The sequence below is a fragment of the Streptomyces sp. 130 genome, assembly GCF_007096885.1.
Taxonomy (GTDB): domain Bacteria; phylum Actinomycetota; class Actinomycetes; order Streptomycetales; family Streptomycetaceae; genus Streptomyces.
The window spans coordinates 1-56576 of the sequence record NZ_VJNO01000032.1; the positions used below are offsets into that span (position 1 = coordinate 1).

At 71.1% G+C, this 56576-nt stretch carries 54 protein-coding genes, 1 tRNA gene and 1 pseudogene (1 of these 56 running past the window's edge); 24 read left to right on the forward strand and 32 right to left on the reverse strand.

What is annotated here, in order from left to right; genetic code table 11:
* Positions 1-111 precede the first annotated feature (111 nt).
* The 6 genes from fbaA to FKN01_RS23840 form a co-directional block, all read right to left on the reverse strand.
* Positions 112-1134, reverse strand: a complete 1023-nt coding sequence (fbaA, locus tag FKN01_RS23815; RefSeq protein WP_143623905.1) for a class II fructose-bisphosphate aldolase — start codon at positions 1132-1134, stop codon at positions 112-114.
* 200 nt (positions 1135-1334) lie between these two features.
* Positions 1335-1874 carry an orotate phosphoribosyltransferase gene (pyrE, locus tag FKN01_RS23820; protein ID WP_143623907.1) on the reverse strand — a complete coding sequence of 180 codons (540 nt, stop codon included), beginning with the start codon at positions 1872-1874 and terminating at the stop codon, positions 1335-1337.
* Between the two features lie 78 nt (positions 1875-1952).
* Complete coding sequence (locus tag FKN01_RS23825) at positions 1953-2750, reverse strand: aldose 1-epimerase (protein WP_143623909.1); 798 nt, start codon at positions 2748-2750, stop codon at positions 1953-1955.
* Positions 2751-2771: 21 nt separating this feature from the next.
* Positions 2772-3968 (reverse strand): SRPBCC domain-containing protein, encoded by a 1197-nt coding sequence (locus tag FKN01_RS23830; RefSeq protein WP_143624016.1) that lies wholly within the window; start codon positions 3966-3968, stop codon positions 2772-2774.
* Between the two features lie 116 nt (positions 3969-4084).
* Complete coding sequence (locus FKN01_RS23835) at positions 4085-5683, reverse strand: polyamine aminopropyltransferase (RefSeq protein ID WP_143623911.1); 1599 nt, start codon at positions 5681-5683, stop codon at positions 4085-4087.
* An 84-nt stretch (positions 5684-5767) separates the two neighbouring features.
* Entirely contained in the window at positions 5768-6289 is a 522-nt protein-coding gene (locus FKN01_RS23840) for a DUF2617 family protein (RefSeq protein ID WP_143623913.1), read from the reverse strand.
* A gap of 781 nt (positions 6290-7070) precedes the next feature.
* Here FKN01_RS23840 and FKN01_RS23850 point away from each other — a divergent pair.
* A complete protein-coding gene (locus tag FKN01_RS23850; RefSeq protein ID WP_143623917.1) occupies positions 7071-8252 on the forward strand; it encodes a pyridoxal phosphate-dependent aminotransferase in 1182 nt (393 codons plus the stop codon).
* Between the two features lie 165 nt (positions 8253-8417).
* Here the strand turns inward: FKN01_RS23850 and FKN01_RS23855 are convergent, their stop codons facing one another.
* Both FKN01_RS23855 and clpB read right to left on the reverse strand, forming a co-directional pair.
* On the reverse strand, positions 8418-8981 hold the full coding sequence (locus FKN01_RS23855) for a YbjN domain-containing protein (RefSeq protein ID WP_143623919.1): 564 nt from the start codon (positions 8979-8981) through the stop codon (positions 8418-8420).
* 168 nt (positions 8982-9149) lie between these two features.
* Entirely contained in the window at positions 9150-11744 is a 2595-nt protein-coding gene (gene clpB, locus FKN01_RS23860) for an ATP-dependent chaperone ClpB (protein ID WP_143623921.1), read from the reverse strand.
* Positions 11745-11958: 214 nt separating this feature from the next.
* On the opposite strand from clpB, the gene FKN01_RS23865 reads away from it, so the two are divergent.
* Positions 11959-12363 (forward strand): pyridoxamine 5'-phosphate oxidase family protein, encoded by a 405-nt coding sequence (locus FKN01_RS23865; protein ID WP_143623923.1) that lies wholly within the window; start codon positions 11959-11961, stop codon positions 12361-12363.
* Positions 12364-12468: 105 nt separating this feature from the next.
* Here FKN01_RS23865 and FKN01_RS23870 read toward each other — a convergent pair whose 3' ends face one another.
* Together FKN01_RS23870 and FKN01_RS23875 are read right to left on the reverse strand one after the other, a co-directional pair.
* Entirely contained in the window at positions 12469-12789 is a 321-nt protein-coding gene (locus FKN01_RS23870; protein ID WP_018102083.1) for a hypothetical protein, read from the reverse strand.
* On the reverse strand, positions 12786-13067 hold the full coding sequence (locus FKN01_RS23875) for a hypothetical protein (RefSeq protein ID WP_143623925.1): 282 nt from the start codon (positions 13065-13067) through the stop codon (positions 12786-12788). Before FKN01_RS23875 ends, FKN01_RS23870 begins: the two co-directional genes overlap by 4 nt.
* A gap of 131 nt (positions 13068-13198) precedes the next feature.
* Here FKN01_RS23875 and FKN01_RS23880 point away from each other — a divergent pair, with 131 nt between their 5' ends.
* The 3 genes from FKN01_RS23880 (at position 13199) to FKN01_RS23890 (ending at position 16314) form a co-directional block, all read left to right on the forward strand.
* The gene (locus tag FKN01_RS23880; protein WP_185992962.1) at positions 13199-14182 is read left to right on the forward strand and encodes a helix-turn-helix transcriptional regulator; all 984 of its coding nucleotides are present in this window, start codon (positions 13199-13201) and stop codon (positions 14180-14182) included.
* Positions 14183-14368: 186 nt separating this feature from the next.
* Complete coding sequence (locus tag FKN01_RS23885) at positions 14369-15349, forward strand: LuxR C-terminal-related transcriptional regulator (RefSeq protein WP_143623927.1); 981 nt, start codon at positions 14369-14371, stop codon at positions 15347-15349.
* Entirely contained in the window at positions 15346-16314 is a 969-nt protein-coding gene (locus FKN01_RS23890) for a LuxR C-terminal-related transcriptional regulator (RefSeq protein ID WP_143623929.1), read from the forward strand. Before FKN01_RS23885 ends, FKN01_RS23890 begins: the two co-directional genes overlap by 4 nt.
* Positions 16315-16387: 73 nt before the next feature.
* On the opposite strand, the gene FKN01_RS23895 is transcribed toward FKN01_RS23890, so the two are convergent.
* From FKN01_RS23895 to dnaK, 4 genes are all read right to left on the reverse strand, one after another.
* Positions 16388-16834 carry a heat shock protein transcriptional repressor HspR gene (locus FKN01_RS23895; RefSeq protein ID WP_018522258.1) on the reverse strand — a complete coding sequence of 149 codons (447 nt, stop codon included), beginning with the start codon at positions 16832-16834 and terminating at the stop codon, positions 16388-16390.
* A gap of 1 nt (position 16835) precedes the next feature.
* A complete protein-coding gene (gene dnaJ / locus FKN01_RS23900; protein WP_143623931.1) occupies positions 16836-18020 on the reverse strand; it encodes a molecular chaperone DnaJ in 1185 nt (394 codons plus the stop codon).
* A gap of 132 nt (positions 18021-18152) precedes the next feature.
* Entirely contained in the window at positions 18153-18803 is a 651-nt protein-coding gene (gene grpE, locus FKN01_RS23905; RefSeq protein WP_143623933.1) for a nucleotide exchange factor GrpE, read from the reverse strand.
* Positions 18800-20659, reverse strand: coding sequence for a molecular chaperone DnaK (gene dnaK, locus FKN01_RS23910; protein ID WP_143623934.1), 1860 nt, complete (start codon positions 20657-20659; stop codon positions 18800-18802). Before dnaK ends, grpE begins: the two co-directional genes overlap by 4 nt.
* 249 nt (positions 20660-20908) lie before the next feature.
* On the opposite strand from dnaK, the gene FKN01_RS23915 reads away from it, so the two are divergent.
* The 4 genes from FKN01_RS23915 to FKN01_RS23930 all read left to right on the forward strand — a co-directional run bounded on the left by FKN01_RS23915 (position 20909) and on the right by FKN01_RS23930 (position 26808).
* Complete coding sequence (locus FKN01_RS23915; RefSeq protein WP_143623936.1) at positions 20909-21589, forward strand: sugar transferase; 681 nt, start codon at positions 20909-20911, stop codon at positions 21587-21589.
* 138 nt (positions 21590-21727) lie between these two features.
* On the forward strand, positions 21728-23995 hold the full coding sequence (locus FKN01_RS23920) for a (Fe-S)-binding protein (protein WP_143623938.1): 2268 nt from the start codon (positions 21728-21730) through the stop codon (positions 23993-23995).
* A gap of 195 nt (positions 23996-24190) precedes the next feature.
* The gene (locus FKN01_RS23925) at positions 24191-25183 is read left to right on the forward strand and encodes a Yip1 family protein (protein ID WP_143623940.1); all 993 of its coding nucleotides are present in this window, start codon (positions 24191-24193) and stop codon (positions 25181-25183) included.
* Positions 25184-25374: 191 nt separating this feature from the next.
* A complete protein-coding gene (locus tag FKN01_RS23930; protein ID WP_143623941.1) occupies positions 25375-26808 on the forward strand; it encodes a recombinase family protein in 1434 nt (477 codons plus the stop codon).
* Between the two features lie 140 nt (positions 26809-26948).
* On the opposite strand, the gene repSA is transcribed toward FKN01_RS23930, so the two are convergent.
* From repSA to dcd, 6 genes are all read right to left on the reverse strand, one after another.
* The gene (repSA, locus tag FKN01_RS23935) at positions 26949-28373 is read right to left on the reverse strand and encodes a replication initiator protein RepSA (RefSeq protein ID WP_398933051.1); all 1425 of its coding nucleotides are present in this window, start codon (positions 28371-28373) and stop codon (positions 26949-26951) included.
* Positions 28374-28375: 2 nt separating this feature from the next.
* Positions 28376-28537 carry a hypothetical protein gene (locus FKN01_RS32615; protein WP_185992964.1) on the reverse strand — a complete coding sequence of 54 codons (162 nt, stop codon included), beginning with the start codon at positions 28535-28537 and terminating at the stop codon, positions 28376-28378.
* 299 nt (positions 28538-28836) lie between these two features.
* Positions 28837-29607 (reverse strand): GntR family transcriptional regulator, encoded by a 771-nt coding sequence (locus tag FKN01_RS23940; RefSeq protein ID WP_143624022.1) that lies wholly within the window; start codon positions 29605-29607, stop codon positions 28837-28839.
* A gap of 56 nt (positions 29608-29663) precedes the next feature.
* Positions 29664-30083 carry a TIGR03668 family PPOX class F420-dependent oxidoreductase gene (locus FKN01_RS23945; protein WP_143623943.1) on the reverse strand — a complete coding sequence of 140 codons (420 nt, stop codon included), beginning with the start codon at positions 30081-30083 and terminating at the stop codon, positions 29664-29666.
* A 1578-nt stretch (positions 30084-31661) separates the two neighbouring features.
* On the reverse strand, positions 31662-32174 hold the full coding sequence (locus tag FKN01_RS23955) for a phosphoribosyltransferase (protein ID WP_143623947.1): 513 nt from the start codon (positions 32172-32174) through the stop codon (positions 31662-31664).
* A 7-nt stretch (positions 32175-32181) separates the two neighbouring features.
* A complete protein-coding gene (gene dcd / locus FKN01_RS23960; protein ID WP_018102070.1) occupies positions 32182-32757 on the reverse strand; it encodes a dCTP deaminase in 576 nt (191 codons plus the stop codon).
* A 452-nt stretch (positions 32758-33209) separates the two neighbouring features.
* Here dcd and FKN01_RS23965 point away from each other — a divergent pair.
* The 3 genes from FKN01_RS23965 to FKN01_RS23975 all read left to right on the forward strand — a co-directional run bounded on the left by FKN01_RS23965 (position 33210) and on the right by FKN01_RS23975 (position 34120).
* Positions 33210-33280 (forward strand) — tRNA-Gly (locus tag FKN01_RS23965).
* Between the two features lie 193 nt (positions 33281-33473).
* Positions 33474-33722 carry a type II toxin-antitoxin system CcdA family antitoxin gene (locus FKN01_RS23970; RefSeq protein WP_143623949.1) on the forward strand — a complete coding sequence of 83 codons (249 nt, stop codon included), beginning with the start codon at positions 33474-33476 and terminating at the stop codon, positions 33720-33722.
* On the forward strand, positions 33719-34120 hold the full coding sequence (locus tag FKN01_RS23975) for a DNA-binding protein (protein ID WP_143623951.1): 402 nt from the start codon (positions 33719-33721) through the stop codon (positions 34118-34120). Before FKN01_RS23970 ends, FKN01_RS23975 begins: the two co-directional genes overlap by 4 nt.
* Positions 34121-34632: 512 nt before the next feature.
* Here the strand turns inward: FKN01_RS23975 and FKN01_RS33365 are convergent.
* From FKN01_RS33365 to FKN01_RS23990, 3 genes and pseudogenes are all read right to left on the reverse strand, one after another.
* Entirely contained in the window at positions 34633-34809 is a 177-nt protein-coding gene (locus tag FKN01_RS33365) for a YdeI/OmpD-associated family protein (protein ID WP_260696999.1), read from the reverse strand.
* 110 nt (positions 34810-34919) lie between these two features.
* Positions 34920-35117: pseudogene (locus tag FKN01_RS33620) on the reverse strand (DUF1905 domain-containing protein); the annotation flags it as partial.
* A gap of 67 nt (positions 35118-35184) precedes the next feature.
* On the reverse strand, positions 35185-35823 hold the full coding sequence (locus FKN01_RS23990; RefSeq protein ID WP_143623953.1) for a glyoxalase: 639 nt from the start codon (positions 35821-35823) through the stop codon (positions 35185-35187).
* 549 nt (positions 35824-36372) lie between these two features.
* On the opposite strand from FKN01_RS23990, the gene FKN01_RS23995 reads away from it, so the two are divergent.
* From FKN01_RS23995 to FKN01_RS24005, 3 genes are all read left to right on the forward strand, one after another.
* On the forward strand, positions 36373-37119 hold the full coding sequence (locus FKN01_RS23995; protein WP_143623955.1) for a GPP34 family phosphoprotein: 747 nt from the start codon (positions 36373-36375) through the stop codon (positions 37117-37119).
* Positions 37106-37507, forward strand: coding sequence for a hypothetical protein (locus tag FKN01_RS24000; protein WP_398933054.1), 402 nt, complete (start codon positions 37106-37108; stop codon positions 37505-37507). The genes FKN01_RS23995 and FKN01_RS24000 overlap by 14 nt, the downstream gene beginning before the upstream one ends.
* Positions 37508-37582: 75 nt before the next feature.
* On the forward strand, positions 37583-38362 hold the full coding sequence (locus FKN01_RS24005; RefSeq protein ID WP_143623956.1) for a sporulation protein: 780 nt from the start codon (positions 37583-37585) through the stop codon (positions 38360-38362).
* A 21-nt stretch (positions 38363-38383) separates the two neighbouring features.
* Here the strand turns inward: FKN01_RS24005 and FKN01_RS24010 are convergent, their stop codons facing one another.
* Positions 38384-39166 carry a hypothetical protein gene (locus FKN01_RS24010; RefSeq protein WP_143623958.1) on the reverse strand — a complete coding sequence of 261 codons (783 nt, stop codon included), beginning with the start codon at positions 39164-39166 and terminating at the stop codon, positions 38384-38386.
* Positions 39167-39313: 147 nt separating this feature from the next.
* On the opposite strand from FKN01_RS24010, the gene FKN01_RS24015 reads away from it, so the two are divergent.
* On the forward strand, positions 39314-40225 hold the full coding sequence (locus FKN01_RS24015) for a glycosyltransferase family 2 protein (protein ID WP_143623960.1): 912 nt from the start codon (positions 39314-39316) through the stop codon (positions 40223-40225).
* A gap of 57 nt (positions 40226-40282) precedes the next feature.
* On the opposite strand, the gene FKN01_RS24020 is transcribed toward FKN01_RS24015, so the two are convergent.
* Positions 40283-41296: a glycoside hydrolase family 11 protein gene (locus FKN01_RS24020; protein ID WP_143623962.1), complete on the reverse strand. Its 1014-nt coding sequence runs from the start codon at positions 41294-41296 to the stop codon at positions 40283-40285.
* A 334-nt stretch (positions 41297-41630) separates the two neighbouring features.
* Here FKN01_RS24020 and FKN01_RS24025 point away from each other — a divergent pair, with 334 nt between their 5' ends.
* On the forward strand, positions 41631-43205 hold the full coding sequence (locus FKN01_RS24025; RefSeq protein ID WP_143624026.1) for a hypothetical protein: 1575 nt from the start codon (positions 41631-41633) through the stop codon (positions 43203-43205).
* A 679-nt stretch (positions 43206-43884) separates the two neighbouring features.
* Here the strand turns inward: FKN01_RS24025 and FKN01_RS24030 are convergent.
* From FKN01_RS24030 to FKN01_RS24050, 5 genes are all read right to left on the reverse strand, one after another.
* The gene (locus FKN01_RS24030; protein ID WP_143623964.1) at positions 43885-44529 is read right to left on the reverse strand and encodes a response regulator transcription factor; all 645 of its coding nucleotides are present in this window, start codon (positions 44527-44529) and stop codon (positions 43885-43887) included.
* Entirely contained in the window at positions 44526-45716 is a 1191-nt protein-coding gene (locus FKN01_RS24035) for a sensor histidine kinase (RefSeq protein WP_143623966.1), read from the reverse strand. Before FKN01_RS24035 ends, FKN01_RS24030 begins: the two co-directional genes overlap by 4 nt.
* A 5-nt stretch (positions 45717-45721) precedes the next feature.
* Entirely contained in the window at positions 45722-47911 is a 2190-nt protein-coding gene (locus tag FKN01_RS24040) for an MMPL family transporter (protein ID WP_143623968.1), read from the reverse strand.
* Between the two features lie 94 nt (positions 47912-48005).
* Positions 48006-48587, reverse strand: a complete 582-nt coding sequence (locus tag FKN01_RS24045) for a GNAT family N-acetyltransferase (protein ID WP_143623970.1) — start codon at positions 48585-48587, stop codon at positions 48006-48008.
* Positions 48588-48634: 47 nt separating this feature from the next.
* Complete coding sequence (locus tag FKN01_RS24050) at positions 48635-49411, reverse strand: N-acetylmuramoyl-L-alanine amidase (protein ID WP_143623972.1); 777 nt, start codon at positions 49409-49411, stop codon at positions 48635-48637.
* Between the two features lie 264 nt (positions 49412-49675).
* Between FKN01_RS24050 and FKN01_RS24055 the strand changes: the two genes are divergently transcribed.
* Genes FKN01_RS24055 through crcB form a run of 3 tightly spaced genes read left to right on the forward strand, consistent with a single transcriptional unit; the run spans position 49676 to position 50741 of the window.
* Positions 49676-50095: a CrcB family protein gene (locus tag FKN01_RS24055; RefSeq protein ID WP_143623974.1), complete on the forward strand. Its 420-nt coding sequence runs from the start codon at positions 49676-49678 to the stop codon at positions 50093-50095.
* Positions 50092-50370 (forward strand): DUF190 domain-containing protein, encoded by a 279-nt coding sequence (locus tag FKN01_RS24060; protein ID WP_143623976.1) that lies wholly within the window; start codon positions 50092-50094, stop codon positions 50368-50370. The genes FKN01_RS24055 and FKN01_RS24060 overlap by 4 nt, the downstream gene beginning before the upstream one ends.
* A complete protein-coding gene (gene crcB, locus FKN01_RS24065) occupies positions 50367-50741 on the forward strand; it encodes a fluoride efflux transporter CrcB (protein WP_143623978.1) in 375 nt (124 codons plus the stop codon). Before FKN01_RS24060 ends, crcB begins: the two co-directional genes overlap by 4 nt.
* Here crcB and FKN01_RS24070 read toward each other — a convergent pair.
* Complete coding sequence (locus tag FKN01_RS24070) at positions 50713-52155, reverse strand: DEAD/DEAH box helicase (protein WP_143623980.1); 1443 nt, start codon at positions 52153-52155, stop codon at positions 50713-50715. The two genes, crcB and FKN01_RS24070, sit on opposite strands and share 29 nt — an antisense overlap.
* 478 nt (positions 52156-52633) lie before the next feature.
* Between FKN01_RS24070 and FKN01_RS24075 the strand changes: the two genes are divergently transcribed.
* The 4 genes from FKN01_RS24075 to FKN01_RS24090 are packed head-to-tail and all read left to right on the forward strand — an operon-like array spanning position 52634 to position 55552.
* Positions 52634-53080, forward strand: a complete 447-nt coding sequence (locus tag FKN01_RS24075) for a hypothetical protein (protein WP_143623982.1) — start codon at positions 52634-52636, stop codon at positions 53078-53080.
* Positions 53081-53083: 3 nt separating this feature from the next.
* Complete coding sequence (locus FKN01_RS24080; protein WP_143623984.1) at positions 53084-53644, forward strand: toxin; 561 nt, start codon at positions 53084-53086, stop codon at positions 53642-53644.
* 49 nt (positions 53645-53693) lie between these two features.
* On the forward strand, positions 53694-54941 hold the full coding sequence (locus FKN01_RS24085; protein ID WP_143623986.1) for an MAB_1171c family putative transporter: 1248 nt from the start codon (positions 53694-53696) through the stop codon (positions 54939-54941).
* Complete coding sequence (locus FKN01_RS24090) at positions 54938-55552, forward strand: hypothetical protein (protein ID WP_143623988.1); 615 nt, start codon at positions 54938-54940, stop codon at positions 55550-55552. The genes FKN01_RS24085 and FKN01_RS24090 overlap by 4 nt, the downstream gene beginning before the upstream one ends.
* A gap of 6 nt (positions 55553-55558) precedes the next feature.
* On the opposite strand, the gene FKN01_RS24095 is transcribed toward FKN01_RS24090, so the two are convergent.
* A protein-coding gene (locus FKN01_RS24095) for a SpoIIE family protein phosphatase (protein WP_143623990.1) crosses the window boundary here: on the reverse strand, positions 55559-56576 show its 3' portion. It continues 692 nt past the right edge of the window; the window shows 1018 of its 1710 coding nt (coding positions 693-1710); its start codon lies beyond the right edge, outside the window — the gene reads right to left on this strand; its stop codon occupies positions 55559-55561.

Here is a 56576-nt window from a genome sequence, read left to right on the forward strand (position 1 = left end):
GTTTTGCCCTTCCCCCCTGGGGCGCGGGGGGGGGGGGGGGGGGGGGCCGCCCCTGGGGGGGCCCCGGCCCCCGGGGGGGGGGGGGCCCCCACGCCACACATCCGTACCGGATTACTTCAGCTTGGTGCCGGTGGAGCGCAGGCTGGCGCACGCCTCCGTGACGCGCTTGGCCATGCCGCCCTCGGCGGACTTGCCCCAGCTGCGCGGGTCGTAGACCTTCTTGTTGCCGACCTCGCCGTCGACCTTCAGCACACCGTCGTAGTTGCGGAACACGTGGTCCACGATCGGGCGGGTGAAGGCGTACTGGGTGTCGGTGTCGAGGTTCATCTTCACGACGCCGTTCTCCAGCGCGGTGGTGATCTCCTCGGCGGTGGAGCCGGAGCCGCCGTGGAAGACGAAGTCGAACGGCGACGTCTTGCCGTACTTGGCGCCGACGCCCTCCTGGAGGTCCTTGAGGAGCTCCGGGCGCAGGACGACGTTGCCCGGCTTGTAGACGCCGTGCACGTTGCCGAACGAGGCGGCCAGCAGGTAGCGGCCCTTCTCGCCCAGGCCCAGCGCCTCGGCGGTGCGCAGCGCGTCGTCCACGGTCGTGTAGAGCTCGTCGTTGATCTCGTGGGTGACGCCGTCCTCCTCGCCACCGGTCGGGGTGATCTCGACCTCAAGGATGATCTTGGCGGCGGCGGCCTTGGCCAGCAGCTCCTGGCCGATGGCCAGGTTGTCGGCCAGCGTCTCGGCCGAGCCGTCCCACATGTGCGACTGGAACAGCGGGTTCAGCCCCTTGGCGACGCGCTCGGCGGAGATGTCGAGCAGCGGGCGGACGTAGCCGTCCAGCTTGTCCTTGGGGCAGTGGTCGGTGTGCAGCGCGACGGTGACGTCGTACTTGGCGGCGACGATGTGCGCGAACTCGGCGAGGGCGACGGCACCCGTGACCATGTCCTTGTTGTACTGGCCGCCCAGGAACTCCGCGCCGCCGGTCGAGATCTGCACGATGCCGTCGCTCTCGGCCTCCGCGAAGCCGCGCAGCGCGGCGTGCAGGGTCTGGGTCGACGTCACGTTGATGGCCGGGTAGGCGAACTTGCCTGCCTTCGCCCGGTCGAGCATCTCGGCGTATGCCTCGGGGGTTGCGATGGGCATCTGTCCGCTCCTTGGGATGTGCGGGTGTGCGTTGCTGGGTCCCTGACCTGGGGGCGACGTCATCGTCGCCCCCATCTTCCCAGACTCTGGTTCCGGCTCCACCCGGCGGTGCCTTCCGGCCCCTGCGGACCCGCTCGCCGACGTACGACGAAGGGGGTCGGTTTCACGTGAAACCGACCCCCTTCGGGCAAACTGCCAGGTCAGGCGAGGTCGAGGTCCGGGACCGAGTAGACGTGGACGTACGGAAGGCCCGCCTCGGCGATGGCCGGAGCGGCACCGCGCTCGACGATCACGGCCACGGCGACGACCTCGCCGCCGGCCTCGCGCACGGCCTCGACGGCGGTCAGCGGCGAGCCGCCGGTCGTCGAGGTGTCCTCGACGACGAGGCAGCGACGGCCCTTGACGTCCGCGCCCTCGATCCGGCGCTGCATCCCGTGGGCCTTCTGCGCCTTGCGGACGACGAAGGCGTCCAGCGCCTGGCCACGGGCCGCGGAGGCGTGCAGCATCGACGTGGCGACCGGGTCGGCGCCGAGCGTCAGCCCGCCCACGCAGTCGTAGTCCAGCTCGGCCGTCGCGTCGAGCATGACCTGACCGACCATCGGAGCGGCCTTGCCGTCCAGCGTGATGCGGCGCAGATCGATGTACCAGTCGGCCTCCAGGCCGGAGGAGAGCGTCACCTTGCCGTGGACCACGGCCTTGTCCTTGATCTGCTGCAGCAGCTCAGCACGTACGTCAGTCATGGCTACGAGGATAAGGTGCGCATTTCCCGCCACAGCCCGCCCGAGGCCGGGACCGGCCCGCCGGCCCGCGCTCCGCGCTCAGAGCCGGCGCCAGCTCCAGGTGGCGGCGATCTCCAGCGGCTCGATCGGGGTGACATGGCGGGGGTCGGTGTTCAGCCCGTTCGGCGGGCCCGACTGCGGCTCCACACAGACCGCCTCGTCCTGCTCGTCGTAGATCACGACCCACTCGGACCGGCTCTTCACCGTCAGCTCCAGCCGCTCCGGCCAGGTGAGGGTGACATCGACACCGTCCGGCATCCCGAAGCAGTCGTCCCACGGGCCGGGCAGGGGCGGAATCCGGCGCCCGGTCGGCAGGTGGTTGTCGCCGCGCTCCTCCTGCCAGGCGGCGTCGAAGTCGATACGGACCTCCTCGCCGGTGTCGAGGCGGCGGCGGAACCACGGGTGCCAGCCCGCCTGGGCCGGGAACGAGTCCCCGTACGTCTCGATGCCGAACGCCAACGTGAGGGAGTCCTCGGCCAGTTCGAAGGTCTGGGTCACCCGGCCCGGGTACGGCCAGGGGTCGGCCAGGTCGTAGTAGAACGACGCCTGCGTCCCGCTCTCCAGGGCGGTGTGCCACGCCGTGTCGCGGCCGGTGCCGTGGATGGCGTGCGGCGGAGCGGTCAGCGGCAGCTGGTGGAGGACGCCGCCGTCGCGGAACTGCCCGTTCTCGGTCCGCCCGCACCACGGCACCATCGGGAAGCAGCCGTAGCGCTCCCCCTGCCGCAGCAGTTCGGTACCGCCGATCCGCAGGCTGCTGATACGGCAGCCGTTGGCGGGGTTCACGGTCAACTCTGCATCGCCGGCGGAGAGCCGGACGTCCTTCTCACCACTGCTCACAGGACGACCCTACTGGCGCCGCTACCTCCGGCGCCGCAACGCCCGGCTCAGGACCACCGCCGAGGCGAGGGCCAGCGCCGCCGCCGGGGCGACCCAGCGCAGCGTCGCACCCGCACCGCCCGCGTCCGGCGAGGGCACCGGGGCGTACCGGCCGCGCGGCGGGGCGTGGTCGACCTCCTCCGCACTGCGCCCGATCATGGTGCGCCGGGCATGCGCGGCCTCGGCGGGAGGCCCGTCCGGCACGCTGAACTCGATCCCGGCGACCGGGTCGAGCGACGACGGTGGAATGGGCGCGTCGAACAGAGCCTCCCGGTCCTGCGCCGGGTCCCCGCCCCGCTCCCCCGGCTGTTCCCTGCCCGGCTCCGCACCCCGCTCCCCCGGCTGCTCCACGCCCGGCGCCTCGTCGGGGGCGGCCTCGTGCGTCGGCAGCGACTCCTCGGCGCCGCCCAGGGGGCCGGAGCCGCTGAGCGGGGAGCCGGCCGAGGGCCCGGGGCCGCTCTGGTCCGCTTCCTCGGCGGCCTCTTCGAGCGCCTTCTCCACGGCCTCCCCGACGGCCAGCTCATCGGCGGTGACCTCGGCGGCGCCCGGCGTCTCCGGCGTCTCCGGCGTCCCGGCGGAGGCCCCGTCGGCAACGGCCCCATCGCCCGAGGCCCCGCCTTCCGAGGCCCCGCCGTCCGAAGCCACGCCGTTCGAAGCCCCCGCGCCCGGGGCCGTGCCGCTGCCGGGGGCCGGCGCTCCGCCGCTCCACGCCTCGTCGGCCGCGCCTTCGCCCTGGGCGGCCAGCGACTCCGTCACGAGCTGCTGGGCGAACCGGTCCAGCAGCCGGTGGGCCGTCGACAGCGCCGCCGCCGGCTCCAGGTCCCGCAGGCGGCCGTCACCGGTCGCGCCACCCTCGAAGGCGATCGATGTGCCCTCGTCGCCCTCCGCCAGCCGGAGGGTCAGCGAGAGCCGCGCCGAGCCGCCGCCCCGGGCCTCCGCGCCCTCGCCCTCCACCAGGACGGCGTGCACGGAGTCCACGTCCGGGTCGCCCGGCAACGGCGTGAGCCGCAGCGTGCCCCGGTACGTGATGGTGTGGCCGCCCGCCCGGATTCTGAGCCGGCCCGTCAGGGGACCCGCCGACGCGTCGGCGTCCTGCTGGAACCCCGGTACACAGCGGGCGACCCGGACGGGGTCGCCCAGCGTCCGCCGCAGGGCCGGGACCGGAACCGGAACGAACACCTCATGCTCCATGGTGAACGAGCCTACTCAGCCCCGGCCGTCCCGTCAGCGCTTCCGCACCCGCGAAGCCGCCGCGCCCGGCCCCCGCGACCCCCGCGACCGCCCGCCGGCCCACCTCACCGCGCCTCCCAGTAGCGCGGGTGCACCAGCGTCGACGGCGGGAGGCCGGAGCGCCGCCCGGCCTCCGCCCCGCGCCCCGCGGCCAGCAGCCCCGGCACGGTCAGGGAGCGCAGCGGGGGCGCGTCCGGGGCCAGGCCGAGCGTGGGGGTGGCGGCCGTCCCGGCCAGCAGGAACCCCCAGCCGCGGTCCCCGTCCGCACCGCCCTCGGGCCGGTCGGGACCGACCGCGGAGCCCGGCCGGCGCCCGCTGATCCGATAGGGGCGCGGACGCAGCCCGGCGGCCCGCATGGACGCGTCGACCGTCCAGTAGGTGCGCGGCCGGCCGACGGGCGGGCCCGCGTGCACCACCAGCCGTCCGTGCGGTGCGAGGGCCCGGGCGACCAGGCCGTAGAACTCCGCCGAGTAGAGCTTCGTGCCGGCGGAGATCCCGGGGTCGGGGAGGTCGGAGATCACCACGTCGTAGCGGTCGCGGGCGGTCCGCAGCCAGGTGAACGCGTCGGCGGTCACCGTCGTCACGCGAGGGTCGTCCAGCGCGTGCGCGTTCAGCGCGGAAAGCGCCCGGTCCGTACGGGCCAGTCGGGTGACGGCCGGGTCCAGCTCGACCAGGGTCACGCCGCGCACGTCCGGGTAGCGCAGCACCTCCCGCGCAGCCAGCCCGTCCCCGCCGCCCAGGATCAGGACCCGGGCGTGCGTCCCGTTCATCGCCGGGTGCACCAGCGCCTCGTGGTAGCGGTACTCGTCGCGGGAGCTGACCCGCAGCCGCCCGTCCAGATAGAGGTCCAGGGAGCTGCGGCCGGCCCCGGTCAGCACGACCTCCTGCACGTCGGTCCGCACGGCGACCCGCACCTGGTCCCCGTACACCGCGCGCCGCGCCGCCCGCTCGAAGTCGGCGGCCAGCAGCGCGGCCGCGGCCAGCACCGCGATCACCGTGACATTGGCGGCGATCAGCAGCCACCGCGCCCTGCGGCCCACGTCCCGCCGGAACACCCACAGCACCAGCGCCCCGCCCGCCGCCGCGTTCACCGCACCGGTCAGCAGCGCGCCGGTGAGCTGGCCGAGCGTCGGCAGCAGCAGGAAGGGAAAGGCGAGGCCGCCGACGAGCGCGCCCACGTAGTCCGCCGCGAACAGATCGGCGACGGCCCCGCCCGCGTCCTGCCGGTCCACCCGCTGGATCAGCGTCATCAGCAGGGGGATCTCCGCGCCGATCAGGACGCCGATCGTCAGCGAGAACCCGACCAGCGCGTACCGCGACTCACCGAACCAGGCGAACGACGCGTAGAGCACCAGCGCCGAGAAACCGCCCACCAGGGCCAGCGCCGCCTCGATCAGGCCGAAGCCCACGGCCGCCCGGTTGCGTAAACGTTTCGCGAGCAGCGATCCGATCCCCATCGCGAACACCATCACGGAGAGCACGACGGACGCCTGGGTGACCGAGTCACCGATCAGGTAGGAGGCGAGCGCCACCAGTTCGAGCTCGTACACCAGTCCGCAGGCGGCACAGACGAAGACGGCGGCCAGCACGAGGTACCGACCGGTCCTCGGCCGGACGGGAAGCCGCGCCGCGCCCCCTCGCAGCGACACCTGCTGGTCGATCATGCCGCGAACGCTACGTCACCGGTCGCTCGCCGCCTGTCACCCACAAGGGTGCGACTGGCGCACCTGACGCGCGGTCGGAGCGCGTCACAGCGCCACCGCGGGAGTCCGCACGCCCACCCGGGTCCGCGTCGCCACGAGCTGGCCCTCCTGCGGGTACGCGTGCCAGGTACGCCACCGCACCTGGCCCTCGGTCCGCTGGGCGAGCATGGCCGTGAAGGCGTGCGGGCTGCCCGGAAACGTTCCGGCGAGGCCGTGCGGATGGTCGGCGACGAGCGCCAGCAGCTCCTGCGCGCGCCCGGCGAAGGACCCCGCGTTCAGCGTCTCGACGCGGGCCGCGAACTCGTACTCCCAGCCGCCGATCCGCTTGGCGACACCCAGCGGCAGCGGGGTGCTGCTGCCGGGCATGCAGGCGACGGTCTCGGAACAGCTGCCGTGCTCCTCCTCCAGGAGCACCTGGTGGGAGGCGCCGAGCAGGCGCAGCTGCATGGTGGCGCCGGCGAGTTCGAGATCGAGGACGGCCAGCGCCGGGAGCGGCTCGCGCCCCAGCGCCCAGGCCAGATCGGCGGCACGGGTATCGGAATAGGCCGTATGAAGGGTCGTGAGCATGGGTCGGCTCCGCAAACACGCATGGACACATGGACAGGGGACGCCCCCGCGTCGTGCGCGTGGGAGGTGGGAAGCGCCCGATCAGGTCCAACTGGGGTCCGAGGGCTGAATGTTCTCTCCAACGAGGGAATCACGAACTACGCCGCACTCACAGCGTTTTTGCCCAACTTGCCGGGGTTTCCATCCCGCTCGGGGGTCCTTCCGCTCACCTGTTCACCGCAGACCCGTGAGAGGCCCCAACAAAAAGGAACCCGGCGGGACTTGGCGCTCGCGCCGCGCTTCCCGCCGGGCCCCGGGGCGTGTTCGCGAACACGCCCACGCGGACCAACTGCCCCGTGTCAGCTGCCTCCGCCGCATCCGCCCCCGCCACCGCCTCCGCCGCAGGAGGAACCCCCGCCGCACGAGGACCCCCCGCCGCAGGAGTGGCCGCCCGAGTGCCCACCGTCGCCGCCGGACGAGCCACCGTCACCGCCGGACGAGCCACCGCCGTCCCCGGCCCACCAGCTGCCCCCGGCGGCCGAGCCCCCCGCCGTGCCACGCCGCCTGCTGCGCGCCGGCGCACGCCCCCGGCCGCCGGCCCCCGCCACCATCCCGACGAGCAAGAACACCACGATGATCAGAATCGCCCCTGCCAGCACTCCGTCCATGACCCCACGTCCTTCCGTCCCCCGAAGCGAGGCCCCCGCTCCGCGCCCTTCCGGCGTGCAGACGAGATGCCCCCGCCGCCGTGCGGCCAAAGCAGACTTGAGCAAGTCCAGAGCTTGCGCGCAGGATGACGGCCATGACACACGGACGACCGCTGCTCAACCGCCGCCTCGCCGAGTTCGGCACGACGATCTTCGCGGAGATGTCCGCGCTGGCCGTCCGCACCGGAGCCATCAATCTCGGCCAGGGCTTCCCGGACACCGACGGCCCCGAGGAGGTCCGCGAGGCCGCGGTCCGTGCCCTGCGCGCCGGGCACGGAAACCAGTACCCGCCCGGCCCCGGCGTCCCCGAGCTGCGCACCGCGATCACCGGCCACCAGCAGCGGCGCTACGGCCTGGCGTACGACCCCGACACCGAGGTGCTGGTCACCGCGGGCGCCACCGAGGCCATCGCCGCCTCGCTCCTGGCACTCCTGGAACCCGGCGACGAGGTGATCGCGCTGGAGCCGTACTACGACTCGTACGCCGCCTGCATCGCGATGGCGGGCGCCACGCGCGTTCCCGTCACACTGCGCCCCGACACCTCCGCGGGCACCTTTCGGCTGGACCTCGACGAGCTGCGCGCGGCGGTCACCCGGCGGACCCGGCTGCTGCTGATCAACACCCCGCACAACCCGACCGGCACGGTGCTGAGCCGCGAGGAACTGCAGGCGATCGCGGAGCTCGCCTGCGAGCACGATCTGCTCGTCGTCACCGACGAGGTCTACGAGCACCTGGTCTTCGAGGGCGAACACCTGCCGCTGGCCGGCTTCCCCGGCATGCGCGACCGCACGGTCACCATCTCGTCGGCCGGCAAGACGTTCTCCTTCACCGGATGGAAGGTCGGCTGGGCCACGGCGGACGCTCCGCTGATCGCCGCCGTACGGGCCGCGAAGCAGTATCTGACCTACGTCAGCGCGGGCCCCTTCCAGTACGCGATCGCCGAGGCGCTCAACCTGCCGGACACGTACTTCGACGGCTTCCGTGCCGATCTGCGGCTCAAGCGCGACCTGCTCGGCGACGGTCTGCGGGCCGCCGGCTTCGAGGTCTACCAGCCGGCGGGCACGTACTTCATCACCACCGACATCGCCCCCTTCGGTGAGGAGGACGCCCACACCTTCTGCCGCACCCTCCCCGAACGCTGCGGCGTCGTCGCCGTCCCCAACTCCGTCTTCTACGACGACCCCGACGCCGGCCGCACCCAGGTCCGCTTCACCTTCTGCAAGAAGCACGACGTCCTCGCCGAGGCCGCCACCCGCCTGCGGCGCTTGCGGTCCTGAACTCCTTCGCGGATCACCCCACGTGGTCGGAGGCTCGGGGGGGGTGCGAACGGGCCGGCAGGCAGGCGTGTTCCACGGGCGCGGGCCCCTTCCTCCGGGCCGGGCGACATGAAGAGGCCCGGCCGGGTTCCCCCGGCCGGGCCTCTTCACACGTGCGCAGAAGACTCAGGCGTCCGGAGCGGACTGCTCCGTGCCGTCCTCGGACTTCTGCTCGGCCGGGGCCAGGCCCAGCCGCTCCAGCAGCCACTTGTCGAACTCGATGGAGGCGCGCACCCAGCTCACCGTCGAGGAGACGAAGTGCTCCAGGGAGACGCCGGTGCCGATGAGCATCTGCGCCTCACCGATCAGGCGGACCGAGGGGCCGCCCTCCTCCGAACCCTCCTCGGGCTCGTGGGTGTGCGTGTAGACCTTGGGCCACAGGGTGCGGCGGTTCCAGTCGTCGATCGCGTCGAGCAGGACCGGGCGCTGGTCCGTGGCGTGCGGGCGGTCGTAGAACGTGCGGACCGAGAAGACCTGCTGCTCGTTCTCGCCGCGGAACATGAAGTACGTGCGGAATTCCTCCCACGGCGCGGCGAGGTCGCCCTCGTCGTCGACGACGTACTTCAGCTCCATCTGGTCCAGCAGCTGCTTGACGAGGTCCTGGTCAGGGACGACGGGGCCCTCCGGTCCTGCCGCCTGCGGTCCGGGCTGAGCCCCGAAGTTAGGAATCGAGGACGGATCGATGCTCACCGTTATTTCCCTTCGTGCGGTTGGCTGCCATCCTCTCCTATCGCGGGCGGGGCATGGCAAGCCCGGAAGGCCCCGATCCGCCACGAGCTGATATTCAGCCGGTGGGGACGGGGCCAGGGCGTTCCGGTTGAGCCGTACGGGTTCCGCTCGCGGCGTCGCGGTCCGCTCTCAGCTCGCCGCGCCGACGATCAGGCCGTCCTCGAAGCGGTCCACGCGGACCGTGTCGCCGTCCTTGATCTCACCCGCCAGGATCTCCTTCGCGAGCCGGTCGCCGATCGCCGTCTGGATGAGGCGGCGCAGCGGCCGGGCACCGTACGCCGGATCGTTGCCCTCCTCGGCCAGCCAGGCCAGGGCATCCGGGGTGACGTCCAGGGTGAGCCGCCGGTCGGCCAGGCGCCTCGCGAGCCGGTCGATCTGGAGGCCCGCGATGTGCGCCAGCTCGTCGCCGGACAGCGCGGAGAAGACCACCAGGTCGTCCAGCCGGTTCAGGAACTCCGGCTTGAAGGAGGCCCGGACGACCTCCAGGACCTGGCTCTTCTTCTCCTCCGGTTTGGTCAGGGGGTCGGTCAGGTACTGGCTGCCGAGGTTGGACGTGAGGATCAGGATGGTGTTCCGGAAGTCCACCGTCCGGCCCTGTCCGTCGGTGAGCCGGCCGTCGTCCAGGACCTGCAGCAGGATGTCGAAGACCTCGGGGTGGGCCTTCTCGACCTCGTCCAGCAGGACGACGGTGTACGGGCGGCGGCGGACCGCCTCCGTGAGCTGGCCGCCCTCCTCGTAACCGACGTAGCCGGGCGGGGCGCCGACCAGCCGGGCGACGCTGTGCTTCTCGCTGTACTCGCTCATGTCGATGCGGACCATGGCCCGCTCGTCGTCGAAGAGGAAGTCCGCGAGGGCCTTCGCCAGCTCGGTCTTGCCGACGCCGGTCGGGCCGAGGAACAGGAACGAGCCGGTCGGGCGGTCCGGGTCGGCGATGCCGGCCCGGGTGCGGCGTACCGCGTCCGAGACGGCCTGCACGGCCTCGGTCTGCCCGATCAGGCGCTTGCCCAGCTCCGACTCCATGCGCAGCAGCTTCTGCGTCTCACCCTCCAGGAGCCGGCCGGCCGGGATGCCGGTCCAGGCGCCCACCACATCGGCGATGTCGTCCGGCCCGACCTCCTCCTTGACCAGGGTCTCCTTGGGCTCGCGGGCGGCCTCCTGCTCGGCCTCGTCGGCCTCGGCCAGCTCGCGTTCCAGGCCGGGGATCTCCCCGTACAGCAGTTTCGACGCGGTGTCGAAGTCGCCGTCGCGCTGGGCGCGTTCGGCCTGGCCGCGCAGGTCGTCCAGGCGCTCCTTGAGCTCGCCGACCCGGTTCAGGCCCTGCTTCTCCTTCTCCCAGCGGGCGTTGAGGCCGCGCAGCTCCTCCTCCTTGTCGGCGAGGTCGCGGCGCAGCTTGTCCAGGCGCTGCTTGGAGGCGGCGTCGGTCTCGTTCCTGAGGGCCAGCTCCTCCATGTGCAGGCGGTCGACGGAGCGCTGGAGCTCGTCGATCTCGACGGGCGAGGAGTCGATCTCCATGCGCAGCCGGGAGGCCGCCTCGTCCACGAGGTCGATGGCCTTGTCGGGCAGGAAGCGGGAGGTGATGTAGCGGTCGGACAGGGTCGCGGCGGCGACCAGGGACGCGTCCGCGATCTGGACCTTGTGGTGGGCCTCGTACCGCCCCTTGAGGCCGCGGAGGATCGCGATGGTGTCCTCCACGGACGGCTCGGCGACCAGCACCTGCTGGAAGCGGCGCTCCAGGGCGGGGTCCTTCTCGATCCGCTCGCGGTACTCGTCGAGCGTGGTCGCGCCGACCATCCGCAGCTCGCCGCGGGCCAGCATCGGCTTGAGCATGTTGCCCGCGTCCATCGCGGAGTCGCCGCCGGCGCCCGCGCCCACGACGGTGTGCAGCTCGTCGATGAACGTGATGATCTGGCCGTCGCTCTCCTTGATCTCGGAGAGGACGGTCTTCAGGCGCTCCTCGAACTCGCCGCGGTACTTCGCGCCCGCGACCATGGCCCCCAGATCGAGCGAGACCAGCCGTTTGTCCTTGAGGGATTCGGGAACGTCGCCCTTCACGATGCGCTGGGCGAGCCCTTCGACGACGGCGGTCTTGCCGACGCCCGGCTCACCGATGAGCACCGGATTGTTCTTGGTGCGCCGCGAGAGCACCTGGACGACGCGGCGGATCTCCTGGTCCCGGCCGATGACCGGGTCGAGCTTGCCCTCGCGCGCGGCGGCGGTGAAGTCCGTGCCGAATTTCTCCAGGGCCTTGTACTGGCCCTCCGGGTCCGGAGTGGTCACCCGGCGCCCTCCCCTGCTCTTCTCGAACGCGTCCAACAGCTTCTTCGCGCCGGCCCCCTGCCCGTCGAGGATCTCACCGGCACGGCCGCCCTTCGCGGCGATCCCGATCAGCAGGTGCTCGGTGGAGACGTAGTCGTCGCCGAGCTCCTTGGCGCGCTGCGCGGCGTCCGCGATGACGGCCAGCAGCTCGCGGTTGGGCTGGGGCGGTGCGACGGTCGACCCGGTCACGCTGGGCTGCGCGGCCAGGAGCCGTTCCGTCTCGGTGCGTACGGCGATCTGGTCGGCCTCGACGGCGGCCAGCAGATCGACCAGGTTCTCGTTGTCCTCACCCAGGAGCAGCGCCAGCAGCAGATGCCCCGGGGTCAGATCGGGGTGCCCGTCCTTCACGGCCCTGCTCGTGGCCGCGTTGACGGCGTCCCGGCTCCTGTTGGTCAGTTCGGCGTCCACGTGCGCTGTCTCCTCCTCGCGATGACGGGTCCGTTCCCATTACTGACACGGTCAACGTGCACAAAGTTGAGTCTATTCCACTCAAGCCCGGACGAGGCTGGGGTTGAGTGTCTTCCACTCAAGGCGAAACGCGGCCCCGCCCCTCTTCCGAGTCAACCGGCCGCCGCGGGCACCCGCCACCGCAGGCCGTACCCGCCCGCATACGCTGGGGCCCATGGCAGTCGACGTACACCAGCCGAGCCCCGAGTACCTCGCGTTCTGGCGCGAGAGCCACGTGTGCACCCTCACCACACCCCGTCCCGACGGCACGCCGCACGTGGTCCCGGTATGCGTGACGTACGACCCCGAGGCCGGCCTCGCCCGGGTCATCACCAACAAGCACAGCCGCAAGGTGGCCAACATCCTGGCCGCCGGACCGGACGGCGCCCGCGTCGCGGCGTGCCAGGTGCACCGCCGCCGCTGGGCGACCCTGGAGGGCGTGGCCCGGGTCAGCACGGACCCCGAGCGGGTCGCGGAGGCCGTACGCCGCCACACGGAGCGTTACGACCGGGTGCCGTCGCCCAACCCGGACCGGGTCGTCATCGAGATCACCCTGGACCGGGCGCTCGGCCGCGGCTGAGCGCGCCGCCCGCCGGCACAGCACAACGGCGCCACCGTGTTCAGGTCACGGTGGCGCCGTTGTGTGGGGGAAGTGACTGAGCGACGTGGAACGACGGGGGATCGCTCAGGCACTGTGGGGGGTGGCGGCAATGGTTTCCGGTTCGAACAGCTGATGGTCACGCTGTGCGAGATTCACAAAGATCATGTCGTACCGAATGGCGCAGCGCACCGGCTGCGGCGCGCCCCGCGGCTTGCGCAGGCACCGATAGGCACGGACCTCACCGTCGTCCTCGCGGGCGACGACGACCGGGTCGCCGAACAGGGTGACCATCAACGAGTCACCACGGTGGGGCAGCGCCGTGACGAGGTCGATGAAATGCCACCCTGACCGGTAGGCGGTCGCCATCTCACGCCGAAAGGTGCGATCGTCCGGCGGGGTGGTCATGCGTCCGCGGCCTTACGTGCGGGCGCGACGTCCCAGGACACGTCACCTGCGGGCAAGACGTCCCAGGACACGTCGCCTGCGGGCAGGGCGTCCCAGGACACGTCGCTCGCGGGCAGGACATCCCAGGACACGTCCGCCGTTCCGAGCTTGGACGCCAATGTGCTGTCCCAGGACACATCGCCTCCGGCCGGACTCGAAAGATCGGCCTGAACCGCCACGGCAAAAGCCGTGGCTGCAAAGGCGACGGCGAGAACCGAGCGAAGCAATTTGTTGTACATGGTCGGCTTCGTCCTCACTTGATAGTCCCTCTCCCCCGGCTCTACCAAGACCATGGCGCAAGTGAGCACGTCCAGGCCACAGAAGCGATGCATCATGTTCCTGTACGTTCAGGACCCTGGGGGGCGGAGATTTGCTCACAACAAGTGCGAAACCTACGCATCCTCACCTCATCACGGAGCTCTGCGACGCGGGCGCCCGGCTGTACGCCAGCGCCCTGGGCGCCGGCCGCATCGCCCGCTCCGAAATAGGCCCGGCGCCCTGCCTCCTGGAGTTCGGGCTGCTGCGCCCCGACCCGGACGACGCGAGCTGGCTGCGTCCCGTTCCACCGTCGGCCGTACTCGCCCAGCGACTGCAGCCCCTGGAACGCGAGATCCGTGACCGGCGACGCACGACGATCGAACTCACCGATGCATTCGAGCCGTTCATGGCGATCAGCACGCAGCCCTCGGTGAGCACACACGCGATCACCGTGCTGGAAGGGCTCCAGACGATCAACGCCACGCTCGACACCGCCACCGCCCAGTGCACCCAGGAGATCCTGACGATCCAGCCCGGCGGAGTCCGCAACCCCGACGTACTCACCCAGTCGCTGGAGCGCGTGGAAGGCCCCCTCAGCCGCGGCGTCCGGCTGCGGACCCTCTACCAGCACACCGCCCGTCATGGCGCCGGCGTCTTCGCCTACTTGGAACGCCTGCACTCGGGAAACGTCGAAATCAGGACACTCGAAGAGCTGATCGACCGCATGATCATCTTCGATCGCTCCGTCGCCGTCATACCGGCGCGCCGCGACAGGCAGGTCGCGCTCGAACTGCGCCACCCGGGACTGGTCGAGTACCTCGTCTCGGTGTTCGACCAGTTCTGGCAGCTGGCGACACCCCTTGACGAAGAGGCTCCGTACACTCCGCCGAACGACGGCATCACCGGTGTCCAACGGTCCATAGCGAAACTCCTCGTCGAGGGCTACGTCGACGAGGCGATCGCCCGTCGCCTGGGCATGAACGTACGCACCTGCCGCGCCCACGTCGCCAAGCTCAGCGCCGCCCTCGGCAGCACCAGCCGCGCCCAGCTCGGCTATCTGATCGCCCGGTCAGGAATCCTGGACCAGGATTCCTGACCGGCGGCCGGCTCCGAAGTCCCCCGCCCTCGGGCCGGGCGGGCGGGCCACGCAATGGGGGAGAGCATGGCCACGCCCCTGACCAGCCGGGGGAGTTCCCGGCTCCCCCGACACCTCCACACTGGCCCGGCAACTACGCTGGCACCACCGTCATCTTGCTGCACTGCCAAAAGTGGGGGGTCACGAATGGGCAGGGACGAGGGCATATCGCATCAGCCGCACGGCGATCTGGAACTGTGCGAAGCCGGTGTCAGGACGTACACCGAAGCGCTCCGAGCAGGTCGGCTCCCCCGCTCCGCACTCGAACCCGCCCCCTGCCTCACCGAGTTGGCGCTTGTCCACCCCGACCCCCAGGATGATGGCTGGATCCGGCCGGTGCCACCGTCCTCGGCTCTCGCCCATCTGCTGCAGCCCGTCACCCGGGAGATCCACGAGCGCATCCGGCTCTCCGCCGCCCTGGCCGACGCCCTGGCACCCCTGGCCTCCGTCGCCACAACCGACCCCGACCACGCGATCACCGTCCTCGAAGGTCTCCCGCTGATCGACACGGCCATCGAGAACGCTCTGGTCAACACGCGGGAAGAGGTCCTGACGCTGCAACCGGGGGGAACCGGTCAGGAGGAGGAGAGGCTTTCGAAGGCGTTGGGCCGTGCCCTGGCGATGGCCGAACGCGGCGTGTCACTGCGCCACATCTACCAGCACCCCGCGCGCTACAACCCGCCCATCAAGGCGTATCTGGAAGAGATCCCGCCCGGCAACATCCAGGTCCGCACCATCGAGCAGACGGCCGAACGGCTCATCGTCTTCGACCGCACCGTCGCCCTGATCCCCGCCAGCGCCAACCGCGACGCCGCCCTGGAGATCCGCCATCCCGCCCTCGTCCGCTACCTGGTCCAGGTCTACGAGGTGCTGTGGGCCCAGGCCATGCCGCTGACCTCCCCCCTCCAGCCGCCCGCGCACGACACCCCGATCACCGCCACTCAGCTGAGCGTCGCCCGCCTCCTCGTCGAGGGCAACACCGACCAGATCGTGGCCCGCAAGCTCGGCATCAGCGTCCGCACCTGCCGCGCCCACATCGCCAGACTCATGCACACCCTCGACGCCACCAGCCGCACCCACCTCGGCGCCCTCCTCGTCCAGTCGGGCGTCATGGAACCGACTCGGTGACGGCCCCCCACGAGCACGGCCACGGCGTGGCCGCACTGTGCGAGGAGGCGGTCGGCCTCTATGCGCAGGCCCTGTCACAGGGCCGCATACCCCGGTCCGCCGCCGAGGAAGTGCCGTGCCTGGCCGGGCACGCCCTCCTCACCGCCGATCCCCGCGACGACACACGGCTGAGGCCGGTGGCGCCCACGGCCGCTCTGGCTCAGCTGCTGCATCCGCTGGCCCGGGAGATCCTGGACCAGGTGCGCACCGCCGATCTCCTGGGCAGGACCCTGGGCACACTGAGCGCGCTCGCGGACGAACTCCCGGATCCCGCCATCAGGGTCGTCACCGGGCAGCCCTCCATCCAGGAGGCCATCGACGCCGCCGTGCGCGAGGCGAACGACGAAGTCCTCACCGCCCAGCCCGGCAGCACCCGCTCGCCGGAGATCGTCCGGGTGGCCCTGGCCAGCACGCTGCCGATCGTCAAGCGCAACGTCCGGCTGCGCCACCTCTACCAGCACTCGGCGCGTTACGGTCCCGGGCTCAAGGCGTATCTGGCCCAGCTGCCCGGCGACCTCCTCCAGGTCCGCACGACGGAGCGCGCGGTCGACCGCCTGATGATCTTCGACCGCAAGGTCGCGTACCTCCCGGCCAACCCGGACCGCAGCGCCGCCCTGGAGATCCGCCACCCCGCCCTCGTGCGCTACCTGGCGCAGCTGTACGACGTGCTCTGGGCCCTCGCCACCCCCCTCGACGATCCCCTCCCCACCGCCGGCCCCGGCGCCCCCGTCACCGCCGTCCAGCAGAGCATCGCCCGCCTCCTGGCCGACGGATGCACCGACCGGGCCGCCGCCGAGAAGCTCGGCATCAGCGTCCGCACCTGCCGCGCCCACATCGCCAAACTCATGCACACCCTCAACGCCACCAGCCGCACCCACCTCGGCGCCCTCCTCGTCCAGTCGGGCCTCACCGAGCCCGACCGATGACCTCGTCCGCCGCGAGACGCGAAACGGCCCGCCACTCCGGGGACACCGGGGTGGCGGGCCGCTTGGCGCGGGGTCAGTCCTTGGGGCGCTTGGGGCGCCAGACCACCAGGGCGCTGGTCTGCTGCACGTCCTGGTAGGGGACCAGATCGCGCCGGTACGACGCGTGGACCTGGGCCTCGCGCTGCTGCATGGCCGCCGCGGCTCCGTCCACGGCCGCCGAGAGTTCGGCGACGCGCTGCTGGAGCGCCGCGACCTGGTTCTCCAGCTCGATGATGCGCTTGATGCCGGCGAGGTTGATGCCCTCGTCCTGCGACAGCTGCTGCACCGTACGCAACAGCTCGATGTCGCGGGCCGAGTAGCGCCGGCCGCGGCCGGCCGTGCGGTCCGGGGAGACCAGGCCGAGGCGGTCGTACTGGCGCAGTGTCTGCGGATGCAGGCCCGAGAGCTGGGCCGCGATCGAGATCACGTACACCGGGGACTCGTCGGTCAGTTCGTAAGGATTACGCCGTCGGCCGTCCACCTCAAGCTCCCTTCGCCGCCTGGAACAGCTCCGCCCTCGGGTCATGCCCCGCGGTCGCCTCGCGGTATGCCTCCAGTGCGTCCCTGGCCTCGGTGCCGAGGTCGGTGGGCACGGTCACCTCGACGGTGACCAGGAGGTCGCCCCGGGTGCCGTCCTTGCGGACCGCGCCCTTGCCACGGGCCCGCATCGTACGCCCATTCGGCGTACCGGCCGGTAGCTTGAGCGTGACGGGCGGACCGCCGAGCGTCGGCACCTTCACCTCGCCGCCGAGCGCCGCCTCCGTGAAGGTGACGGGCACCGTGACGGTGAGGTTGTCGCCCTTGCGGCCGAAGACCGGGTGGGCGTCGACGTGGACGACGACGTAGAGGTCGCCGGCCGGTCCGCCGCGCTCGCCCGGGGCGCCCTTGCCGCGCAGCCGGATGCGCTGCCCGTCCGAGACGCCCGCGGGGATGCGCACCTGCATGGTCTTCGAGGAGCGGGCCCGGCCGCTGCCCTTGCAGACGTCGCAGGGGTCCTGGGCGATGAGGCCGCGGCCCTTGCAGTCCACGCACGGGTCGGTGAGCGAGAAGCCGCCGCCGCTGCCGCGCGAGACCTGGCCGGTGCCGACACAGGTCGGGCAGACCCTGGGGGTGCCGTTCTTGTCGCCGGTGCCGGAGCACGCCTTGCAGGGCGCCTGGCTGGACATCCGGAGCGGGACCGTGGCCCCGTCGACCGCCTCGGTGAAGCTCAGCGTCACCTCGGACTCGATGTCCTGGCCGCGCCGCGGCTGCACCCTCGTACCGGCGCCGCCGCCGCGGTTGAAGAGGCCGCCGAACACATCGCCGAGGCCGCCGCCGCCGAAACCGCCGGCGCCGCCCTGGCCCCCGCCCTGGGCGCCTCCGAAGAGGTCCCCCAGGTCGAAGTTGAAGTTGCCCTGGGCGCCGCCGGGCCCGGCGCGGAAGCCGCCGTTGCCGAAGAGGGCACGCGCCTCGTCGTACTCCTTGCGCCTCTTGGAGTCCCCGAGGACGTCATTCGCCTCGGAGATCTCCTTGAAGCGCTCCTCCGCCTTGTCGTCGCCCTTGTTGGCGTCCGGGTGGAACTCGCGGGCGAGCTTCCGGTACGCCTTCTTGATCTCGGCGTCGGTGGCGTCCTTGGGGACGCCGAGAACCTTGTAGTAGTCCTTCTCGACGAAGTCCTTCGTACTCATCGACGTCCCTCCTTCCGGACGACCGGCCGGGAGCCCCCCGTCCGGGCGGTGCCGGGCCCGCAGGCCCTGGTACCGGCCGGACGGGAGGCCCTGGTGGCCGGGCGGTGTGCTGCCAGGTGATCGGACGGAATGTCAGACCTCCTCGCCGCCACCGCTCTCCTCGTCGTCTGCCTTCTCTTCCTTCGCGGCCGCGGGGGCCGCCCCCGGCTGGGGCTCGGCGACCGCGACCCGCGCGGGGCGGATGGTGCGCTCGCCGATCCGGTAGCCGGGCTGCAGGATCGCCACGCAGGTCGTCTCCGTGACGTCCGGCGCGTAGCTGTGCATCAGGGCCTCGTGGACCGTCGGGTCGAAGGGCTCGCCCTCCTTGCCGAACTGCTGGAGGCCCAGCTTCGCGACGACCGTCTCCAGCGATTCGGCCACCGACTTGAACCCGCCCACGAGCTCGCCGTGCTCCCGGGCCCGCCCGACGTCGTCCAGGACGGGCAGCAGCTCGGACAGGAGGTTCGCGACGGCGATCTCCTTGACCGTGACCCGGTCCCGCTCCACGCGGCGGCGGTAGTTCTGGTACTCGGCCTGAAGCCGCTGGAGGTCGCCGGTGCGCTCGTTGAGCGCGCTGCGCGCCTGGTCCAGCTGCGCGGTCAGGGCCGTGGTCTCGTTCGCGTCCCCGGCCGGGGCCGCCGCCTCCTCCTCGGAGGGGGTGGCGTCCTTCGGCTCGGCGTCGTCAGAGGTGGCGCCGGAGGGGACGTCGGGCTTCTCCTCGAAGCCCGGAGTCTCCTCGGTCACGCCGCACCGCCCTTGGAGTCCTTCTCGTCGTCGACGATCTCGGCGTCCACGACGTCGTCCTGGGCGTCGCCCTGGGCCTGCCCGGCACCCGGCTGCGCGTCACCCTGCGGGCCGCCCTCGGCCTGGGCGTTGGCGTACATCGCCTGGCCCAGCTTCTGGGAGACGGCCGCGACCTTCTCGGTGGCCGTGCGGATCTCGGCGGAGTCCTCGCCCTTGAGCTTCTCCTTCAGCTCGCCGACCGCGGTCTCCACCTCCGTCTTCACGTCGGCCGGGACCTTGTCCTCGTTGTCCTTGAGGAACTTCTCCGTCTGGTAGACGAGCTGCTCGCCCTGGTTGCGCGACTCGGCGGCCTCGCGGCGGGCGTGGTCCTCCTCCGCGTACTTCTCGGCCTCCTCACGCATCCGGTTGACCTCGTCCTTCGGCAGCGAGGAGCCGCCGGTGACGGTCATCTTCTGCTCCTTGCCGGTGCCGAGGTCCTTGGCCGTCACGTGCATGATGCCGTTGGCGTCGATGTCGAAGGAGACCTCGATCTGCGGGACACCGCGCGGGGCCGGCGGCAGACCGGTCAGCTCGAACATCCCGAGCTTCTTGTTGTACGCCGCGATCTCGCGCTCACCCTGGTAGACCTGGATCTGCACGGACGGCTGGTTGTCCTCGGCCGTGGTGAAGATCTCGGACCGCTTGGTCGGGATCGTGGTGTTGCGCTCGATGAGCTTGGTCATGATGCCGCCCTTGGTCTCGATGCCGAGGGACAGCGGGGTGACGTCGAGGAGCAGGACGTCCTTGACCTCGCCCTTGAGGACACCGGCCTGGAGCGAGGCGCCGATGGCGACGACCTCGTCCGGGTTCACACCCTTGTTGGCCTCCTGGCCGCCGGTCAGCTCCTTGACGAGCTCGGCGACGGCCGGCATGCGGGTGGAGCCACCGACGAGAACGACGTGGTCGATCTCGGAGAGCTGGATGCCCGCGTCCTTGATGACGTTGTGGAACGGGGTCTTGCAGCGGTCCAGGAGGTCCGCGGTGAGCTGCTGGAACTGCGAGCGCGTGAGCTTCTCGTCCAGGTGCAGCGGGCCCTCGGCGGAAGCCGTGATGTACGGCAGGTTGATCGTGGTCTCCGTCGAGGAGGACAGCTCGATCTTCGCCTTCTCCGCGGCCTCGCGGAGACGCTGGAGAGCCATCTTGTCCTTGGACAGGTCCACGCCGTGCCCGTTGGCGAACTGCTTCACCAGGTAGTCGACGACGCGCTGGTCCCAGTCGTCACCACCGAGGTGGTTGTCACCGTTGGTGGCCTTCACCTCGACGACGCCGTCACCGATCTCCAGGAGGGACACGTCGAAGGTGCCGCCACCGAGGTCGAAGACGAGGATCGTCTGGTCGTCCTTGTCGAGCCCGTACGCCAGCGCGGCGGCGGTCGGCTCGTTGACGATGCGCAGGACGTTCAGGCCCGCGATCTCGCCGGCCTCCTTGGTCGCCTGGCGCTCGGAGTCGTTGAAGTACGCCGGGACGGTGATCACCGCGTCGGTGACCTTCTCGCCCAGGTAGGACTCCGCGTCGCGCTTCAGCTTCTGCAGGATGAAGGCGCTCATCTGCTGCGGGTTGAAGCTCTTGCCGTCCAGGTCGATCTTCCAGTCAGTGCCCATGTGGCGCTTGACGGAGCGGATGGTCCTGTCGACGTTGGTCACAGCCTGGCGCTTGGCGACCTCGCCGACCAGCACCTCGCCGTTCTTCGCGAAGGCGACGACGGACGGCGTGGTCCTGGCGCCCTCTGCGTTGGTGATGACGGTGGGCTCGCCGCCTTCGAGAACGCTGACGACGGAGTTAGTCGTGCCCAGGTCGATGCCGACCGCACGTGCCATTTCGATTCCTCCAACTGACTACTTGAGTGGATCTGACTCAAGGATGCACGACTGCCCTTCCGGAGTCAACAGACCTGAGTCGGCCCGGCTCAACTTAGATGCCCCCACCATCCGCCATCGGCGACACCTGGCGTCCCCCGCGCCGCACAGCCCTCTCCCATCATGGCCGCGTGGGATCGTTCTGTCACAAAATGCCGCGAGCCGAACAAAAGCGGCATTCGATTCGCCGATTGCAGGCAGGTGCGAGCGATGCGTACGCAGAATCCATGGGGAAGAGGACCCCGGCCGCGCCCCTGGCGCCCGTCCCGGGCGCCCCGGGGCTCCCGCCCGACGGCCGCGCGCCTCTCCCTGCGGGCCCTGCCGGCCGGGCCCCTTCCCCGCCCGACCGCCAAACGCACCCTCGATCTGGCCCTCGGCTCGGCCCTGCTGCTCCTCGCCTCCCCCTTGCTGGCCGCCGCCGCCCTGGCGCTCGCCGTACGGGGCCGCCGCGTGACGCGGCACTCCCCGCGCACCGGCCTGCACGGCAGCCCCTTCGTCCTGCGCTCCCTGAACACCCGGTGGCTGAGGCTGGACGTGGTTTCGCGTCTGCACCACGTGGTACGCGGTGAGCTCTCCCTCGTCGGTCCGGCACCGCTCGCCCCCGGCGACGCACGGAACGGCGCCGCTGGGGCCCGGCGCTGGCGCCAGGAGCTGAAGCCCGGACTGACCGGCCTGGCCCAGGTGCGCCACCGCTCGGGGATGCCGTGGGACGAGGCGGACCTGCTGGACCAGCACTACGCCGAGCACCAGGGGCTGCGGCTGGACCTCGCGGTCCTCGCCGAGGCCGTGCGCGTACCCCTGCGCCGGGCCGCCCACACCCTGCCGTGGCCCGGCAAGGCACGCCTGAGCGACACAGATCACCGCCTGCCCGGCTACAGGACGGCGGAATAAGTGGGTAGTGTCGGCTCGGACTGATTAAGTTACTGCTTAGTAGTAGCGATACTCGTAAGTCCCGGTGGTCACTGGAAGACCCAGTACTCGCCAGTAGTCGCTGGACCGATCCCACCTCGCAGGCCCGAGGAGCCCCCAATGCAACTCGCCGCGATCATCGTGTCGCTGGTGCTGACCGTGGTCGGCGTTGCGCTCATCGCCCGAGCCGTCGCGCAGATCTACCGGTTCGTCACGCTCGGCCAGCCGGTCCCGGCCGGCAGCCGCACCGACTCCGTGAAACAGCGCACGATCACCCTGGCCAGGGAGTTCGTCGGCCACACCAGGATGAACCGATGGGGCATCATCGGCATCGCCCACTGGTTCGTCGCCGTCGGCTTCCTGACCCTGGGCCTGACCATCGTCACGGCGTACGGCCAGCTGTTCAAGGCGGACTGGGTCCTGCCCGTCCTCGGTGGCTGGCTGCCGTACGAGGTGTACACGGAGTTCATCGCGCTCGCGACCACCGTGGGCATCATCGTCCTCATCGCGATCCGCCAGCTGAACCTGCCCTCCCGGGCCGGCCGCAAGTCGCGTTTCGCGGGTTCGAAGATGGGCCAGGCGTACTTCGTCGAGGCCGTCATCCTCGTCATCGGCCTCGCGATCATGACGCTGCGCGGGCTCGAGGGCGCGCTGCACCACGTGGACGGCTACGAGGCCGCGTACTTCGCCTCGTACCCGCTGGTCGCGGCCTTCAAGGGGCTCAGCCTCGGCACGCTCCAGAACCTCGTCTACCTCACCGCGATGATCAAGCTCGGCGTCACCATGGCCTGGGCGATCACCGTCGGCCTCAACACCAACATGGGTGTCGCCTGGCACCGCTTCCTGGCCTTCCCGAACATCTGGTTCAAGCGGAACGCGGACGGCGCGGTGGCGCTGGGCGCGCTGCAGCCGATGACCACGGGCGGCAAGGAGATCGACTGGGAGGACCCGGCCGACGACGCGGTGTTCGGTGTCTCCCAGGTCGAGCAGTTCTCCTGGAAGGGCATCCTCGACTTCTCCACCTGCACCGAGTGCGGCCGCTGCCAGTCGCAGTGCCCCGCCTGGAACACCGGCAAGCCGCTCTCCCCGAAGCTCCTGATCATGTCCCTGCGCGACCACGCGCACGCCAAGGCCCCCTACCTGCTGGCCGGCGGCGGCAAGGACATGGAGGGCGAGGAGAAGGCGTCGGCCGAGCAGCTGAAGGACGTCCCCGCGGCCGCCCTCGCGGAGGCCGAGCGCCCGCTGATCGGCACGGTCGAGGAGAACGGCGTCATCGACCCGGACGTCCTCTGGTCCTGCACCACCTGCGGTGCGTGCGTGGAGCAGTGCCCGGTCGACATCGAGCACGTCGACCACATCGTCGACATGCGCCGCTACCAGGTGATGATCGAGTCCGCGTTCCCGTCCGAGGCCGGGACCATGCTCAAGAACCTGGAGAAGAAGGGCAACCCCTGGGGGCTCGCCAAGAAGCAGCGGGTCGAGTGGACCAAGGAGGTCGACTTCGAGGTCCCGATCGTCGGCAAGGACGTCGAGGACCTCACCGAGGTCGACTACCTCTACTGGGTCGGGTGCGCCGGCGCCCTGGAGGACCGCGCCAAGAAGACCACCAAGGCCTTCGCGGAGCTGCTCCACATCGCGGGCGTCAAGTTCGCGATCATGGGCGGCGACGAGAAGTGCACCGGTGACTCGGCCCGCCGTCTGGGCAACGAGCCGCTGTTCCAGCAGCTCGGCGCGGAGAACGTCGCGATGCTGAACATGGCGTTCGGCGAGGACGACGAGGACGACTCGACCAAGAAGGCCAAGTCCGCGAAGAAGATCGTCGCGACCTGCCCGCACTGCTTCAACACGATCGCGAACGAGTACCCGCAGCTCGGCGGCGAGTACGAGGTCATCCACCACACCCAGCTGCTCCAGCACCTCGTCGACGAGGGCAAGCTGATCCCGGTGACCCCGGTCGAGGGCCTGATCACGTACCACGACCCCTGCTACCTGGGCCGTCACAACAAGATCTACACGCCCCCGCGCGAGATCATCGCGAAGGTCCCGGGCCTCCGGAACGAGGAGATGCACCGCCACAAGGAGCGCGGCTTCTGCTGCGGCGCCGGTGGTGCCCGGATGTGGATGGAGGAGCGGATCGGCAAGCGCATCAACAACGAGCGCGTGGACGAGGCCCTCTCCCTCAACCCGGACATCGTCTCCACGGCCTGCCCGTTCTGCCTGGTCATGCTGACCGACTCGGTCAACGGCAAGAAGAACGACGGCAAGGCGAAGGAGTCCGTCCAGGTGGTGGACGTGTCCCAGCTGCTGCTCGACTCCGTGAAGACCCCGGCCGACCCGGCGGGCGAACCGGAGGCGGCGGACGAACCGGAGCCGGAACCGGCGAAGTAGCCGGACCGGCGTCACGGCGCGGTGAAGCGGCCGGACCTGCCTCGGGGGCAGGACCGGCCGCTTTCGCGTTGCCCCTCCACATGCTGGGGAAAACCCCCCGGGGTCCCCTTAGGGGATGTCACATCTACGCGTCAAAGGCCGGCACTTCCCCGGCCCCGGGCCCCCGTGACCGGCGGACCGGGTACGTTCGATGACGTGGCTGGATTCAGGATCGGACGCGGCCGGGACAACCGCACCCCGCAGCAAGGGCAACAGCAACCGCGGCAGCAGCCGTACGGCAATCAGGCACCGCCGCCGTACGGGCAGCAGCCATGGCCGCCGTCGGGAGGACAGGGCGCCCCTCACCACGCCGCACCGGGCTACCACGCGGGACACCAGGGGAACGGCGGACAGGGGAACGGCGGCTACCCGGGGAACGGCGGACACCACGGGAACGGCGGCTACCCGGGCGGCGGCTACACCGGCGCCGGCCCGGACGAGCCGGAGTACTTCACCGACCCGACGCCCTACCCGTATCCCCAGAGCCCCGGCCACGGAGACCCGTACGCGAACAATCCGGGTCACACGCAGGCGTTCCGCGTCGACGAGGAGCCGTACAGCGACGGCAGCGCCTACCGCGCCGGCCACGCTCCCGCGGCCCCCATGGGCCCGCGCCTGCCCTGGAAGCAGCTGCTGAGCGGCATCGTGACGCGCCCCGGCGCGACGTTCTGGCAGATGCGCGACTACGCGGTCTGGGGCCCCGCCCTGACCGTGACGTTCCTCTACGGCCTGCTGGCGCTCTTCGGCTTCGACCAGGCCCGCGACGACGCGATCCACTCCCCGGTCTCCACGGCCGTCCCCTACGTGATCCTCACCGGCGTCTGCTTCGTGCTCGGCGGCCTGGTGCTGGGCGCGGTCACCCACACGCTGGCCCGCCAGCTCGGCGGCGACGGCGCGTGGCAGCCCACGGTGGGCCTGTCCATGCTGATCATGTCGATCACGGACGTCCCGCGCCTGGTCTTCGCGATGTTCCTGGGCGGCGAGAACGCGCTGGTCGTCATCCTCGGCTGGGTCACCTGGCTGGCCGCGGCGGCGCTCCTCACCTCGATGGTCAGCAAGTCGCACGACCTGCCGTGGCCGAAGGCACTGGGCGCGTCGGCGATCCAGCTGCTGGCCCTGGTGTCGATCCTGAAGCTGGGCACGATCTAGACGGCCGCGCCGCGCACACGCCGAAGGGCCCCGGACGACCGGGGCCCTTCGGCGTTCGTCACGCGTCGCTCAGGAGTCGAGAACCTGGCCGCTGCGCCGTACGACGGGCGGCTCCACGCTCCAGGGTGAATTGACTGTATGACAGTTGTAGTCTGGCCTCACTCTGAGATGCAGGAGGAGGCCCGCTCGTCATGGCGCGCAAGGTGGGGATCTACACCCGAATCTCTCGGGATGACGAGGGCGATGCGTTGGGCGTGGCCCGCCAGCGGCAAGACTGCGAACGTCTGGCGGATCTCAGATCCTGGCAGGCTGTGAAGGTCTACGAGGACAACGATGTGTCTGCATTCAAACGGAACGTCGTCCGCGACGAGTTCGAGCTGATGCTCAGGGACCTCGGGGCCGGCCTCATCGACGGCATCGTCGCTTACGACCTTGATCGCCTGGCACGGCAGCCCCGCGATTTGGAACGATTGATCGAGATCTTCGACGAGCGTCCTCGGCTGTCCTTTGCCACCGTCACAAACGACATCAACATTGCGACGCCAGACGGCCGGACCATGGCACGCATCATGGTCGCCTTCGCTAACAAGTCGTCTCATGACGCGTCACGGCGAATCAAGCGTAAGCACCTGGAGCTAGCTCAACAGGGCAAGGATAGCGGCGGACCAGCGCCCTACGGGTGGCGAAAGGATGCCCGCAACCAAGTCGACCCGGAGGCAGCTCAAGCAATCCGCCAAGCTCAACGGGAGATTCTGGCTGGCGTGCGCATCGGGACAATCCGCCAGCGGTGGTGGGACGAAGGCTTGGGAAATCCGCGCGCCGGCACCAAGCGCATGGCGCACCATCACGTGGAACACATTCTCACCAACCCCCGGCTCGTCGGTTACCGGACCTATCACGGCGAGATTCTGTACGGGGAGGATGGAAAGCCAGTATCGGGCGAGTGGGAAACAATCAACACACTCGAAGAGTGGGAAGCGGTCTGCGCCGTGGTTGCAGAACGCAAGCTGGACTACCCGAACAAAAATCGAGCCCGAAAGTATCTACTTTCCGGAATCGCTCGATGCTCTCTCTGCAAGACGAAGATCCGAGGCCAAGCGAACCACAAATGGAAGCCCGAATCCAAGGCTTCTAGGTACAAGTACCAGTGCTCAGTGGTCAATGGGGGATGTGGCAAGGTCGGGCGCGTCGGCGAGCCGCTAGACCGACTCATCGTGCAACTCGTCCTGGAGGAGCAGCGCGAGCGGGCATCCGCCGCCACTGCGCCTGGCGACCAGCGATGGCCACAAGAAGACGAGCTAGAGCTTGTCTCACAGGAGATTGCGCAACTTATCGACGCCGAGAAGGCCAAGCAAATCTCAGTCTCGACACTCCTTCAAATGTTGCCTGCGAAGGAGCGGCAGCGGGACGAACTGAGGCTTTCCCGGACACGCTTCTACAAGGAGAAGAGGCAGGCCCAAGCCCAGGCCGGGGCCGGGAATCTCACCCCTGACGAATTTTTTGATCTTCCCATCGAGCGCCAACAAGAGATTATCCTGCACAGCCTCTCGGCCGTTATGATCAGTCCAGCAGGCAGGGGAAAACGAGTATTTGACCCCAGTCTTATCGAACCGGTGTGGCGCTAATAGCTCCAGTTCGCCCCTGGAGCAGGAGCGCCCGGCGCACCCATTCTTCATCCCGAGCCGGGGCGCGACGAAGATGGAGGCGCATCCACTCGTCCGTTGACATCACGCCGTGCTCCGCGTCCGGCTGCCGGGCCCGTGAACTAGTCGTCGTACTCATCGAACATTCCCCCCAGTCGCGCCTCGCGGGCGGTCTCGCGTCCGGTTTGGATGTCGCGGTGAATGGTGGCGGCGAGCCAGGATTCGCCGGGGGTGTGGCCGTGTCCGGCGTAGGTCCAGTGGGCGAGGGTGAGTGTGGAGCCCTCCGGGGCGTCGTCGGGGTCGGGTAGTCCGCGTTCGCGGCGTTCTTGGCGGGCGCGGTAGTCGGCGCGGATCTGGCGCAGGGCGCCGAGGGTGGTGGAGTAGGCGCGGGATTTGGTGGAGAAGTGGCCGCGGAAGCCGAGCATGTGGGCCCAGCGCCACAGCATCCGGTCGGGGTAGGCGTCGTCCAGGGCGTAGCAGGCTTCGATCAGGTGCCGGGCGTGGTCGGGCAGGTCGGTGAGCCTGTCCAGTTCGCCGAGTTCTCCGATGCGGCGGTCTACGGTGCCGGTGGTCTCGGCGGCTTTGGTGGCGTACTTCGCCACATACGCCGCCACCGCTTTCTCCGACAGGTCTTCGTTCGCGCTTCCCGCGCCAATGGGGCGTACGTCCACCTGCGTGCCCCACGCTAGCGTCCGGGCCGGATGGCCGCCCGAGCCGGGCAGCGGGACCGTTGCGCGGGCGGCTGCCGCCTGGATTGCGTCGGAGACCAGAGCCGTGCTGGCCCAGCTGGGGGGCGGGGTGTCGGGGCCTTCGGGGCCGTCGAGGCGGACGATGGCGTGGAAGTGGACCGCGCCGCGCTTCTGGAACTCTGCGACCTTGCCGAAGGAGACTCGGCATACCTCGGAGGCGGCCTTCTGTGAGAGGCCGGCGCGGGTGGCGATTTCGCGGCGGAGGTAGATGGTGAAGCGTCGCCAGAGGTCGCCTGCGTGGTTGTTCCACAGCACCGCGCCCGCGTAGTCGTACGTGCCGGGGTTCAGGGCCGTGCCGAGGAGCGGGGAGTCTTCGGGGTGGTCGGTGCCACACCGGCAGACACCCCGAGCGGGGCGGTTGTGGACCGGGCCGAAGCTCGGGGCGGTGAGGGTGGCGAAGACCTTGGGGTGCGTGCGCACCGTGACCGGGGTGCCCTTGCTGATGTCGCCGGTGAGTCCGGCGCGGATGAGGTGGAAGGTGTCGCCTGCGTAGGTCCAGGCGCAGGAGGGGCAGCGGGAGGCCCGCCGGTTCCCGCACGCGACGCGGAGGCGTCCGCCGGGTTCGCCCTGGGTGCTGTAGGAGTAGAGCACCTGCCCCGATTTGGCGTCGCGGGTGGTGGTCATCCCTTCCAGGTGGATCGGGTCCGAGCAGCCACCGGTCCGGCGGACCTGCTCCTGCCAGCGGTCGAAGCCGGGGGCGTTGGCGACGCGTAAGAGGTCGGCCAGGGTCAGCGGGTCCGTGCCCACGACCGCAGCAGCACCGGCCACGGCCGAGGGCTCGACGGGGAACGTGGTCACGTTCAGACCTCCACCACGCGGCTACCGGCGCAGACCGGGCACCAGATGTCGAAGCCGGTCGTGTCGTAACCGGAGCCGCCGCAGTCGGCGCACTCGGCCCAGGCCCCGGACGCGAACTCGGCCGCACAGTCGGCAGGCTCGGGGCAGTGGCGTTCGGCGCACACCGGGCAGAAACGGCCACCCCGTACCAGGCGAACCGGGGCCGACGACACAGGCGGAGCAGAGGCAAGGGCAGGCACGGCGTGCGGGATGGCGAGCGTTGCGGGCATGATGGGGCTTCCCTTCGTGGGAACCAGGAGGCGCGACGACTTGCTTGGCGGTAGGGCGTCGCGCCTCTCTTACGGCCACTTCAACTTGTCTATGCAAGCTGAAACCACCGTACGGACCGCGACTTGCATATACAAGTCGCTTCCCGCAAAAAATCGGGGCCAACCATCAGGTTGACCCCAGGCGTGACGGTTCGTCAGGGAATGTCGATTACATACCGAAAGACGTGCCGATCACAGGGCACCCGAGAATCCAGCACCTCGACCGCCACGCCGCTTGACGTGTGGGCAGTCCGCAGGACCCTGGCCAATGGAACCCCCGGAGGGATTGCAAGATCACTGGCCTCTGCTGGTGTGGGCATCCTGATGTCCAGGTCCTCCACGAACTGGGTGATCCGCTCCCCGACTGGACCGTCAGGGTCTTCGATCAGCGCACTGACTCCACCGCGAATCCGGCGAACATCCTCGACCGCCGTTCCGCCGAACAGCTCCGCTGAGTAGTAGCCGTCAACGAGCTGCATCGGCTGATCGTTGACGTAGAAGGCGCGCCGCCGTGCGATCACGGGAGTGTCCCCCGGAAGGCCGAGGCGACTCGCCACCTCCGGAGGCGCCGGCACCCTCTCAACGCTCAAGATTCGCTGTTCCGGCTTCAATCCCTGCGCTACGGCCTCGGCGTTGAAGTTGCTGACGCCTGTATTGCGGCGCTCGCGGTAGTTGGCTCCCGTGGTGAGCATCTGAACATTGGGACGCGGTCGGACCAGTGCCCCCTTGCCCTGTGAACTGATCACAAGACCCTCGGCCTTAAGGAGCGCGAGCCCTTTTCCAACGGTCACACGGGTAGTGCCGTATCGGTCCTTGAGTACGTTCTCGGACGGGAGCTTGGTGCCGGGCTCCAGCTCGCCCGCCAAGATCGAAGCGCGTAGATCATCTGCGATTCGCTGATAGAGAGGACGAGTATCGCCCGTCATGAAGTTCACCTCGACTTGTCTATGCAAGCAAGCATAGGGCTAGCCGCCGACAGGCGTCACCCAGTGAACTTCCACCCAGACCAACGCCCAACCTCAATCGCTACAACTGGACCTTCCGGGGCGTTCTCGCGGTACTGGTGATACTTCCGCCGTAGCAGCTCAACCGGGTCTTTCCGTCGCACACCATCCGACCAGACCTCTGCATGACCGTCCGCTCTAGCCCACCAGAGGCGCGACCAGTCATCGGCGTAGTGGTCGACAAGGACAGCCACTTGATCGTTCTCATGAATGTTGCGCAGCCGCCGCAAGTTCCAGGTGTCCTTGGGTTTGTGATCAACGGCGAAATAGATCATGTCCTCTTGGACCGCAAAGGTCACGGGCACGATGTGTGGCACGCCACCGCCGCTTGTCGTTGCCAGCCGGGCGACCGGAGATCTAGCGAAGAGTTCGCGAGCCCCGCCGGGGGAGAGCTTCATGCCTGGGACGGTACCCGTGATCCTCCGTGTTCCACGGAGCCGGTTACAGGTTTCTCTACCTCATCAAGCCCCGCCCCTCCGGGCGGGGAGGGGGCTTCCTGCACCACGGTCCGCATGATCCAACGAAGCCCGAACCGTCGCGCACCGGGATGAACAGCACTCGACAGCTCTCCCATGGCACCCTCAGCTCTCCCACGCTTCGCAAGCCCTCAGAGCTTCGGCCTCCATCTCTCGCGGCCGCCGGCCCACAACGTCAGGGCCTCTGGTCAGGGCATCACGCCTTCGGCTTCCGGTCGCCCCGGCCCCTTCGACTCTCGGCCGTTGCTGCGTCGATCACACCCCACCGGCCCCCACGGGGGCCGGCGCGGGCGCGGGGCTCGGGGCTCCGCTCCTGCCTTCGGCCCGCGCCGCCCCGGCCCCGGCCCCGCGCCACTCACAACGCCCCGAGGTGATCACGCCCCACTCCCCGATCCCACCGAGGGACCTACGCACCGGGCCGGTCCCGATACCCCTCCCCAGCCCACACCATCAAGGCTCGCCCACAGAGAGACGGCACCGCACACAGGCCCGCACGCATGGTGCCGCCACGACCCAAAAGACGCTTTGAACTCCAAAAGCAGGTGCGCGACGGTTCGGGCTTCGTTGGATCATGCGGACCGTGGTGGGCGGAATCTTGGAGGCTGGACAAGTCCGATCACACGTAACGGTCACAACGATGCCTCCGGCGGGGGCGCTCAGACTCCGGGATGGCAGGGGCGCCGTTCGCGAGTGCCGGCCGGAGCGTGGCGAGCGTCGTGGGGCTCCCATCCCGACCACCTTCGACCCAGGCAGAGCCGAGCAGTCGCGGCCCAGGGCGTCAAGGTCGTTCGTACAGTGGCGCGCTCCACCTTGACGCCCTGAACCACGACCGCTCCACGGTGTGTGGGTCGAAGGCGGACGGGATGGGAGCCGAGGTGAGTGGTGGGTAAGGGAAGGACGGAGAGTTACGCATCGTCGGTCCACAGGGCCACCGGGGACCAGATGGGGCCAGCCAGGACCTGCGGGCTATAGTCTGGGCTATAGACCTGCAAACTATGTTCTCAGTGTGCAGCATTCAACGGACAGAGTTTGCGCAGGTCACACAGGCTGGCTCCAAGCAAGAAGCCCAGCCTCGGTGGGCAAGACCGAGGCCGGGCTCGTCGCGTGGAGTCGTTAAGCGGGTCCGGCCGACTAAGTAACGGCCGGGCCCGCTTTGCTGCCCGTGCCACACCGTCCGGCTCACCGCCTAGCGTTTGACGCGCTTACCGCGCCAGCTGCTCCACACAGCCTGCGAGTGCCGCGATCGCGGAGAGTGCTGCGATCAAGATCTCGGCCTTCGTCGGGCTTCGCCTTGGTTCGCGCGGTTGCTCTTCTTGATCATCTGGCTTTCGCAGATCTGCCATGTCGACTTCCGATCCGGTGAAACCAACCCCGCGTTAGCGGGGCCTTCGGCTCTAAGGTCCGAAGCTCAGGATGGACCGGAAGTGGACGGCAGAAGCATATCGGTCGGCACCGACAAACCACGTACACACGGAGAGCCGTACCGACGCTGGAACTCCCCTAGAGCGCCTCCCTGTTGGGCTTGGAAGCCTCACCCGACTTGTGTACTGGAGGCAAGACACTCCACGGGAAGTTGATCCAGCGGTCGGTCTTCTTCCACACGTACTCGCACTTCACGAGCGAGTGGGACTTCTCGAAGATGACCGCGGACCGCACCTCCGCGACATGGTCGACGCAGAAGTCGCGCACCAGCTTCAGCGTCTTGCCGGTGTCGGCGACGTCGTCCGCGATCAGGACCTTCTTGTCCGAGAAGTCGATGACGTTGGGCACGGGCGCCAGCATGACCGGCATCTCCAGGGTGGTGCCCACGCCGGTGTAGAACTCCACGTTCACCAGGTGGATGTTCTTGCAGTCCAGCGCGTACGCCAGACCGCCCGCGACGAACACCCCGCCGCGCGCGATGCTCAGCACCACGTCCGGCTCGTACCCGTCGTCGGCCACGGCCTGCGCCAGCTCCCGCACGGCGTGCCCGAAGCCGTCGTACGTCAGGTTCTCCCGTACATCGTCGGTCATCGGGTCCTCACACCTGCGTCCGGTGGAAATTCATGAAGGAACGCGACGCGGTGGGTCCGCGCTGCCCCTGATATCGCGACCCGTACCGCTCGGAGCCGTAAGGGAACTCCGACGGAGAACTCAGCCGGAACATGCACAGCTGGCCGATCTTCATACCGGGCCAGAGCTTTATCGGAAGCGTCGCGAGATTCGACAGCTCCAGGGTCACGTGGCCGGAGAAGCCCGGGTCGATGAAGCCCGCCGTGGAATGCGTGACCAGCCCGAGCCGGCCGAGCGAGCTCTTCCCCTCCAGCCGCGACGCGAGATCGTCGGGCAGCGAGATGACCTCGTACGTCGACGCCAGCACGAACTCCCCGGGGTGCAGGATGAACGCGTCGTCCCCCTCCGGCTCGACGGTGCGCGTCAGGTCCACCTGCTCGACGGCGGGGTCGATGTGCGGGTAGCGGTGGTTCTCGAACACCCGGAAATAGCGGTCGAGCCGCACGTCGATGCTCGACGGCTGCACCATCGACGCGTCGAATGGATCAATGCGTACGCGTCCGGCGTCGATCTCGGCGCGGATGTCCTTGTCTGAGAGAAGCACCCACCGAGGATACGCAGAACGCGCGGGCCCGCCCTCATCGGGCACCCGCGCGCCTGTCGTCCGTCACCCGCCGCCACTACCGCCGCTCGAACACCACGGGCACGGCATGCCGCAACCGAGCGCACCGGGGACACCGGATGAGCCGCCCGGGCCCGATCCGCCCTGCCCCGAGCTGCTGCATCGGAAACGAGCTGGTAGCGAAAACGTGCCCTTCGGCACAGCGGACGACGGTGCGCTCCATGGAGTCCATCAAGTCCCTTCCCCATCAAGCCGTGGACGAGACCGCCACATTAGGGGATGAACAGGACCCGCCTCCACGCGGCACTCCGACCCCCACGCTACGCCCCCAACTCCCGCCCCCCGCCCACGCGATCCGGGACGCCGCCGCGACGGGACCACCATGGGGTACAGTGTCCGAGGATGCCCCGCTGGATACGGCGGTCGGCATTTTCGCGGGTGTAGTTTAATGGTAGAACATGAGCTTCCCAAGCTCAGAGCGCGAGTTCGATTCTCGTCACCCGCTCCGCTTAAGGCCCAGGTCAATGACCGGGCCTTTTTGCTTGCCGCCCAACGGCACTGGTCCGAAGCATCCCTCGCCAGGGACAGCCCGTGAATGTTCGCCCCCATGCCGTCACCCGGAGCATGCAACCGAAGGCGTCAACGCTGCGGACCAGAGACCCGAGCCAATGTGTGCCTACTCCAGTATGCTTGGACTCATGTCCTCAACGACTCGCATCACCGTCACGCTGCCCAGCGACCAGGTGGCGGAGCTCCGCAAGCTCACGGACAACGTCTCCGGGTACGTGGCGGAAGCCGTGGCCCGCCAGATCCGGCACCAGCTCCTGGGCGACGACCTCCGCCGTCACGAGGAGGAGCACGGGCCGTTCAGCGACGAGGAGCTCGTCGAGGCCCGCGCGAAGATCTTCGGCTCCGCCGGCACCTCCACGGGCGCGGATGCCGCGTGAGCGAACGCGTCGAAACCGTCGTCCTGGACTCGGAAGGGCTCTCCGCCTGGATCGCGCAGGATCGCAGGCTGCTCGCGATGCTTCAGGTCTTCCATGACATGGGAGCCGACCTCGTCATCGGGGCCAACACCATCGTGGAAGTCACTCACTCCCGCACCAACATGCCCCGCCTGAACTGGGCCCTGTCCCGCGTCAAGGTGGAGCCTGTCACCGAACAGGCGGCGAAAGCAGCAGCGGAACTCCTCAAAGCTGCCGGACTGCACGGACACAAGTACGCCATCGACGCCACAGTCGCCGAGGTCGCGCTCCGCCAGCCGAAACCCGTCGCCCTGTTGACGTCCGACAGCGACGACATGATCAAGCTCTGCGGCAACCAAGTTCGCATCATCTCCCTCTGACCAGTCGGCCCGCCCGGGTGCGCGTCGCGCTCCTGGCTCTCATGCCCTATCCGTGCCCAGCGGAGCGGACAACAGCGGTCGGATGCGGCGCCCAGAGGCCCAGAGCCATTCACCTGCCCAATCCGAAGCCGCAGGTCAGACCATCCGTAACAACCTGAGGACCGCTGATTCCCGAGCTCAGAGCGCGAGTTCGATTCTCGTCACCCGCTCCATATGAAAGCCCCAGGCCATTGGCCCGGGGCTTCTTCGTTTGGGTCAGTGAGCTTGCCTTTCCACCTGGCGTGGTCGGGACTGACCACGTTCGACCTCGACCAGCCCGGCTGCGAACGAGCTACTACCGCATCCCTCCGGCACGACGTGGGTGCTACCTGATGGCCGGGACGCACACCGTCGTGGAAGTCAGACACTCGCGCACCAGCACGCGCCGTCGGGCGAAACCCGTCGCCGTCCTGACATCCGGCAGCGGCGACATGGTCAGGCTCTGCGGCAACCAGGTCCGCGTCACTCGGGAGTCAGCTCCGCAGGGTGGTGATGGCTTTCTCGATGCGGCGTTGGCGGGTTTCGGGCTTCTTGGCGCTTTCGATGGCGCGTACGTGTTCGCGCTTTCGGCTGTAGGAGAGGCTGTCGTACGCCTCGCGGGCGGCCGGGTGATCGTCCAGGGCGCGGGCGAAGTCCGCGGGCTCGACCACGACGCGCGGCTCGGTGTCGAGCTCCAGGTGGACCTCGACCTCCTCGCCGACTCGACGCCGGCGGCCCGCCGGTTGGCGTTGCTCAGGCCGAGCAGGTGGCGGCCGCGCAGGAGGGCGACCCGGCTCCTCCAGGAGTGCCCGTTGACCGTGATGGTCACGGGAGGCCGGGCGCCCCCGCCGAGCGCCGCCACCACCTCGGGCGGTACCTCAAGGCCCCGCATGGGCTCAGGGGGCTCGACGTGCGTACGGAACTTCATGGTGCTCCTCCTGTTGTCCGGCCGGCTCACACTGCTCCGTACCGGGACCATCGCCCCGTCCTGGACCTACGCGCCACGCGCCACGCCGTCCTGGGCGGCTACCGGGCCGGAGATCGCGCTACGCGGCGGGCTCCCAGGCGAAGCCGTCCGGGTCGGTGAAGGCGCCGGCGGTGCTGCCGAGGACGAGGCGGTGCGAGCCGGTGCCGTCGACGGGTACGCCGAGGTCCTTCGCCAGGGCGCGGCGCTTGTACAGCGCGAGCCTGACGGGGCTGGACGGGCCGGCGGCGAACTCGGCGTACTTGCCGCCGAAGCTCTTGGCCACGGACAGGCCCCGGCCGACGTAGAACTGCCTGATGGCCTTCACGTCCTCGACGCCGATCAGCAGGACGATCTGGTCGATCTCGCGGGTGTCCGGACCGGTGTCCTTCTTCTCCGAGGTCGCGATCTTCCAGATCGTGCCGTCGGGGGCCTGGACGACGCCGCTGTAGCCCCACAGGGACTTCGCGGCGGGCTTCAGGACGGTGGCGCCGGCGTCGACGGCGGCGCCGATGAAGCCGTCGACGATGGCCGGGCGGGACACCGTGAGCGCCAGGGTGAAGCCGCGGAATCCGGTGGAGTGCGCCTCGGACGCCCTCAGGGTTACGTACGTGTCCACGCCGAAGGCACAGTAGAAGCGGCGAGCGGCCTCGACGTCGGCCACCTCAAGGGTGACGGATGCGAGGGACGTGACGGCTGCGGTGGAAGCGGTGGTTGCCATGCACCTCACGCTAGGGGCGGCGGCGCGGCCGGGGCTTCTCGATTCCTGACCGGACGTGCGACCTGATTCGCCGCGCGCGCCGGCATGCCGCCCGCGCCAGCGCCCCAGGGGCCGCCCCCAGCCGGCGGCGGCGCTGAGCACGGAGTGGGGTCAAGCCGCCCGGAGACCGTACGGCGCGCAGAGGGTGCGGCAGGTCCGCAGGGCGCGGTGCCGGCCGGGCATCGGGCGGGCTCCGGGGCCGGGCTCCAGGTCCAGTGCCCGCGCCGGGGAGCGAGCGGCGGCGGTGGCGATTTCCCGCCGATGTGGCACACGGCAACTCCCCTGACTCGGCGGGCGGGTGGGGCCTGCCGTGGGCCGACGAGGTCTCCCAGGGCACGTGTCCCCACCCGCCGCGCTCCGCGACGGATCGCCGTACGGTGTCGCGTCGCGTGCGTCGCGCCTTCGCGCGTGGGTGAGTGCGACGGACACCGGGCAGCCGACGGCCTCCGGTGCGCCCCGGCCGCGTGCGAGCATGGGGTGTTGTCCGTCGTCGGCCGGGGGTCAGTCGTCGTGTTCGTGTCGCACTTCACGCTTCCCGAGGAGCTGTCGCTGCTCGCACACGATCCCGTCGAGGGGCGGATCGTGTGCCGGCCGTACGCTCTGCGGCTCGGGATCGCGGGGGCCGTCGCCGCCGAGCCGGTGCTGGCCGGGCGGGTCGTCGTGGCGGACGGGAAGATCACCGCGTCCGGTGGGCCGCCGCTCGGGGACTCGTTCCTGGACGCGGCGCTGGCCGGGGTCGCCGGCCGCCGCAAGGGCCACAAGCTCCAGCGGTGGCTGCGCGACACCGCGGGCGTGAAGACCGGCGCGGGCAGAACGGACGAGGTGTGGCGCCACCGGCTCGTCGCGCGCGGGGCCCTGCGCGAGGAGCGCGCCCGGGCCCTGGGGGTCATCGCGCAGCGCCGCCACCGCGCGGGTCCGGACGACCGTACGTCCGCCGCGCGCGCCCGGGTGTCCGCCGTGGGGCACGGGGCGGTCGGCGACGAGCGCGCCCGGCTGCTGGCCGCGCTCGTCGGCGCGACGGGGCCGGCCCGGAACGTACTGCCGGGGGACGAGCTGTTCCGGCCGCGCAGCGAGGTGACGGCGTCCGCCGGGCGGGACCCCATAGCCCGGACCGTGCGCGACCTGATCCGCGAGCGGGCGGGGGGCACGCCGGGGCGCGCACGCGGCGGCGAGCCGCTGCCCGAGGGTCCGGGCTGGAATCCGCTGAGGTGGATCTTCGACGGCGACGGCGGAGACGGTGGCGGTGGCGGGGACTGAGGCCGAGGCCGGACACGGTCCGCGTCGTGATCACGCGTCCACGCACAGCAGCCTGGCGGCACACGCGCGGTGCCTGTACGGGGACGAGTACCGGCCCGCCCCGGCGTGCGGGCTCGAACACCGAGAGCACTACTTCATCGAGGAGCTGACGTTCGCCGATGCGGACGCCGTCCTCTCCATGCTGCGCGAGCTCTGCCCGAACATCGTGGACGGTCTGCTGCCCGTGTGGGTACGCAACCTGGCCTACCGGCTGGTGCTGCTGCAGCGGCCGGACGAACCGGACCTGCTGCGGGAGGCGGCGCAGAACCTCTGGCTGCACGGACCGGACTGGGACGGTGTGGCCGCCGGGCTGGTGGAGCGGGCCGAGGCGCTGGAGCGGCGCGGCTGACCCGCCCTCAGCCGCGGCCGGTGACGGTGTTGTCCGTCTCTGGTCATGATCACACCGTGCGTTTAGCCTACGGGCATGGTGTTCAAGCGTCTGCGGCGCATAGGCGGGGGCGGCTCGGTGCCGCTGGAGGTCGACACACAGGTGGCGGCCGGTTTCGTACGACCCGGCGAGACGCTCCAGGGCGAGGTCCTGGTGCGCGCGCTCGACCGCGACGTCGACCTGCGCGGCATCGAGCTGAAGATGTTCGCCGAGGTGAGGCCCTCGTACGAGGGAGCCGACACCCAGGAGACGATCTGCTGGCCCAGCACCTCGGCCTACTTCAAGCTCGCCAAGGGTGAGGAGCGGCGGGTGCCCTTCGAGCAGCGGCTGCCGTGGGACGTTCCGGTGACCGAGGTGTCCGGACAGGCTGTCGGGGCCGTACTCGGGCTCAGCACGAAGGTGCGGGTCGGGGACGACGAGGCCGTCGGCGACCACGACCTCGTGCACGTCGCCGCGCTTCCGCTGCACGAGGCGGTCTTCGACGCGTTCGCCGCCGAGGGCTATCTGTGCGATGCCTGCGAGGTCACGGACGACCGCATTCCCACGGTCGAGTACGGGCTGTACCTGACGCAGACCTTCCTGCTCGCCGACCGGGTCGGCACCGGAGGCCGGCCCTCCCGGCTGGAACTGAGCTTCGTCACCAACCGGGTCGGCTGCGAGATCTATCTGCGCCGGGCCGCGCCCGCCCAGGACGACTGGGAGGACAAGCCGCCGGCCGGCAGCTGGGTCGCGGCCCACCATGACATCGGGCGGGTCGACTTCGCGGACCAGGCCAGGGCGTGGATCGACCTGGTCACCAAGATGCCCGCCTCCTGACGCGTCGTCGGCGCAGAGCCTCTACGGGCAGCTCTCCTCGAACTTCACCGCCGTGAGCTCGACGGGCTGCCCGTTCAGCTTCGTGCCCGCCGCCGGCACCTGGGTGCAGACCTTCCAGTTGCTCTCCAGCAGCACCATGCGGCCCTCGGCGGCGTCCTTCACCGTGAGCGAGGTGCCGGAGTCGAGCGCGTCGCGCGCGGTGTTCACCGACTTGCCCGCGAAGTCGGGCATCCGGCCGCCCACCACCTTCGTGGGCTCCCGGTCCTCGGCCGGGCAGCTCTCCTCGGTCTTCACGGCGCCGAAGTCCAACTCGGTGCTCGTGGGCACCGACTTGCCCGCCGCCACGTTCTGGGAGCAGACCTTCCAGTTCCGGTCGAGCAGCTGCATCCGGTCCCGTCCCGCGCTGTCGTGCGAGGTCAGGGCGGAGAAGCCCTTGGCCTGGGCCGCGTCCTGCGCGGACTGCAGGCCCATGCCGACGAAGTCGGGTACGGAGGCCTTCGCTCCGGAGTCGTCGTCGGCCGGCCGGGTCGTGCCCTTCGGCGCGGGCGGCTCGGCGGCGGGCGTGGTCCCGGCCTTCGGTGACGCGGTCACGGTGACCGTGGCGAGGGGCGCGGGCGTCGCGCTGCCGGCGTTCTCCGTGCCGCTGCCGCCCGCGCTCCCCGCGACGGCTCCGGCGACGAAGAGGCCGGCCGCCGCCGGGAGCAGAACGCGCTTGCGCGCCCAGGCGGGCAGCCCGGAGGCCGCTCCGGACGGCTTCTCCGGGGCCGGGCCCCAGGGTTGTTGGGTGCTGTTGTTCCAGTTCATTCGTCCCCCCAAGGTGCGATTGGTGGAGGCATGACCGTATCCGGGCCCTCCGACGCAAGGGGAGGCAGGGCTTCCATAAGTGATGAACTCGTGACGGCCCCCGAGGCTCTACCATCGGGGCCCTGTCGATCAGTGAGGTGAGCCGCCGTGCCGTTGCCGCGTATCGGGGTCGTCATCGTGACCATGGGGAACCGCCCCCGGGAACTCGAGGCGCTGCTCGCGTCCGTGGCGAAGCAGGACGTCCCGGCCGCCCGCGTCGTGCTGGTGGGCAACGCGACGCCGCTGGACGACGTCTCGACCGATGTCCTCGACGCGGCGGGCACCCCCGGCGCGACCGCGGTGACCAAGGTGCCGCTCACCGGGAATCTGGGGTGCCCCGGCGGCCGGAACGTGGGCCTTGAGCTGCTGCGGGACGCGGACGAGGTCGATGTCGTGGTCGAGCTGGACGACGACGGGCTGCTCATCGCGACGGACGTGTTCCGCGAGGTGCGGCGGCTGTTCGCGGAGGACCCGGGGCTGGGAATCATCGGGTTCCGGGTCGCCGACGAGCACGGGCGGACCGAGCGGCGCTGGGTGCCCCGGCTGCGGGCGGGCGATCCGATGCGCGGGGGGCCGGTGACCGCGTTCCTGGGCGGAGGGCACGCGTTTTCGATGCCGATGCTCCGCCAGGTCGGACTGTGGCCCGCGGAGTTCTTCTTCGGCCACGAGGAGTCGGACCTCGCCTGGCGGGCGCTGGACGGCGGGTGGGAGATCCGTTATGTGCCGACGCTCGTTCTCCAGCATCCCCGGACGTCACCGGCCCGGCACGCCGTCTACTACCGGTTCACGGCGCGGAACCGGGTGTGGCTCGCGCGCCGACGGCTTCCGGCACCGCTGGTCCCGGTCTATCTCGGCGTGTGGATCGCGCTGGCCATGCTGCGGATGCGCTCGGTGGCCGGGCTGAAGGCGTGGTGGGGCGGGTTCGTCGAGGGGGTCAGGGGGCCGGCCGGGCGGCGGGCGCCGATGAGCTGGGGGACGGTGTGGCGGATGACCCGGCTGGGAAGGCCGCCGGTGCTGTGAGACGGGTGGACGGCTGGAGCGCTCCGGGGTGGCCGCCGCCGCCCCGGAGCGCCCGGATCACGCCGTGCAGGAGACGGTCGGCCAGGTCCAGTTGCCGTTGGTCTGGATGGTGACGCCGAAGTTGTTGCCGCTGCCGTTGGGCTTGGCGGTCAGCACTTGGGCGCTGGGGTAACTGGCGCTGATGTTCCAGGTGGAGAGGATCTTCTCCGGGGACGGGACGTTCATCGTCACGGTCCAGTTGCTGGAGCCGGAGACCGCGACGTTGAGGTTGTAGCGGTCGCCCCACTTCTCGCCCGCGGAGAGGGTCGCGGTGCAGCCGTTGCTGCCGCCGCCGGTGTTGCCGCCCCCGTTGTCGCCGCCGCCGGACGTGCTGCCCAGCGTGATGCTGGAGCTGCCGCTGCTCTGGTAGCCCTCGGTGGCCATGATCATGTAGTTGAAGCTGCCGAGGTTCATCCCGTGCTGGGCCCAGGCGTCGAAGTGGTTGCCGGTGGTGATGGTGCCCCCGGTCCGCTTGGACTGGCGGACGCTCCAGTACTGCTTGAACGTCTTGGTGCCCTCGATCGAGGGGGCGTTGGTCCGGGTCGTCTCGTAGATGTCGTACGTGCCGCCGTCACTGGTGACCGTGCCCTTGAAGGTGCCGGTGGGCCGGTACGTACCCCAGTTGTCGACGATGTAGTACTCCACGAGCGGGTTCTGCGACCAGCCGTAGAGGGCCAGATAGGCGTTGCCCGACGGGTTGAAGGAGCCGGAGTACGTCACGGTGCGGCGGCCGCCCGTGCTCCAGCCCTTGCCCGCGACGAAGTTGCCGGTGTTGCGCCAGGACGTTCCGTAACTGCCGCCGGAGCCGAGGTTCATGGAGACGGTGCCCTGGCTGTCGGTCCAGAACGAGTAGTAGTAGCCGTTGTTGGTGCCCGTCTGGTTCGAGGTGACGGTCGTGTCGGCGGTGGCCGTGCCGGGCAGGGCGATCGCCGCGACGACCGCGATCACCAGGGCGAAGGCGCTGCGGATGAACAGCCGTAGACCGTTCGGGCGTCCGGTGCGGCTCGTCGGATGTGCGGGGGTTGCGTACATGGGGGGATGTCCTCCTCGTCCCGTGAGCAGGTGGGCGTCGGCGGGGGCCTGCCGACGGCGCTCAGTGTTGGACCGGCCCCTGGGGGTGTCAATGGTTTCGACGTGAGTTGCGAAACCTTCGATTGCCGTTTGCCGCACGGGAGTTGACGATCAGAGCAGTTCAAGGGGCATGGCCCCGGCCGCGGCCGGGGCGGAATTCGGGCGGAGTCGAGCCCTCCCCTCGAACCGAATGGCAGCCGTTTCGAAAGTTTCGGGTCGGTTGGGCCGCGGGTCAGGCTCTAGGGTTTGGCACGTGGTGGTCGGTGAAGAAGTACGGTCGGGCGCGGGCGAGTCGGTGTGCGAGCCGTGGTGGCGGGTCCACCGTGTCCCGCTGGTCTCCGTGGCGGCGGTGCTGCCGCTGTACGCCGTGTGGACGGCCTTCCTGGCCACCGGCGCCGGCGACCTCGCCGCGCAGCTGGCCTGGGCCGGGTTCACCGCGCGCCACCCGGGATCGGCGTACAACCTGTCCTGGTACGGGGGGACGCACACCGCGAACTACAGCGTCTTCTCCTCGTACGTCATGGCCCTCGTCGGCGTCCGCACGGTCTCCGTCGCCTCCGGGCTCGCCGCCACCTGGCTGCTGGCCCGCCTCTTCGTCCGTACGGGCATGCGCCGCCCGCTCCCGCCCGCGCTGCTCGGCGCCTTCGCGCTGTGGTGCAACGTGGCGTCGGGGCGTACGACCTTCGCGCTCGGCGTGGCCGTCGGGCTCGTCGCCTGCCGGTACGCCCACCGGGCCGCCGTGGCCGTCGTCGCGGGGGCCCTGGCCACCATGGCGAGTCCGGTGGCCGGGCTCTTCCTGGTCGTCGTGGGCGCGGCGTACCTGCTCGACCGGAGGTGGCGCACGGGCGCGGTCCTGATGGTGCCGTTCTTCGCGGTCGTCGGCGCGACGACGCTGCTGTTCCCGTTCCGGGGCGAGCAGCCGATGCACGCGGACCGGGTGTGGCTGCCGGTCCTCGTCTGCGCGGTGTTCGCGCTCGCGGCGCCCCGGACGCGGCAGTGGCGGCTGACGCGGTACGGGGCCGTGGTGTACGCGGTCGGCGTGGTGCTGACGTTCCTCGTCGCCTCCCCCGTCGGTACGAACGTCGAGCGGCTGCTCGGCCTGGTCGCCGTGCCCGTGCTGTGCGCGGCGGTCCTCGACACGGTGCGCGCCGGGGCGCGGGTGCGTACGGGGTTCCTGGCCGCCGTCCTCGTGCTCTCCGGGCTCTGGCTCGTCGACAAGACCGTGGACGACCTGCGCGTGTCCACCGCCGTGCCGGCCTGGGCGTCCCGCACCGAGGGTGTCGTCGCCGCGCTCGACCGCCTCGGCGCCGGCCGGGTCCGCGTCGAGGTCGTCCCCGCGCGCAACCACCGCGAGGCCGCCCTCCTCGCCCCGCACGTGAACATGGCCCGGGGCTGGAACCGCCAGCTGGACGTGGAGCGCGGGCGCCTCTTCTACGAGGGGGAGCTCACCCCGGACCGCTACCGGGCCTGGCTCGACCGCTGGGCCGTGGGCTTCGTCGTCCTGCACCACGGGCGGCCGGACGGACCCGCCGAGGCCGAAGCCGCCCTGGTCAGGGGCGGGTTGCCGTGGCTGGAGCAGGTCTGGGAGGACGACGGCTGGACGGTCTACCGGGTCCGGGAGGCCACCCCGCTCGCGCCCCCGCCCGCCACGGTCACCGGGGGCGGCGACGCGGATCTGGTGCTGCGCATGGAGCGGGCCGGCTCGGTGACCGTACGGATCGCGTACTCGCCGTGGCTCCGGGTGCGGGGGGCGGGCGCGGCCTGTCTGGGGCAGGACGGCGAATGGACGCGGCTGACCGTGCGGAAGGCGGGGACGTACCGGCTGGACTCGGCGTACGGGCCGGCCCGTTTCACGGAGCGCGGCTGCTGAGCCCGGGTCGCCGGGTGACGGTGACCGGACGCGATCACGACGCCCGCGCCTCCGCCCATACGGCCTTGCCGAACGGGACGCCGTGCACGCCCCAGGCCCCGGGCGTACCGGCTCGCCCACTTCACGGGCGACGGCTACTGCGCGTCCCAGCGCACCCGTCCTCGCCGACGCCCGCGCCTCCGCCCGCGCCTCCGCCCATACGGCCTTGCCGGACGGGACGCCGTGCACACCCCAGGCCCCGGGCGTACCGGCTCGCCCACTTCACCGGGGAACGGCTACTGCGCGTCCCAGCGCACCCGTCCTCGCCGGACGCCGGGCGACGCGACGCGATCACGGCGCCCTCACCCCCGCCCAAACGGCCTTGCCGAACGAGACGCCGTGCACACCCCAGGCCCCGGGCGTACCGGCCCGCCCGCCTCACCGGGGAACGGCTACTGCGCGTCCCAGCGCACCCGTCCTCGCCGGCGCCCGCGCCTCCGCCTGTACGGCCTTGCCGAACGAGACGCCGTGCACACCCCAGGCCCCGGGCGTACCGGCTCGCCCACTTCACCGGGGACGGCTACTGCGCGTCCCAGCGCACCCGTCCTCGCCGGACGCCGGGCGACGCGACGCGATCACGGCGCCCTCACCCCCGCCCAAACAGCCTTGCCGAACGCTATGCCGTGGGCGCCCAGGCCCGTCAGCGGCGGTTCAGCAGGCCCGTGTCCAGGGCCACCACCACCGCGCGGGTGCGGTCGTTGACGTCCAGTTTGGCGAAGATGCGGAGCAGGTGCGTCTTCACCGTGGCTTCGCCGATGAACAGCCGGCGGCCTATCTCCGCGTTCGACAGGCCGTCCGCGACCGCTTCCAGGACGTCCGACTCGCGGGCGGTCAGGGCGACCGGGGCCGGGCGCCGCATCTTGGCGACCAGGCGCTGGGCGACGCGCGGGGCCAGGACCGTCTCGCCGCGTGAGGCGGCGTGGATGGCGTCCACCAGCTGCTCCCGGGTGGCGTCCTTGAGCAGGTAGCCGGTGGCGCCCGCCTCCACGCCGCGTTCGATGTCCGCGTCGGTGTCGTACGTGGTGAGGATCAGCACCCGGGTCGGGGCGGGGCCCGCGACGATCTCCGTGGTGGCGCCGACGCCGTCGAGGACCGGCATGCGCAGGTCGAGCAGGGCCACGTCCGGGCGGAGGCGCTCGACCAGGGCGACCGCCTCGCGGCCGTCGCTCGCCTCGCCGACGATGTCGAGCGACGGTTCGGAGCCGAGCAGGGCGACCAGCCCCGCACGCATCACGGTGTGGTCGTCGGCCAGGATGATGCGCAGGGGCGCGGGGGTGGGCGTCATGGCACCTGGGGCCTCTCGTGCAGCGGGATGGTGGCGAGGACGCGGGTGCCGTCGCCGAGGGAGCTGGTGACCGTGAGCCCGCCGCCGAACTCGGCGAGGCGCCGGCGCATGCCGTCCAGGCCGAAGCCCCGGGACTCCGCCACCACGAATCCGCGCCCGTCGTCGGTGATCTCCAGCTCGGCGCCGCCGGGGTGGGCGGTGAGGACGACGCCCACGGTGGTGGCGGCGGCGTGCTTGCGTATGTTGGCCAGGGACTCCTGGGTGCAGCGGAGCAGGGCGACCCGGGTCGGCTGGTCGCAGTCGATGTCCGCGAGTTCGGCGGTGACCGTGAGGCCGGTGTCCTCGGTGAAGCGGTCCAGCGTGCGGCGGAGCGTCGCGGCGACGGACCCCGCGGCGACCCCGCTGCTGGGGGCGGACCCGACGAGGACCCGGGCCTCGGCCAGGTTCTCCCGGGCCGTCTGCTCGATGGACTGCAGCTGCTGGGCACTGCGTGCCGGGTCCGCGGCGAGCTGGGCCCTGGCCGCCTCGGCGAGCACGATGATCGACGCGAAGCCCTGGGCGAGGGTGTCGTGGATCTCCCGGGCCAGGCGTTCGCGCTCCTCGGCCGCGCCCCGGCGCTTCTGGCTCTCGGCCAGTTCGAGCTGGGTGCTCTGCAACTCGGCGCGCAGGGCCGCCCGTTCGTCGCGCTGGGCCAGGGCCCTGGGGGTGAGTACGGCCATCAGGACGGCGACCGCCCAGACGGGGAGCGAGGAGAGGGCGTTGTGGAGGAAGTCCTCCGGCCGCCCGCCCTCCCTGAGGCTCCCGCCGACCGTGATCCCCAGCGCGCCGAGCCCCGCGAAGAGGACGGCGCCCCGGGGGCTGTCCACGAAGACGATGAACTGGGCGAGCATCACGGTGTAGAGGGCTCCGAACCCGTCGCCCAGGTGGGCGAGGAGCCCGAGCCCCGCGGCGAGCACCGACAGATAGCCGTACGGGCCCGGCACCCGGCTTTCGGGGCGCAGCCGCACCCGCGCGTAACAGGCGGCGATGAGGAGGGTCAGGGCGAGGATGCCGAGCTTCCGGTCCCCGGGCGACCCGCCCGCCATCGTGACCAGGGTGACGAGGGCGACGAGGCCCCAGGACAGGGCCTCCCAGCCGTGGAGCACCCAGATCCAGAGCGGGTCGCCGCGTTGGGGCCGTTGAAGCATGCCGGTCAGCCTACGGGGAGGGGTTCGGCGACGACGGTGGCGTGACGCTTCCGGGGCCAGGCGCGCTCGCCGAGGAGCAGCAGGAGCGACGGCAGGATCATCATCCGGATCACCACGGCGTCCAGGAGGACGGCGACCGCGAGGCAGAAGCCCATCTGCTTCATCTCCGTGAGGTGCAGGAAGACGAAGGCCGCGAAGATGGTGACCATGACGAGGGCGGCGCTCGTGACGACCTTCGCCGAGCGGGCGATGCCTTCGAGGACGGCTTCCCGGGCGGTCATGCCGTGGTCCATGGCCTCCCTGATCCGGCTGACGACGAAGACCTGGTAGTCCATCGAGAGCCCGAAGAGCAGGACGAAGAGGAAGAGCGGTACGCGGGAGGCGATGGCGCCGAGCGAGTCGAAGTCCAGCAGCCCTTCGGCCCAGGTGCCCTGGAAGACCAGGACGAGCGCGCCGAGCGCGGCGGCGGCCGAGAGCAGGTTGAGGGCGACGCCGATCAGGCCGATGACCGCCGAGCGGAAGGCGACCGCGGTGGTGATGAAGGTGAACAGCAGCAGGAAGCCGATGACCAGCGGCAGCTTGCCGCGTTCGTGGTGCACGTAGTCCTGCCCGCGTGCCACGTCACCGCTGACCGCCGTGTCGGCGCCGGTCAGCCTGCCGACGGTGGCGGGGATGTAGCGGTCGCGCAGGTGGTCCAGGGAGGCGATGGCCTCGTCGGAGGGCGCGGGGTGCGGCACGGCCAGTTCGAGCACGGTGACGCGGCCGTCGGCGGAGGTGCGGAGGACGGGCTTTCCGGTGCGGGCGAAGAGCGGGTCGGCCTGGGCGCGCCGGCCGAGTTCGGCCAGCGCCGCCCTGGCCTCGGGCGCCCGGCCGGGGGTCGTACGGGTCACCACCTCGTGTTTCACGAGGAGTTCGGGGTAGGCCGCGGTCAGCCGGTCGTACACCCGCATGGCCGGGATCGAGCGGGAGAAGGTGTCCTTGCCGGGGTCGACGAGCTTGAGGCCCAGGGCGGGCGCGGCGACGGCGAGCATGACCAGGACCGAGGCGCACAGGGTGGCCGCGGGGTGGCGCCGGGCGGGGCGCAGGAGGGCGGTGAAGATCCGGCCGTTCTCGGGCTTCGGGGGCTTGGTGGCGGCCGGGGCACCGCGCTTCGCGCGCCGGGCGGCCTTGTTCGCGGCGCGGCGCTCGGCGCGGTGGCCCAGCTTGACCAGCAGGGCGGGGAGCACGGTGAGCGAGCTGAGCACGGCCGCGGCGACGACCAGGATCGTGCCGGTGGCCAGCGAGGAGAAGATGACGTCCGTGGCGAGGTAGAGGGTCGCGGTGCAGACGATCACCGCGAGCCCGGAGACCACCACGGCCCGGCCGGCGGTCGCCGACGCGAGTTCCACCAGCGCCTCCGGGCCGAGCCGGCCGCCCGCGCGGGCCCGTTCCTCGCGTTCGCGCTTGAGGTAGAAGAGGGTGTAGTCGACACCGACCGCGAGGCCCATGAGCAGGAGCATGTTGGTGCCGACGCCCGGGTCGGGCAGCAGGTGCGAGGCCAGCATGGACAGGCCCATGGCCGCGGCGATCGAGGAGAGCGCGAGGAGCAGCGGCACCCCGGCCATGACCGCCGAGCCGAAGACGGCCAGCAGGATGACGAGCGTGACCGGCAGGGAGAGCCGTTCGGAGAGCGCGAGGTCGTCGCCGCGCTGGTCGTTGACGCCCTTGCTGATGGCCGGCGAGCCGGTCTCCTCCACGACGAGCTCCGGGTGGGCACCGGCCACCTCGGCGGTCTCGGCGAGGAGCGGGACGACGTTCTTCCTGCCGTCCAGCTCGGGGCCCTCCATGACGACGCTCACCCGCAGGGCGGTGCCGTCCTTCGAGGCGACCGGGGCCGCCACGTCGCGCACCTCGTCCAGGGCGCGCATGCGGGCGGTGAGTTCGCGGGCCGCCTCGGCCGCCCGGGCGGTGTCCAGGGGGCCGGAGGCGGACCGGATCAGGATGTGTTCGGTGGGCCGGCGCTGGAGCCCGGCGTCGGTGGCCATCGACTCGGCGTGACCGGCCTCGCCGACCCAGAAGTCTTCCGTGGTGGCCGCGTTGGAGCCCGCCGCGATGCCGGCGCCGAGGCAGAGGAGGACGAAGAGGAACCATCCGGTGATCGCGCGCCAGGGGTGCCGGGCGCTCCACCGGGCCAGGTGTACGGGTCGAAGTCTCATGCCCTCCATGCTGTTTCGGAGGGGGGTGCGCCCGGCAGCCTCGACCGGTGGAACTCGGCGTCCACCGGTCGGTGGACAAGCCCCCGGGTCGTGGTCAGAGCCGCGCCGCCAGGCGCGCCTTCGCCTGCGGCCACTCGTCCGCGAGCAGCGAGAAGTACACCGTGTCGCGCCAACTGCCGTCCGGGCGGCGGCGGTGGCGGCGATGGACGCCCTCCTGGCGGGCGCCGAGGCGGGCTATCGCCTTCCGGGAGCGGTCGTTGAGGTGGTCGGTCTTCAGCTGGACGCGGCCCATGCCCAGGTCCTCGAAGGCGTGGGCGAGCAGGAGCAGCTTGGTCTCCGTGTTGACCGCCGAGCGCCAGTAGGCACGGCCGTACCAGGTCCAGCCGATCTCCAGGCGCTCGTTCGCCACGTCGATGTCCATGTACGCCGTCCAGCCGACCGCCCGCCCGGTCTCCCGGTGGACGACGGCGAACGGGACGTACGACGGGTCCGCGAGCAGGGCGGAGAGGGTGGCCCCCAGCGCCTCGGAGGTGCGGGGCGTCGGACGCAGCCAGCGCCACACCTCGTCGTCGTCCCCGCCGGCGGCGAAGAGGTCGTCCAGGTGGGCGTGGGCGAGCGGTTCGAGGCGAACGTGGCGGCCGGTCAGGGTCACGGGGCCGGGTGGCGTGGCGGTCATGCCCGCCACCCTACCCTCGTACGTACTAGCGTCAAGTGATTTACGCACTAGTGCATATTGCCCGCGTCTTCCGTGTCCGTCTCGCCCTCGCGTCCGGCCGCCGCGCGCATGGCCGCCGCCATCGACCGGATCTCCGGCAGCTCGTCGTAGAGCGCCTGGCCGGGGCAGCGGGTCTGGTACGTGTCGCGGTGGCCGGAGATGACGTTCAGCACGGCCACCTCGCCCTTGGGGTAGCGGCTCGCGTCATTGGTCGAGCGCAGCCTCACCTTGCCGCGCGGGTCCTCGCCCGGCCGCAGCTTCCAGGCCGCGATCGAGGCCAGCGCCCGGACCACGGGGGCCGGGACCCTCTCGCCGTCGCGGTAGTCGCCGAGCACCGCGATCCCCACGCTGTCCGCGTTGAAGCCGGTGGTGTGGGCGCCGCGCACCGAGCGCGTGATGCCCCCGGCCCGGCCCTCGTAGATCGTGCCGCACCGGTCGACCAGGAAGTTGTAGCCGATGTCGTCCCAGCCGCGGCCCTTGATGTGGGCCTCCTCGACGTTCCGGATCAGCTCCGGGGCCTGCGCGCACGCGTAGTCGCTGGTCTCGCCCGTGTGGTGGACGAAGACCGCGCGGACGGCGCCCGTGTAGGCGGCGCGCTCCCGGACGATGGACTCGTCCGCGTGCCAGGCGGTCCGGCTGACGATCACCGGCTGCGGCGCGGCCACCGCCCACGTGCGGGGGGCGGCGGGCGGCTCGGCCAGGACGTGGGGCACCGGGGCGTCCCGCGGGACCAGCAGAGCCAGCGGGAGGACCGCGGCACCCAGCCATATTCGGTGGGGCCACATGGCTCCACCCTGCGGCTTTCCCGCCCGGCCCGCAGATGAGGTGGCCGATCGGGTGAAACCGCCCCGGACGGGGAACAGCCCAGGGCCGTGTCCGGAGCGGCCCCCTCCGGCGATATCCTGGGGGAGCGGCGGACCGGTCACGGCCGCTGCGCGGCGGTGGGGCCCGCCGTACCCGAACCGCGGACGCGTCACGCGCCGCCAACGGTCCCTACTTGCGCAGACGCGCGCCCGTGACCGGCGGGCGCCCCGGCAGGTAGGAGACGTATGCCCGGCACCCTCACCAAGACCCCGCAGACCGCCGTCGTCGCCGCGGTCGCGCTCGGCGGCGCGGCCGGCGCCTCCGCCCGCTACGGCGCCTCGCTGCTCTGGCCCGCCGCGGCCGGCGGCTTCCCCTGGACGACCTTCGCCGTCAATGTGACCGGCTGCGCGGTCATCGGGGTGTTCATGGTGGTGGTCGGTGAGGTGTGGGCGGCGCACCGGCTGGTGAGGCCGTTCTTCGGGACCGGGGTCCTCGGCGGCTTCACCACCTTCTCGACCTACGCGGTGGACGTCCGGCAGCTGGTGGCGGGCGGCCGGACCGGGACGGGACTGGTCTACCTCGGAGTGACGCCGCTCGCGGCCCTCGCGGCGGTGTGGGGCGCGGTGCGGCTGACGCGCCGCGTACTGGCGTGGAGGCAGGCATGACGACACCCGTGACCGGACCGGGGCCGCGGCTGACCGGGCCGGGCGGCGCCGGCGTCCTCCGGGACACCGGGGGCCGCGGCGCCTCCGCGGTGATCCGCACCCGGCGGCTGCCGTCCCGGGGCGAGGACCGGCCGGCGGCGGCGGTGATCGTGGACGCGGAGGGGAGCGTACGGGCGCTCCTGCCGGAGGCCGCCGGGCTGACCGGCGGCGGCCCGGGGACACCGGCCGCCCGCACGCTCGCACGGAGCCCGGGGACACAGGGGGATGCGGAGTGAACTGGCTGCTCGTGATCGCCGGTGCGGCGGTCGGCGCTCCGCTGCGCTATCTGACCGACCGGGCGGTGCGGTCCCGCACCGACACCGTCTTCCCGTGGGGGACGTTCACCGTCAACACGGCCGGCTGCCTGATCCTGGGCACGCTGACCGGCGCGGCGGCGGCCGGGGCGGCCTCCCCGCACCTTCAGCTGCTGCTCGGGACCGGGCTGTGCGGGGCGCTGTCCACGTACTCCACCTTCAGCTACGAGACGCTGCGGCTCGCGGAGGACGGGGCCGGCCTCCAGGCGGCGGCCAACGTCGTGCTCAGCGTCGTCGTGGGCCTCGGCGCGGCCTTCGCGGGCGTCACGCTCGCCGAGGCCCTCTGGGCCTGACCCGGCGCTCCGAGGGCGGCGCGGTGATGGTGACGGGCACCCCGGAGGGGGCTCGCGCGCCGGTGATGCGGCTCAGCTCCTCGCCGCCGGAGCGGACCTCCGCGATCCGCGGGGTGATGCCCGCGTCGGCCATCAGCCGGGTCATGTCGCGGCGCTGGCTGGGCAGCACGAGCGTGACGACGCTGCCGGACGCCCCGGCCCGGGCGGTCCGGCCGCCCCGGTGCAGGTAGTCCTTGTGGTCGGCGGGCGGATCGACGTTGACGACGAGGTCCAGGTCGTCGATGTGGATGCCGCGCGCCGCGACGTTGGTGGCCACCAGGACCGTGACGTGCCCGGTCTTGAAGCGTTCCAGGGTGCGGTTGCGCTCCGGCTGCGACTTCCCGCCGTGCAGGGCTGCCGCCCGGACTCCGCTGTTGAGGAGATGGGCGGTCAGCTCGTCCACGGCGTGCTTGGTGTCCAGGAACATCAGCACCCGGCCGTCGCGCGCCGCGATCTGCGTCGTGGCGGCGAACTTGTCGGAGGGCCGTACGTAGAGCACGTGGTGCTCCATCGTCGTCACCGCGCCCGCGGCCGGGTCCACCGAGTGGACGACCGGGTCGTTCAGATAGCGGCGGACGAGCAGATCGACGTCGCGGTCCAGGGTCGCCGAGAACAGCATGCGCTGGCCGCCCACCGGGATCTGGTGCAGCAGCTGAGTGACCTGGGGCATGAACCCCATGTCGGCCATCTGGTCCGCCTCGTCCAGCACCGTCACCTCGACCCGGTCCAGGACGCAGTCGCCGCGCTCGATGAGGTCCTTGAGGCGGCCCGGCGTGGCGACGACGACCTCGGTGCCGCCGCGCAGCGCCGCCGTCTGGCGGCCGATCGACATCCCGCCGACGACGGTCGCCAGGCGCACCCGCAGCGGCTTCGCGTACGGGGTCAGCGCGGCGGTCACCTGCTGGGCCAGCTCCCGGGTGGGGACCAGGATCAGGGCGCGCGGGTGCCGGGCCTCCGCGCGGTGTCCCGCCGTGCGCGCCAGCACCGCCAGGCCGAAGGCGAGGGTCTTCCCGGAACCGGTGCGTCCCCGGCCCAGCACATCGCGCCCGGCCAGCGAGTTCGGCAGGGTGGCCGCCTGGATCGGGAACGGCTCGGTGACGCCCTGTGCGGTGAGCGCCGCCAGCACGGCGTCGGGCAGGTCCAGGTCGGCGAAGGCCGCGACGGGGGGCAGCGCCGGGGTGACGGTCCGCGGCAGCTCGTACTCCCCCTGCCGCGCGACGGGCCGCCGGCCCTTGCCGCCGAAGCGGCGGTCGGGGGCTCCGGAGCGGCCGGCGCCCCGGGTGCGGAAGCCGCCGCCCGCGCGGGAGCCCGCGGCGCCCTGGCCACGGGAGCGGGCGGAGCGGTCGGAGGAGCGGGGGGTGCGGTCGCGGCTCAAGCGGAACCTTTTCGTCTGGGGATGCGCGGCGGCCCGCGGCTCTTTTCCGATGGTAACCGGGGCGGGCGCGGCCCGCCGGGCCCGTAAAACCGGCCCGGACAAGGACACTGACCGGCCGGTCAGTTGATGACTGCCCCAGGAGGGGCCATAATGTGCGGGTAGCCCTTCACGCATCCCCCGTCGTGAAGGGCTACACCCCTTTGCGGGCACGCGAAGCGGCGGCGCGCACCGGAGTCTTCACGGGCAAGGGACTCCCCTCGTGGCCCCCTGCCCATGTTTTTTCGAGTTAACAGTGACGTAGAGTGTTTGCGCAAGCCCGCTCCGGGCACCGGATCAGATTCTTCCGCTTCCTGCCCGCTTCGGCGGCCCGACCGGAAGGCCGCGGTCCGCGGTTCGTTACAGTACGAGCCCGTTGACCGAATCGAGCGCCGCCCGGGGCCGGACAGGGGTCTGCGGCGGACGTGAACGTGGGGGCCGGATGGACAACGGCGTAGAGCGCGCGCCGGAGCTGCGGACGCTGCGCCAGAAGGTCGAGTACATGGTCGAGAAGACCTTTCCCGGCCGCAGGATCTCGGGGCGGTTCTTCGCCGACCTGGTCAAGGAGCGCGGCGGATCGCTCTCCCACAGCTACTTCTCCAACATCCTGGCCGGCAAGGTGACCCAGCCGTCCGAGGAGATCCTGAAGGCGCTCGGCCTGGGCTTCGGCGTGGACTGGCGGTTCTTCAAGGAGGAGTCCGAGGTCGTGGACGACGTCGTGGCCGGGCTCCAGTTCCTCGCCAAACGGCGGACGGGGGAGATCAGCGGGCTCGCCGGGCGCGGCATCGACGAGGACGGACTGCCGCCGGAGCTGCTGCGGTTCGCGATGTCCCTGCTGCGGGACGCCGAGGAGCGCACGCCCCCGGCCGGTGGCGGACAGCAGGGCTGAGCCATGTCCATGCGGAAGTTGCGGAGGGAGTGCGAGGAAGGGCTCGCGGAGCTGCCGCTGCCCTCCCCGTTCTCCATACCCGGCCTGGTGGCCAACATGGAGGCGGCCCGGGGCCGGACCATCGTGCTGCACGAGATGCCCGACCGGCTGGCGCGCGTCAACGCCGCCTGCGGGCTGCGCCTGAAGACCGGGGACACCAGCTTCGTGCTGTACCGCAGGCGCCCCACCGCGTACCAGACCCAGCACGTCATCCTGCACGAGCTGTGCCACGAGTGGTTCGACCACGGCACCTCCCTCGACGCCGAGCAGCTCCAGCGGCTGATGCCCGTCTTCGACACCTCGCTCATCTCCCGGATGGTCGGCCCGGACGCGGTGCTCGCCCCGGACGCCGTGCAGGCACGCGCGCAGTACGACACCCATGACGAACGCATGGCCGAATTCGGTGCCTCACTGATCCCCCGGATGGCCCGGGACATCACGAGTGATGACATGGTGGGGCGGCTCGCCAACTCGCTCTCGCGTCCGGTCGCCCACCGCCGCGGCGGCCTGTTCCGGCGTACGTAGCCTCCGTACCGCCCGACCGCACTTCCCCCCACTCCCGAGGACTTCCGCCGTGACCCCGCTCGACCTCGCCGGCTATCTCGTGGCCGGCCTGATGACAGCCGTCGCCCTGTGGCGCATGCCGGCCGCCCTGTGGGGCGACGAGGAGGACCGGCGCCGCCGGGCGCTCTGGGGGTGTTACGCGGGATTCGCGCTGGCGCTCTGGACGAAGACCCGGTTCGTGCGCGTCGGGCTCAACGACAGCCCGGTGACCGACCTGGCGGTCCTCATCAAGCACTACACCGCGACCGTCGCGATCCTGGCCATTCTCAGCTACATCGTGGCGATCTACGGCCGGTACGCGGACGAGGGCGCCGTCCCCCGGCACGTACGGTTCGCCCGGCTCGTCCAGCGGATCGCGGCCAAGGCGTCGGTCGCCACGCTGGTGCTGCTCACCGTGCTCTTCTTCACCGTGGTCGACCGCTCCACGCCCTCGGACCGCTTCGTCGCCGACCACGCCGGGCAGTGGGGCGCCACGCTGTACATGAGCGTCTTCTACCTCTACCTCGGCGCCGCGTCCGCCGTCTGCGCGTACCAGTGGGCGCTGGCCACCGGGAGCGCCCGGATGCGCCATCTGCGCGTCGGGCTCGGGATGATGACGTTCGCCATGTTCATCGGCGTCGGGTACACCGTCAGCCGGACGCTGTTCCTCTGGGCCAGCGTCGTGGACCGGCCGAGCGAGTCCTTCGCCCTGGGCTTCGACAAGGCCACCGAGGCCGCCCAGGTCGTCCTCTTCCTCTTCTTCGCGGTCGGCGCCTCCATCCCCGCCCTGGGCAACGTCCGCCGCCGCGCCAAGCTCTGGCGGGCGCAGGCCCGGCTGCACGGCCTCTGGTACGAGCTGATGACCGCCTTCCCGGACCAGCCCTTCGAGCCGCCGCGCCCGTTGGCGCGGGAGCTGACGCGCTTCGACACGCCCGCCGACCTGCGCGTGGACCGCTGGACGGCGGACATCGCGGACGCGGTCGAGAAGCTGCGCCACTACGTGCCGGACACCCTGCTGCCCGCCGCGGAGGCCGCCGCCGGGGCCGGTTCCGGCTCACCGCTCGCCGACGCGTACTGGATCAAGGCGGCCCTGATCGCCCGGGCCGGCGGGGCACCGGCCGGCGAGGCGGCGGCCGTCTCCGCCCAGCACGCCACCGACCAGGACGGCGAGGTCGCCTGGCTGGTCCGGGTCGCGGCGGCGTATCGCACGGTCACGCCGGAGCGGGCCCGCCAGGTCCTCGACACATGTGACGCGACGGGCAAGGAGCAGCCGGCATGACCGCCACCGACACCACCGACACCACCGACCCCACGGCCGCCCCCGACCACGCCCTCGCGCGGCGGGTCACCGACGTCCTCCAGCCCCGCAACCTGCTGCTCGTCGGCATGCTCGCCATCGGCCTCGCGGCGGCCGGGGACTGGACCGGAATCCCCTGGGGGCTGCTCGGCGCGCTGTGCGCCGGGATCGTGCCCGCCGGGTACATCGAGTGGGAGCGGGGGCGCGGCACCTGGGGCGACCGGCATGTCGTGGACCGCACCAAGCGGGCGCCGATCTTCTTCGTGATCCTGGGCTCCATCGGCGCCGGTTCGGCGGTCATGGTGCTGGGCGGGGCGCCCGCCGGCATCCTGGCCGCGATGCTCGCGCTGTGGGCGATGACCGTCGTGCTGCTCGCGGTCAACACGGTGTGGAAGATCTCCGTGGACGCCTCCGTGGCCTCGGCCGTGGTCGCCCTGCTCGCCGCCGTCCACTCGCCGTGGTGGCTCCTCGGGTACGCGATGGCCGCCGCCGTCTCCTGGTCGCGGGTGGCCCTGGGCTACCACACGGCCGGCCAGGTCACGGCGGGGACGGCGCTGGGCGCGGCGACGGCAGCGGCGTTCCTGTTCGTGTGATCCGGCTCAGGGCCCCGGGGCGGCGGCGTCCCGGCCGTCCCGGGCCCGCGAGGCCATGACCGCGATGTCGTCCTCGGCGTTGGGTCCGAAGCGTTCGAGCACCCGGTCCAGGAAGGTCTCCAGGTCGCCGTCGTCCGGCAGGGTCAGCTCCCCCAGCCGGGCGACGCACGTGTCGATGTCCTCGCCGCGCCGCTCCACGAGCCCGTCGGTGTACATGAACAGCACCGTGTCCGGGCCCCCTTCCACCACGGTGGACCGATAACCGCCGAATCCGGTGCCGAGCGGCGGGGCCGCCGGTACGTCGCAGATCCGGGTGCCCGCCGGGCCCGGGTCGAGGAAGACCGGCGGCAGGTGGCCCGCGCTCGCCACCTCGCACTGCCCGCCGTCCGCGTCCACCACGGCGAGCAGGCAGGTGGCGGCCCGGTCGATCCCGGACCGCTCCACCATCCGGTCCAGCTGTTCCAGGATGCGGTGCGGGGGCAGTTCCTCGTCGGCGAGGAGGCGCAGCAGCGAGCGGTAGTGGCTCATCGCGACGGCCGCCTCGACGCCGTGCCCCATGACGTCGCCCATCGCCTTCAGGTGGCGCCCGTCGGGCAGCGGGATGACGTCGAACCAGTCGCCGCCCACCAGGACGCTGCGGTCGGCCGGCAGATAGCGGGTGGCGATCTCGATGTGCGGGTGGGGCGGCCGGGGCTCGGAGAGCAGGGAGCGCTGGAGCTCCAGGGCGATGGTGTGCTCGTGGGTGAAGCGGCGGGCGTGGTCGAGATGGACGGCGGCCCGCCCGGCGAGCTCCCGGGCCACCACCACGTCGTCGTCCGAGAAGACGGGCGAGCCGCCGGCCCGGAGCAGCCCGAGCACGCCGATCGGGGCCCCGCGCACCGCGATCGGCACGGCGACCGCCGAGTGCAGTCCGAGCTCCCGGTAGGCGTCGACGCGCTCCGGGCTGGGCGCGGCGCGGCTCAGCCGCTCGGTGTCGGTGAGGTCCTCGACGACGGGCTGACCGGTCGCCAGGCAGCGCGGTACG

Bases quoted from the DNA above. Each gene is read 5' to 3' on its own strand.
- fbaA (WP_143623905.1), bottom strand. From the start codon at position 1,134: ATGCCCATCGCAACCCCCGAGGCATACGCCGAGATGCTCGACCGGGCG.
- pyrE (WP_143623907.1), bottom strand. From the start codon at position 1,874: ATGACTGACGTACGTGCTGAGCTGCTGCAGCAGATCAAGGACAAGGCC.
- FKN01_RS23835 (WP_143623911.1), bottom strand. From the start codon at position 5,683: ATGATCGACCAGCAGGTGTCGCTGCGAGGGGGCGCGGCGCGGCTTCCC.
- FKN01_RS23840 (WP_143623913.1), bottom strand. From the start codon at position 6,289: ATGCTCACGACCCTTCATACGGCCTATTCCGATACCCGTGCCGCCGAT.
- FKN01_RS23850 (WP_143623917.1), top strand. From the start codon at position 7,071: ATGACACACGGACGACCGCTGCTCAACCGCCGCCTCGCCGAGTTCGGC.
- FKN01_RS23865 (WP_143623923.1), top strand. From the start codon at position 11,959: ATGGCAGTCGACGTACACCAGCCGAGCCCCGAGTACCTCGCGTTCTGG.
- FKN01_RS23870 (WP_018102083.1), bottom strand. From the start codon at position 12,789: ATGACCACCCCGCCGGACGATCGCACCTTTCGGCGTGAGATGGCGACC.
- FKN01_RS23875 (WP_143623925.1), bottom strand. From the start codon at position 13,067: ATGTACAACAAATTGCTTCGCTCGGTTCTCGCCGTCGCCTTTGCAGCC.
- FKN01_RS23885 (WP_143623927.1), top strand. From the start codon at position 14,369: ATGGGCAGGGACGAGGGCATATCGCATCAGCCGCACGGCGATCTGGAA.
- dnaJ (WP_143623931.1), bottom strand. From the start codon at position 18,020: ATGAGTACGAAGGACTTCGTCGAGAAGGACTACTACAAGGTTCTCGGC.
- dnaK (WP_143623934.1), bottom strand. From the start codon at position 20,659: ATGGCACGTGCGGTCGGCATCGACCTGGGCACGACTAACTCCGTCGTC.
- FKN01_RS23915 (WP_143623936.1), top strand. From the start codon at position 20,909: ATGCGTACGCAGAATCCATGGGGAAGAGGACCCCGGCCGCGCCCCTGG.
- FKN01_RS23920 (WP_143623938.1), top strand. From the start codon at position 21,728: ATGCAACTCGCCGCGATCATCGTGTCGCTGGTGCTGACCGTGGTCGGC.
- FKN01_RS23930 (WP_143623941.1), top strand. From the start codon at position 25,375: ATGGCGCGCAAGGTGGGGATCTACACCCGAATCTCTCGGGATGACGAG.
- FKN01_RS23940 (WP_143624022.1), bottom strand. From the start codon at position 29,607: ATGACGGGCGATACTCGTCCTCTCTATCAGCGAATCGCAGATGATCTA.
- FKN01_RS23945 (WP_143623943.1), bottom strand. From the start codon at position 30,083: ATGAAGCTCTCCCCCGGCGGGGCTCGCGAACTCTTCGCTAGATCTCCG.
- FKN01_RS23955 (WP_143623947.1), bottom strand. From the start codon at position 32,174: ATGACCGACGATGTACGGGAGAACCTGACGTACGACGGCTTCGGGCAC.
- FKN01_RS23970 (WP_143623949.1), top strand. From the start codon at position 33,474: ATGTCCTCAACGACTCGCATCACCGTCACGCTGCCCAGCGACCAGGTG.
- FKN01_RS23990 (WP_143623953.1), bottom strand. From the start codon at position 35,823: ATGGCAACCACCGCTTCCACCGCAGCCGTCACGTCCCTCGCATCCGTC.
- FKN01_RS24005 (WP_143623956.1), top strand. From the start codon at position 37,583: ATGGTGTTCAAGCGTCTGCGGCGCATAGGCGGGGGCGGCTCGGTGCCG.
- FKN01_RS24010 (WP_143623958.1), bottom strand. From the start codon at position 39,166: ATGAACTGGAACAACAGCACCCAACAACCCTGGGGCCCGGCCCCGGAG.
- FKN01_RS24020 (WP_143623962.1), bottom strand. From the start codon at position 41,296: ATGTACGCAACCCCCGCACATCCGACGAGCCGCACCGGACGCCCGAAC.
- FKN01_RS24030 (WP_143623964.1), bottom strand. From the start codon at position 44,529: ATGACGCCCACCCCCGCGCCCCTGCGCATCATCCTGGCCGACGACCAC.
- FKN01_RS24035 (WP_143623966.1), bottom strand. From the start codon at position 45,716: ATGCTTCAACGGCCCCAACGCGGCGACCCGCTCTGGATCTGGGTGCTC.
- FKN01_RS24040 (WP_143623968.1), bottom strand. From the start codon at position 47,911: ATGAGACTTCGACCCGTACACCTGGCCCGGTGGAGCGCCCGGCACCCC.
- FKN01_RS24045 (WP_143623970.1), bottom strand. From the start codon at position 48,587: ATGACCGCCACGCCACCCGGCCCCGTGACCCTGACCGGCCGCCACGTT.
- FKN01_RS24050 (WP_143623972.1), bottom strand. From the start codon at position 49,411: ATGTGGCCCCACCGAATATGGCTGGGTGCCGCGGTCCTCCCGCTGGCT.
- FKN01_RS24055 (WP_143623974.1), top strand. From the start codon at position 49,676: ATGCCCGGCACCCTCACCAAGACCCCGCAGACCGCCGTCGTCGCCGCG.
- FKN01_RS24060 (WP_143623976.1), top strand. From the start codon at position 50,092: ATGACGACACCCGTGACCGGACCGGGGCCGCGGCTGACCGGGCCGGGC.
- FKN01_RS24075 (WP_143623982.1), top strand. From the start codon at position 52,634: ATGGACAACGGCGTAGAGCGCGCGCCGGAGCTGCGGACGCTGCGCCAG.
- FKN01_RS24080 (WP_143623984.1), top strand. From the start codon at position 53,084: ATGTCCATGCGGAAGTTGCGGAGGGAGTGCGAGGAAGGGCTCGCGGAG.
- FKN01_RS24090 (WP_143623988.1), top strand. From the start codon at position 54,938: ATGACCGCCACCGACACCACCGACACCACCGACCCCACGGCCGCCCCC.